The 57,671-nt window shown below is 36.8% G+C and carries 51 protein-coding genes; 25 read left to right on the forward strand and 26 right to left on the reverse strand.

Annotation, left to right across the window (positions count from 1 at the left end; genetic code table 11):
- Positions 1-614: 614 nt before the first annotated feature.
- From dnaB to ppsA, 14 genes are all read right to left on the reverse strand, one after another.
- The gene (gene dnaB, locus ACK2M2_RS08000; protein ID WP_409511435.1) at positions 615-2,060 is read right to left on the reverse strand and encodes a replicative DNA helicase; all 1,446 of its coding nucleotides are present in this window, start codon (positions 2,058-2,060) and stop codon (positions 615-617) included.
- Positions 2,061-2,247: 187 nt separating this feature from the next.
- Positions 2,248-2,694: a 50S ribosomal protein L9 gene (rplI, locus tag ACK2M2_RS08005; protein WP_409511434.1), complete on the reverse strand. Its 447-nt coding sequence runs from the start codon at positions 2,692-2,694 to the stop codon at positions 2,248-2,250.
- A gap of 9 nt (positions 2,695-2,703) precedes the next feature.
- Entirely contained in the window at positions 2,704-2,931 is a 228-nt protein-coding gene (gene rpsR, locus ACK2M2_RS08010; RefSeq protein WP_086191057.1) for a 30S ribosomal protein S18, read from the reverse strand.
- A 12-nt stretch (positions 2,932-2,943) separates the two neighbouring features.
- Entirely contained in the window at positions 2,944-3,330 is a 387-nt protein-coding gene (gene rpsF / locus ACK2M2_RS08015; RefSeq protein WP_409511433.1) for a 30S ribosomal protein S6, read from the reverse strand.
- Positions 3,331-3,499: 169 nt separating this feature from the next.
- The gene (locus tag ACK2M2_RS08020) at positions 3,500-4,231 is read right to left on the reverse strand and encodes a hypothetical protein (RefSeq protein ID WP_419347323.1); all 732 of its coding nucleotides are present in this window, start codon (positions 4,229-4,231) and stop codon (positions 3,500-3,502) included.
- A 212-nt stretch (positions 4,232-4,443) separates the two neighbouring features.
- Complete coding sequence (locus ACK2M2_RS08025) at positions 4,444-5,190, reverse strand: DUF3142 domain-containing protein (RefSeq protein WP_419347325.1); 747 nt, start codon at positions 5,188-5,190, stop codon at positions 4,444-4,446.
- Positions 5,191-5,197: 7 nt separating this feature from the next.
- Positions 5,198-7,303, reverse strand: coding sequence for a hypothetical protein (locus tag ACK2M2_RS08030; protein WP_419347328.1), 2,106 nt, complete (start codon positions 7,301-7,303; stop codon positions 5,198-5,200).
- Between the two features lie 168 nt (positions 7,304-7,471).
- Positions 7,472-8,350, reverse strand: a complete 879-nt coding sequence (cyoE, locus tag ACK2M2_RS08035; RefSeq protein ID WP_409511429.1) for a heme o synthase — start codon at positions 8,348-8,350, stop codon at positions 7,472-7,474.
- A 10-nt stretch (positions 8,351-8,360) separates the two neighbouring features.
- Positions 8,361-8,687 (reverse strand): cytochrome o ubiquinol oxidase subunit IV, encoded by a 327-nt coding sequence (cyoD, locus tag ACK2M2_RS08040; RefSeq protein ID WP_409511469.1) that lies wholly within the window; start codon positions 8,685-8,687, stop codon positions 8,361-8,363.
- Complete coding sequence (cyoC, locus tag ACK2M2_RS08045) at positions 8,684-9,304, reverse strand: cytochrome o ubiquinol oxidase subunit III (RefSeq protein WP_409511428.1); 621 nt, start codon at positions 9,302-9,304, stop codon at positions 8,684-8,686. The genes cyoD and cyoC overlap by 4 nt, the downstream gene beginning before the upstream one ends.
- Before the next feature lie 4 nt (positions 9,305-9,308).
- A complete protein-coding gene (gene cyoB / locus ACK2M2_RS08050; protein ID WP_409511468.1) occupies positions 9,309-11,300 on the reverse strand; it encodes a cytochrome o ubiquinol oxidase subunit I in 1,992 nt (663 codons plus the stop codon).
- A gap of 9 nt (positions 11,301-11,309) precedes the next feature.
- Positions 11,310-12,362 (reverse strand): ubiquinol oxidase subunit II, encoded by a 1,053-nt coding sequence (cyoA, locus tag ACK2M2_RS08055; protein ID WP_409511427.1) that lies wholly within the window; start codon positions 12,360-12,362, stop codon positions 11,310-11,312.
- A gap of 304 nt (positions 12,363-12,666) precedes the next feature.
- Entirely contained in the window at positions 12,667-13,446 is a 780-nt protein-coding gene (locus ACK2M2_RS08060) for an RDD family protein (protein ID WP_419347333.1), read from the reverse strand.
- An 81-nt stretch (positions 13,447-13,527) separates the two neighbouring features.
- Positions 13,528-15,906, reverse strand: a complete 2,379-nt coding sequence (gene ppsA / locus ACK2M2_RS08065) for a phosphoenolpyruvate synthase (RefSeq protein WP_409511425.1) — start codon at positions 15,904-15,906, stop codon at positions 13,528-13,530.
- A 151-nt stretch (positions 15,907-16,057) separates the two neighbouring features.
- Between ppsA and ACK2M2_RS08070 the strand changes: the two genes are divergently transcribed.
- A complete protein-coding gene (locus ACK2M2_RS08070; RefSeq protein WP_409511424.1) occupies positions 16,058-16,894 on the forward strand; it encodes a pyruvate, water dikinase regulatory protein in 837 nt (278 codons plus the stop codon).
- Between the two features lie 612 nt (positions 16,895-17,506).
- On the opposite strand, the gene ACK2M2_RS08075 is transcribed toward ACK2M2_RS08070, so the two are convergent.
- Both ACK2M2_RS08075 and ACK2M2_RS08080 read right to left on the reverse strand, forming a co-directional pair.
- Positions 17,507-18,058 carry a flavoprotein gene (locus ACK2M2_RS08075; RefSeq protein WP_419347336.1) on the reverse strand — a complete coding sequence of 184 codons (552 nt, stop codon included), beginning with the start codon at positions 18,056-18,058 and terminating at the stop codon, positions 17,507-17,509.
- Positions 18,059-18,195: 137 nt separating this feature from the next.
- Positions 18,196-18,360, reverse strand: a complete 165-nt coding sequence (locus tag ACK2M2_RS08080; RefSeq protein WP_419347339.1) for a hypothetical protein — start codon at positions 18,358-18,360, stop codon at positions 18,196-18,198.
- A gap of 665 nt (positions 18,361-19,025) precedes the next feature.
- On the opposite strand from ACK2M2_RS08080, the gene ACK2M2_RS08085 reads away from it, so the two are divergent.
- Positions 19,026-19,502, forward strand: a complete 477-nt coding sequence (locus ACK2M2_RS08085; RefSeq protein ID WP_419347342.1) for a hypothetical protein — start codon at positions 19,026-19,028, stop codon at positions 19,500-19,502.
- A gap of 82 nt (positions 19,503-19,584) precedes the next feature.
- Here the strand turns inward: ACK2M2_RS08085 and ACK2M2_RS08090 are convergent, their stop codons facing one another.
- The 3 genes from ACK2M2_RS08090 to ACK2M2_RS08100 form a co-directional block, all read right to left on the reverse strand.
- Positions 19,585-20,589: an LLM class flavin-dependent oxidoreductase gene (locus ACK2M2_RS08090; RefSeq protein WP_419347344.1), complete on the reverse strand. Its 1,005-nt coding sequence runs from the start codon at positions 20,587-20,589 to the stop codon at positions 19,585-19,587.
- 173 nt (positions 20,590-20,762) lie between these two features.
- Positions 20,763-21,287, reverse strand: coding sequence for a glycine zipper domain-containing protein (locus ACK2M2_RS08095; RefSeq protein ID WP_419347347.1), 525 nt, complete (start codon positions 21,285-21,287; stop codon positions 20,763-20,765).
- Between the two features lie 281 nt (positions 21,288-21,568).
- On the reverse strand, positions 21,569-22,006 hold the full coding sequence (locus tag ACK2M2_RS08100; protein WP_409511418.1) for a hypothetical protein: 438 nt from the start codon (positions 22,004-22,006) through the stop codon (positions 21,569-21,571).
- A 444-nt stretch (positions 22,007-22,450) separates the two neighbouring features.
- Here ACK2M2_RS08100 and prfA point away from each other — a divergent pair, with 444 nt between their 5' ends.
- Together prfA and prmC are read left to right on the forward strand one after the other, a co-directional pair.
- A complete protein-coding gene (prfA, locus tag ACK2M2_RS08105) occupies positions 22,451-23,539 on the forward strand; it encodes a peptide chain release factor 1 (protein WP_409511417.1) in 1,089 nt (362 codons plus the stop codon).
- Positions 23,539-24,357 carry a peptide chain release factor N(5)-glutamine methyltransferase gene (gene prmC, locus ACK2M2_RS08110; RefSeq protein ID WP_419347351.1) on the forward strand — a complete coding sequence of 273 codons (819 nt, stop codon included), beginning with the start codon at positions 23,539-23,541 and terminating at the stop codon, positions 24,355-24,357. Before prfA ends, prmC begins: the two co-directional genes overlap by 1 nt.
- A 156-nt stretch (positions 24,358-24,513) precedes the next feature.
- Here the strand turns inward: prmC and ACK2M2_RS08115 are convergent, their stop codons facing one another.
- A complete protein-coding gene (locus ACK2M2_RS08115) occupies positions 24,514-24,864 on the reverse strand; it encodes a hypothetical protein (RefSeq protein WP_419347354.1) in 351 nt (116 codons plus the stop codon).
- A gap of 172 nt (positions 24,865-25,036) precedes the next feature.
- Positions 25,037-26,101, reverse strand: coding sequence for an AraC family transcriptional regulator (locus ACK2M2_RS08120; RefSeq protein WP_419347357.1), 1,065 nt, complete (start codon positions 26,099-26,101; stop codon positions 25,037-25,039).
- Between the two features lie 131 nt (positions 26,102-26,232).
- On the opposite strand from ACK2M2_RS08120, the gene ACK2M2_RS08125 reads away from it, so the two are divergent.
- Positions 26,233-27,006, forward strand: a complete 774-nt coding sequence (locus ACK2M2_RS08125; RefSeq protein ID WP_419347360.1) for an SDR family NAD(P)-dependent oxidoreductase — start codon at positions 26,233-26,235, stop codon at positions 27,004-27,006.
- Positions 27,007-27,052: 46 nt separating this feature from the next.
- Here ACK2M2_RS08125 and ACK2M2_RS08130 read toward each other — a convergent pair whose 3' ends face one another.
- Positions 27,053-27,274 (reverse strand): hypothetical protein, encoded by a 222-nt coding sequence (locus ACK2M2_RS08130; protein WP_419347363.1) that lies wholly within the window; start codon positions 27,272-27,274, stop codon positions 27,053-27,055.
- A 29-nt stretch (positions 27,275-27,303) separates the two neighbouring features.
- On the opposite strand from ACK2M2_RS08130, the gene ACK2M2_RS08135 reads away from it, so the two are divergent.
- The 7 genes from ACK2M2_RS08135 to ACK2M2_RS08165 all read left to right on the forward strand — a co-directional run bounded on the left by ACK2M2_RS08135 (position 27,304) and on the right by ACK2M2_RS08165 (position 34,206).
- Entirely contained in the window at positions 27,304-28,440 is a 1,137-nt protein-coding gene (locus tag ACK2M2_RS08135; RefSeq protein ID WP_419347366.1) for an acyl-CoA dehydrogenase family protein, read from the forward strand.
- 282 nt (positions 28,441-28,722) lie between these two features.
- Positions 28,723-30,366 (forward strand): AMP-binding protein, encoded by a 1,644-nt coding sequence (locus tag ACK2M2_RS08140; protein WP_419347369.1) that lies wholly within the window; start codon positions 28,723-28,725, stop codon positions 30,364-30,366.
- Positions 30,367-30,620: 254 nt separating this feature from the next.
- Positions 30,621-31,409 (forward strand): HesA/MoeB/ThiF family protein, encoded by a 789-nt coding sequence (locus ACK2M2_RS08145; protein WP_419347372.1) that lies wholly within the window; start codon positions 30,621-30,623, stop codon positions 31,407-31,409.
- Positions 31,410-31,448: 39 nt separating this feature from the next.
- On the forward strand, positions 31,449-32,747 hold the full coding sequence (locus ACK2M2_RS08150; protein ID WP_419347375.1) for an ABC1 kinase family protein: 1,299 nt from the start codon (positions 31,449-31,451) through the stop codon (positions 32,745-32,747).
- 141 nt (positions 32,748-32,888) lie between these two features.
- Positions 32,889-33,269 (forward strand): dihydroneopterin aldolase, encoded by a 381-nt coding sequence (folB, locus tag ACK2M2_RS08155; protein ID WP_419347378.1) that lies wholly within the window; start codon positions 32,889-32,891, stop codon positions 33,267-33,269.
- Positions 33,226-33,657 carry a 2-amino-4-hydroxy-6-hydroxymethyldihydropteridine diphosphokinase gene (locus tag ACK2M2_RS08160; RefSeq protein WP_409511406.1) on the forward strand — a complete coding sequence of 144 codons (432 nt, stop codon included), beginning with the start codon at positions 33,226-33,228 and terminating at the stop codon, positions 33,655-33,657. Before folB ends, ACK2M2_RS08160 begins: the two co-directional genes overlap by 44 nt.
- 27 nt (positions 33,658-33,684) lie before the next feature.
- Positions 33,685-34,206, forward strand: coding sequence for a hypothetical protein (locus ACK2M2_RS08165; protein ID WP_419347381.1), 522 nt, complete (start codon positions 33,685-33,687; stop codon positions 34,204-34,206).
- Between the two features lie 992 nt (positions 34,207-35,198).
- Here ACK2M2_RS08165 and coq7 read toward each other — a convergent pair.
- Together coq7 and ACK2M2_RS08175 are read right to left on the reverse strand one after the other, a co-directional pair.
- Positions 35,199-35,834, reverse strand: coding sequence for a 2-polyprenyl-3-methyl-6-methoxy-1,4-benzoquinone monooxygenase (gene coq7, locus ACK2M2_RS08170; protein WP_419347383.1), 636 nt, complete (start codon positions 35,832-35,834; stop codon positions 35,199-35,201).
- A 1-nt stretch (position 35,835) separates the two neighbouring features.
- Positions 35,836-37,152, reverse strand: a complete 1,317-nt coding sequence (locus tag ACK2M2_RS08175; protein ID WP_419347386.1) for an MFS transporter — start codon at positions 37,150-37,152, stop codon at positions 35,836-35,838.
- Positions 37,153-37,387: 235 nt separating this feature from the next.
- Here ACK2M2_RS08175 and ACK2M2_RS08180 point away from each other — a divergent pair, with 235 nt between their 5' ends.
- The 11 genes from ACK2M2_RS08180 to ACK2M2_RS08230 all read left to right on the forward strand — a co-directional run bounded on the left by ACK2M2_RS08180 (position 37,388) and on the right by ACK2M2_RS08230 (position 52,694).
- Positions 37,388-40,201 (forward strand): autotransporter assembly complex protein TamA, encoded by a 2,814-nt coding sequence (locus ACK2M2_RS08180; RefSeq protein ID WP_419347388.1) that lies wholly within the window; start codon positions 37,388-37,390, stop codon positions 40,199-40,201.
- Between the two features lie 39 nt (positions 40,202-40,240).
- Positions 40,241-44,773: a translocation/assembly module TamB domain-containing protein gene (locus tag ACK2M2_RS08185; RefSeq protein ID WP_419347390.1), complete on the forward strand. Its 4,533-nt coding sequence runs from the start codon at positions 40,241-40,243 to the stop codon at positions 44,771-44,773.
- A gap of 136 nt (positions 44,774-44,909) precedes the next feature.
- Positions 44,910-45,281: a hypothetical protein gene (locus ACK2M2_RS08190; RefSeq protein ID WP_409511400.1), complete on the forward strand. Its 372-nt coding sequence runs from the start codon at positions 44,910-44,912 to the stop codon at positions 45,279-45,281.
- Between the two features lie 127 nt (positions 45,282-45,408).
- Positions 45,409-45,678 carry a hypothetical protein gene (locus tag ACK2M2_RS08195; protein WP_409511399.1) on the forward strand — a complete coding sequence of 90 codons (270 nt, stop codon included), beginning with the start codon at positions 45,409-45,411 and terminating at the stop codon, positions 45,676-45,678.
- Between the two features lie 384 nt (positions 45,679-46,062).
- Positions 46,063-48,702: a bifunctional aconitate hydratase 2/2-methylisocitrate dehydratase gene (locus ACK2M2_RS08200; RefSeq protein WP_409511398.1), complete on the forward strand. Its 2,640-nt coding sequence runs from the start codon at positions 46,063-46,065 to the stop codon at positions 48,700-48,702.
- Positions 48,703-48,795: 93 nt separating this feature from the next.
- Positions 48,796-49,227, forward strand: coding sequence for a hypothetical protein (locus ACK2M2_RS08205; RefSeq protein WP_419347394.1), 432 nt, complete (start codon positions 48,796-48,798; stop codon positions 49,225-49,227).
- A 25-nt stretch (positions 49,228-49,252) separates the two neighbouring features.
- Entirely contained in the window at positions 49,253-49,354 is a 102-nt protein-coding gene (locus tag ACK2M2_RS08210) for a hypothetical protein (RefSeq protein WP_419347397.1), read from the forward strand.
- Positions 49,355-49,367: 13 nt separating this feature from the next.
- On the forward strand, positions 49,368-50,039 hold the full coding sequence (locus ACK2M2_RS08215; RefSeq protein WP_419347400.1) for a hypothetical protein: 672 nt from the start codon (positions 49,368-49,370) through the stop codon (positions 50,037-50,039).
- A 204-nt stretch (positions 50,040-50,243) separates the two neighbouring features.
- Entirely contained in the window at positions 50,244-50,465 is a 222-nt protein-coding gene (locus ACK2M2_RS08220) for a hypothetical protein (RefSeq protein WP_419347402.1), read from the forward strand.
- A 292-nt stretch (positions 50,466-50,757) separates the two neighbouring features.
- The gene (gene gltS, locus ACK2M2_RS08225; protein WP_409511394.1) at positions 50,758-51,981 is read left to right on the forward strand and encodes a sodium/glutamate symporter; all 1,224 of its coding nucleotides are present in this window, start codon (positions 50,758-50,760) and stop codon (positions 51,979-51,981) included.
- Between the two features lie 500 nt (positions 51,982-52,481).
- Positions 52,482-52,694 carry a hypothetical protein gene (locus ACK2M2_RS08230; protein WP_409511393.1) on the forward strand — a complete coding sequence of 71 codons (213 nt, stop codon included), beginning with the start codon at positions 52,482-52,484 and terminating at the stop codon, positions 52,692-52,694.
- A gap of 59 nt (positions 52,695-52,753) precedes the next feature.
- On the opposite strand, the gene ACK2M2_RS08235 is transcribed toward ACK2M2_RS08230, so the two are convergent.
- On the reverse strand, positions 52,754-53,239 hold the full coding sequence (locus ACK2M2_RS08235) for an Lrp/AsnC family transcriptional regulator (RefSeq protein WP_409511392.1): 486 nt from the start codon (positions 53,237-53,239) through the stop codon (positions 52,754-52,756).
- 276 nt (positions 53,240-53,515) lie between these two features.
- The gene (locus ACK2M2_RS08240; RefSeq protein ID WP_409511391.1) at positions 53,516-54,871 is read right to left on the reverse strand and encodes an amino acid permease; all 1,356 of its coding nucleotides are present in this window, start codon (positions 54,869-54,871) and stop codon (positions 53,516-53,518) included.
- A gap of 283 nt (positions 54,872-55,154) precedes the next feature.
- On the opposite strand from ACK2M2_RS08240, the gene ACK2M2_RS08245 reads away from it, so the two are divergent.
- Complete coding sequence (locus tag ACK2M2_RS08245; RefSeq protein ID WP_409511390.1) at positions 55,155-56,138, forward strand: ion transporter; 984 nt, start codon at positions 55,155-55,157, stop codon at positions 56,136-56,138.
- A gap of 564 nt (positions 56,139-56,702) precedes the next feature.
- Complete coding sequence (locus tag ACK2M2_RS08250) at positions 56,703-57,623, forward strand: LysR family transcriptional regulator (RefSeq protein ID WP_409511389.1); 921 nt, start codon at positions 56,703-56,705, stop codon at positions 57,621-57,623.
- Positions 57,624-57,671: the final 48 nt, after the last annotated feature.

The raw sequence follows: 57,671 nt of genomic DNA on the forward strand, positions 1-57,671 counted from the left end.
GTTATATGCGGGCCAATTGGTTGTGCGGTAGATTTTGTGTGTAGGCTTCTTCATTTGAAAATTATATCGCTGAAAAACCCTTTACAGATAGGTTTGTGCAACAAAGCCAATCGAATGATGTATGAGAGTTCTGTAATGAATGGTTATTTGTAGAGTACATGAAGTTTTTCTTGCACGATTCAATACAAGTACAACGGGTTGGGTAGAAATGAATACTTCGAAATTTGTATTTTGATTATTTTGGACAAATTTTCGCTTTGAAAAACTTAAACTTTGGGGACTCAACTTCGATTTAAACAAGATTGAGAAAACTAAATTTCATTAAAATCAATTGGTGGTTGAACTTGCATATACTTGATTGTGATACGCCTAACGACTACACATTAATGACCTTAGTAGCATTAAATTATGATATTAATCAAATCAATACTGGGTCGAGTATGTGTAGCACTTATTTTTGAATAGATAAAAAAAGAAGGTGAACATGTGAAAATGAACACCTTACAGGTCTTTGAAATGGATTTATTCAGCAGAATCAAGCGTACTATTTGGAGTAATTACATAAAAAATATGCAAAGCGTCAGAGGCTTGATCAGGCATTTTAAAAAGATGAATTATTCTTCATCATCATACTGCGCATAATACTCAGGTGATAAATTACTGAAACGTGTATATTGTCCTTCAAATGCTAAACGAACAGTGCCAATAGGGCCGTTACGCTGTTTACCAATAATAATTTCTGCAGTACCAGCTTCTTTCGATTCTTTGTTATAAACTTCATCACGGTAAATAAACATAATTAAATCGGCATCCTGCTCGATGGCACCCGATTCACGTAAGTCGGACATAACTGGGCGTTTATTTGGGCGGTTCTCTAACGATCGGTTAAGCTGTGATAATGCAATAACAGGACAGCTCATTTCTTTTGCTAAAGCTTTTAAACTTCGTGAAATTTCGCCAATTTCACCTACACGGTTGTCGCCCATTCCTGGAACTTTCATTAACTGAAGATAATCGACCATAATACAACCGAGTTTTCCGCCATGTTGTTTTGCAATACGGCGAGCACGAGCACGTAATTCAGTGGGTGGAAGTGCAGAAGAATCATCAATATATAAGTGTTTTTCTTGTAGTTGTAAAATTGTCCCCGTAACTTTAGACCATTCGTCCCCATCCATTTTACCTGAACGTAAATGCCCTTGATGTACGCGCCCCCAAGATGAAATTAAACGCATAGCAATGGAGTCTGCGGGCATTTCCATAGAGAAAACTAAAGCAGGCAAGTTGTTATTAAATAACACACTTTCTACAAGATTCATGGCAAGTGTGGTTTTACCCATCGATGGACGTGCTGCAACAATAATCATGTCACCCGCTTGCATGCCAGAGGTTTTGTTATCAAGTTCAACAAAGCCAGTGGTTAAACCTGTAATACTGCCTTCCATTTGTGAAAGTTCATCAAGTTTAGTGATTAAATCTGCGGTTACACTTGCAATAGGTTTTGGACCTTGTGCTTTCGCATTATTATTATGTTGTTCTGCGATCGAGAAAATATTGGTTTCTGCTAAGTCTAAAATTTCGCTGACTTCACGACCTTTAGTATCATAGGCATTTTGCAACATTTCATTGCCGACTTTAATCATGCTACGTAAGGTTGCAAACTCTTTGATTTTAACTGCGTAAGTTTCAAGGTTATAAAAACTTGAAGGTGAGTCTGACATGAGTTGCATCAGATATTCTTCACCACCGACAGTGTCAATTAAATTCTGTTTAATGAGCCAATCATTGACTAAAACAGCATCATAAGGTGAGCTTTCTTGTGCAAGTTTTTCAATGGCACGGAAAATGTATTTATGTCGTGTTGCATAAAAATCATTTTCATTCAGCACATCACTGACTTGTTCAAATGATTCGGCAACAGTCATTAATGCGGTCAGTACAGCCTGTTCAATCGCCAAGTTATGTGGTGGCGTACGAAATTCTTTTAATGGTGCTGTGTCAGGTGACTTAGCATCATTTTTAAAAGTATTTGTAGAAGCAGGGGCGGTTGCCTGAGACATATAAGACCTTGATTTTAAATAAAGCAAAATGGCTGATAGGGGACTGCTTTATGATAAAGCAAAACTCATCCTATTTCCCAATGAAAAAATTCAATAAGCTGAAAGAAGAGGTTTTGAGTAAATTTTATATTTTTCAATTAGACAAATAAAAAAGAGCATGCAAAAGCATGCTCTTTTTTTGCAAAAATTACTCAGCTACGATAGTAACGAGAACTTCAGCAGTAACATCATGATGCAATTGGATTGCGATGTTGAATTCACCAACGTTGCGTAAAGCACCAAGTGGTAAACGTACTTCTGCGCGGTCTACAACAAGACCAGCATTTGTCAACGCGTCAGCGATGTCACGAGTACCGATTGAACCAAATAGTTTACCTTCGTCACCAGCTTTAGCAGTGATAACGATGTTAACTTCGTTCAATTGATCAGCACGTGCTTGAGCAGCAGCTAAAATATCAGCTTCAGCTTTCTCAAGTTCTGCACGACGAGCTTCAAAAGCAGCAGTATTTGATTCAGTTGCAGCAACAGCCTTACCTTGTGGGATAAGGAAGTTACGGCCGTAACCAGCTTTAACTGAAACTTTATCGCCTAGTTTACCTAGGTTTTTAATGCGTTGTAATAAGATAATATCCACAGCTCAACCTCACTTATGATTGTCAGTGTAAGGGATCAAAGACAAATAGCGAGCTTGTTTAATAGCAAGCGCTAATTGACGTTGGTAACGAGCTTTAGTACCTGTAATACGGCTAGGAACAATTTTGCCGTTTTCAGTGATGTACTGTTTTAAAGTGTCAATATCTTTATAGTCGATATACGTTACTTTCTCTGCTGTAAAACGGCAGAACTTGCGACGACGGTAAAAACGTGCCATGTTATGTTCTCCTTAAGCTTCAGCAGAGTCTTGAGCGTGTTGTGCTTCTTCACGTTGAGCTTTACGCGCACGTTTTTCTTCAGCACTTTTCGCCAATAATGACTCTTCAGTAATTGCGTTTTCACGACGGATAATTACGTTACGAAGAATAGCATCGTTGTAACGGAATAATTCTTCCAATTCATTAAGCGTAGTTTGACCACATTCAATGTTCATTAGAATGTAGTGAGCTTTATGAATTTTGTTAATTGGGTAAGCCAATTGGCGACGGCCCCAATCTTCAAGACGGTGAATTTGACCTTCAGCTTCTTTGATGTGAGAAATGTAGCGTTCTACCATTCCCACAACTTGATCGCTTTGGTCTGGGTGTACCAGAATTACGATTTCGTAGTGACGCATTGTCAGCTCCTTACGGTTTATGCAGCCCCAATCTAATAAAGATTGAAGCAAGGAGTCACAATTAAATTAACTTGAAAAGTCAATCAAATTGAGCCGCAAAATATTGCGAGGTGGTATTATAGGCATAATGTTATTGGATTACAATCTAAATTAATTTTGTTTAAATATACTATTTTGTAGTTTCTAAAACTTTTTGAACCAAATCACAATTTAATTTAAGCGGGCTGATCTCATAATCAACAATTTTTTGGCGATCTTTATGGGAAATCTGATTATCTTTTAGTTGAAAATCACTATTATGGCTATACCAACGGAAATTAGGCAAGGATTGGTATGGGTCTTCAGAAAGAAAAGTGTACTTTTGATTGATTACAACATCACGTGCTAATGATTTATAAAAACCTAGTCGAATATTTCCTTTCCATTGAATTTGATTAGCTTGTTCTTGTTGATTAAGTGGGAGCGTATTGATTTCAACACGTGCTTGATAATTCATTACTTCATAGAATAAATAAAAGGGGGCACCAGAACTTGACGAAACATATTCTTTACCATTACACATAATCCAATTGTTTAAATAACTTGTTTCTAGAGCGGTATAAACTGTTTGTTCTTGATTGGTTAATTGTTCAAAAGTGACTTGTTGGTAGTTTACAGGTGGAAAATCCCATAAATCTTCATCTCGATTGATTGTTGATACTCGATAGATATTCGATCTCAAGGCATCTTTTAATTTAGTGTGTGAAAAATTTGAAGATAAAGCTTTAGTTTTAGAAGTAATAGAATAGTCTGTAGAAGATCGTAAAGATGGATTATTAGGATTTAACGCTTTTTGAGTGGGTTGAGGATTAGAAGTGCATCCTTGTAATAAAAGGGTTAAGCAGACTACTTTTTTTAGCATATAAAATTCCAGTAAAAGTCAAAAACTACATCTAAATAATATAAATTCCGTATTGTTCAGATAATGTTGGATTGTGGCTAAATTTTTTCAAACTTTGTTATAAAATATAAGAATAGCTTACGATTTTCAGCCTAGTTTGTTCATTTTTTGCCTGCGGCGTTAGCCATTTATGAAATGTTAATGAACCCTATATAAATAAAGAATTTAAAAACTTACTCCCTCAACAAAAACACCACATAACCTTTAAAATTTGGATCATTTTTAAAACTCAATGGTCTGTTCCAGTCACCATGCTGAACAAGTCCAATTTTATAAGGTAGGTTGAGTTTAGTCACTTTTTTTAAATAGTTTTGATAATTCGGAATTGTTTTTGAACCCTGATAGGTTTGAATTGCGAGCTCATCAATATTATTTCGAAGTAACCTAAGCGTTTCAGTATCTTGAATATTTGTCCAATCCAATAATCCTGTGATACTGAGCTGATACTGTTTAGGAAGTTGTAGTCTAATTTTTTGCAAAAATAATGCATATTCTTTGAGGTTTTTAGTTTTTGCATCAAAGTCGATTTGAATCCCGATAATTTTATTATCGTTATTTTCCCATTGATGAACACGCTTTAAAATTTTATCCAATTCATGATCTTGCCAATTGAGATGATGATTACGGAAAACAAGCCAAACTTTTTGATGTGGCACTCTTAGAACAGCAACGCCTTGAGGAATTAAAATCGATTTTTTCGTGTTCCGTTCTATTTTGACTTCACCTTGTAGCACATAAATTTCTTTAGCTTTGGCTAAATAAGGGGCAGAAGAAATATCACCCCAAATCCAAAAAGCATCATAATGATTGGCATCTATAATATTTGTTGATGTAGCATTCTCTGCTGCCGATTGACTTGGGTTACAAGCCATCAAACCGAAAGCAAACATAAAAATAAGTATTAAATAATGAAAGCGCATTGGAAAATTACCAATAATACTTCAATGACTTCGCCCAACTTGAGTTTGGGTAGTCTCGTTTCAGTTGATCAAACCATTGTTTTCGAGTGTTTTTAGGAACGTCTGCATCGCCACAATCATTCATACCATTGGGTGAGTAACACATGACAGAACGATATAGAGCATAGGCTTTTAAGTCGCCATTGGGTTCATTTTGAATGATATTTTTATAGGCCGTTCCACGAGCAAAAGGCGTACCCTTAAAATTGGTTTGATTGTTTTCAGTCTGCCACGAATAATAATAGTCACCATAACGTGAATGACGCATATATTCACCTAAACATACATTCAACAATGCATTTTTCGGTGATTGTACAAGTTGTTTAGACAGGGTGATTAAGTCGGGGCATTTAAGTTGCGGTGTAATATTTGAGCCTTGCCAAATAAAATCAGAAAATGGAGGCTGTTCTTTGAGTGCATCATTGGATTCATAAGATTTATATTGATTCGCATCTTTAGGTAAATACTGAATATTTTGATTAAACAGGGCAAAATTTTGCACATTTAAAGATTTAGATAATAAGGTATAAATCGCAGTATTCTTTTGATTTTGTGTACTTATGCTCGACTGAATAATTGTTTGTAACGACTTTTCATTGGCAAAGTCGTGGATAAAATTCTTTTGCAGAATTGCTTGGCTTATTTGTGGATTTTTACCAATAAATGCTTGAGTATTTTGGCTTTGATTGAAGTGATTCGCTAAAGCTGTTTCAAGTAGGGCTTTGGTATTACCATTATTCGCATGTTGGTAAAGTTGTAACCAATGCTGCTGGGCTTGCGCTTTATTTTGTTTTTCTAAAATTTGCCCAATTAAAAATTGTTGACTCAATTGCAAAGCGCTGTTGTTCTGTGTAGCAGCTTTCGGTAAATAAGATAAAGCGTCTTGGTTCTTTCCTTGAACATAAAATAAATGAGCAGCTTGTAGATATTGGAATAACTCAGGTTGTGTTTTAAAGAACGCTTTTTGGCTATTCAATTGTGTCCATGTAATCGGTTTATAGTTTTCATCACCTGTTTTACGCATTTGCATTAGGTTATAGGTAGTCAATAAAAAAGGTTCATTGAGTAATTTAGGATTAAAATTTTTTGAGCGAAAAACCCGTCGATCCAATTCTGCAGGTAGTTGATCCATTTCTAAATTATATAAAGGAGATTCAGGGTGATTGATTTGCCATACAATTTCATTGACTAATAAATCTTGTCGATCTGTTAACCATAAACCACGACGCATCAAACCACGGGCGCTTGCGACATATTGCCCTTTTGGATACAGCTTTAAATATTCGGTAATGTTGTTAAAAAAGTTTTTAACGGAAACATGATTAATTTTATCAGGGTTGATATCGCCATATTGATCTTGTGCAGAAGCAAAAGCGGTATTGAGTTCTGTTCGAATAAGCATATATTGCGCTGTTTCTTTGAGCCAAGGGTCTTCAACTTGGCTTAATGCTGTATAAATTTTAGAAGCTGCGGAAAAGTTAGTATTGTAAAACAAAATGCTACCATTTAAGTACGAGGCATATTGGCGTGTTGTTACTGACCAATTTGGGTTTACTGAAATAAGCCCAATAGATTTTTCACAATCGATGAGTTTTGAGCGGGCATCAATTAGTAATTGTTTTTCAGCTGTTGGAATATTTTTATTGGCTTTGACTTGATTAGTAAAACTTTGTTGTCCTTGTTGTAAGGAAATACAGCGCTCCTCAAAACTAACTTTATCTTGATCGGGTTTAAAGAGTTTACGTTTATTATTAACTTTATTCTCGATAATAGTGGGGAATAAGCTCACATCAAAAGGTACGCTACCATATTGGGCTGACCAAAGGTTTAAATCGGGCTTTAATGTTTTAATTCGTGCCAAGCCTAGATCGCTCAGCAAAAGTGTCATATTGGTTTTATTGTCATTACCAGGTATTAAAACGGGTAAATTACTACAGGCATTATAATCTGATCCATCTAGACTAAAATCAGGTGAACAGTATTCATCTGAACCTGCATAGCTTTGTTGTGTGATAAAAAGTGTTGTGGGAATGAAAGCAATAAAAATAGATTGATATAGTGTTGTTATGTTCATGAATCGTTATTTATAAGTAAGGAATACATTAAATCATAACAATTAATTCGAAGAATAAGGATGGCAAAAATAAAAAAATAATGTGATTTTAAGATGAATTTTTGAAAAGCAATTTTAAAATTGCAGATTAAAGCTAGGGAAGAAAAGATAGAGAGAACTCTATCCTTTCTAAAACAGGGGTAAATGTGGTGCAGGAGAATTTGTGCTAAAACTAAAACTGAAACTTAAAACCGTAATTAAAATTACTGAATATAAGAAATAGCGTTTTGCCCAAATTTGATCATTTTCAGCTTTAAAACCAATGATCGATAGATACACCCAATATGCACACATAGCATTGAAGATGATCACGAAGAAAATATTGGTATAGCCAAAACAATACAAACCATTTAAAACCAATGCAAACAAAATCACGTAAATCAGGCTTTCGACCTTAGTACGAACAATTGAGCGTGCAACAGGTAAAATAGGAATTCCAGCATTTTTATAGTCATCAAAACGATAAATTGCGATACCCCATGAATGTGGCATTTGCCAAAATGCATATGCTAAAAAAATCAGCAATGCAGCAACGTCAAATTCATTTGATACAGCGGTGTATCCAATAACAGGAGGGCTTGCGCCAGAAATACTACCAATCACCGTTTGGTGAATGCTGGTACGTTTGCTCCATAAACTATAAAAAATTACATAAACCACAAAACCAAGTACAGCAAAACCAAAGGCATATGCGTTAACAAAAAACCATAATAGAGCAAAACCCGATAGACCTAAAACTGCTGAGAAAATTAAAGCAACAGTTGGACTGATGGTTTTTTTAACCAATGCACGGTTCATTGTCCGTTGCATTTTATGGTCAATGTCTTGATCGATGACGTTATTGACAACACAACCTGAGGCAACAACAAGTGTTGTACCAAGTAGGGTGATGAATAGGAGAAGGAAATCTACTGAGCCCTGAGCGGCTAAAAAGAAGCCGCCCAGAGTGGTAACAAAGTTACCAAAGAGAATTCCTGGTTTAGTCAGGAATAAATACTTTTTAAACATGCCGATCAGTTTAGATCATCATGTTTGAATGTAAGTAGTTCATAATCCACACAGAACCAATAAGCAATACAGCAATGGTTAAAATTGTGTAGACAAAAGCAATCACATTCCAACGTTGTTCAGATGACGAGTTCATGTGCAAGAAGAAAACCAACTGTACAAGAACCTGAGCAACCGCTGTAATTGCAATGGTTGCAACTACAGCGCCACCTGTCATACCGCTCATCACCATCCCAAATGGGATGATGGTAAGGATAACAGACAAGATGAACCCGATAGAGTATTGCTTAATATTGCCGTGCGAAGCATCTGCAGTATTATGGTCATGACTCATTATAGTGCTCCCAGTAAGTAAACTACGCTGAATACACAGATCCAAACGATGTCAAGGAAGTGCCAGAACAAGCTTAAACAAGCAAGGCGACGAGTATTTGGAAGTGTCAAACCATTTTTCTTGATTTGATACATCAATACAAGCATCCACACTAGACCAGAAGTTACGTGAATACCGTGTGTTCCTACAAGTGTAAAGAACGAAGATAAAAACGCACTATGACTAGGGCCGTGACCAGCGTGAACTAAATGATTGAATTCATAAAGTTCCATGCCGATGAATGTTGCACCGAATACCCATGTAATTGCCAACCACATTAAAACTTGGCTAACATTTTTCTTGTATGAAGCAAGTACCGCGAAACCAAAGGTCACAGAAGAAATAAGGAGAGCAAAAGTTTCGACAAGTACGAAACCTAAGGTATCACCAAATAATTCTTTAGGACTAGGGGTGCCCGGCGGAATATGACTGCTTAATACAGCGAACGCGATGAAGAGTGTACCGAATAAAATCAAGTCACTCATCAAGTAGGTCCAAAAACCAAAGACGGTGATGTCTGTATCATCGTGATGATGATGCTCGTCGTGTCCGTGGTTATCGTGATGAAGTACTTCAGTCATGTCCTTAGTCCTTCTTCAAGTGTTTTTCAAGTAAAGCGTAACGTTCGTTTTCGATACGTTCAACTTCAGCAGCAGGGACGTAGTAATCCACTTTTTTCGTGAATGAACTTACGATGAAGCTGATGATCGCACCAAGGAAGCAAACAGCAGCTAACCACCAAATGTGCCAAATCAATGCAAAGCCCATAGCCGTAATGAACATTGCAATCACGAAACCTGCAGCACGGTCAGTCGGCATATGAATATCTTCATATGAATCAGGACGTGCATATGCTACACCATTTTCTTTGTCAGTCCAGAAAGTATCAATACCATTGATTTTTGGAAGATGAGCAAAGTTATAGAATGGAGCAGGTGACGAAGTCGCCCATTCAAGTACACGACCATCCCATGGATCGCCAGTGTGGTCCATGTTGTCGTGACGTTGTAAGAAACCAACGATGACTTGCATTAGGAAACATGCGATACCAATAGCAACTAGTACAGCACCAAACAATGCAATCGCGATATACGGATCCCATTCAGGGTTATCATATGTATTCAAGCGACGAGTCATACCCATGAAACCAAGGATATAAAGTGGCATGAATGCAAAATAGAAACCGAAGAACCAGAACCAGAATGATGCTTTGCCCCAAGTTTCATTTAACTTCCAACCAAACATTTTTGGCCAGTAGAAAGTGATACCCGCGAACATACCAAATACCACACCACCAATAATTACGTTATGGAAATGGGCAATAAGGAACAATGAGTTATGTACCAAGAAGTCCGCTGGAGGAACTGCCATCAATACACCTGTTAAACCACCGATACCAAAAGTCACAAGGAAGCCAAGTGTCCAGTACATTGGTGATGTAAAGGTAATACGACCCTTATACATGGTGAATAACCAAGAGAAGATTTTCACACCAGTTGGGATCGCGATGATCATAGTCATGATACCGAAGAACGCGTTAACGTTGGCACCAGAACCCATTGTAAAGAAGTGATGTAGCCATACTACGAACGCAAGTACTGTGATCGCAATAGTCGCATATACCATTGATTTGTAACCAAACAATGTTTTGCGAGAGAAAGTAGAAACGATTTCCGAATACAAACCAAAAGCTGGAAGAATCAGAATATATACTTCTGGGTGACCCCAAGTCCAAATCAAGTTCACATACAGCATTGGGCTACCGCCAAGCTCGTTTGTGAAGAAGTGGAAACCGAAGTAACGGTCAAGCGTTAACATTGCAATAGTTGCAGTTAATACTGGGAATGATGCGATGATCAATACAGCTGTACAAAGTGCAGTCCATGTAAAGATCGGCATATCCATAAGACCCATGCCAGGCGCACGCATTTTAATGATGGTAACAAAGAAGTTAACACCAGTAAGAAGTGTACCTAGACCTGAAACTTGGAGTGCCCAAATATAGTAGTCAACACCAACACCAGGAGAATACTGAATACCAGATAGAGGCGGGTAAGCCATCCAACCTGTTGCAGCGAATTCACCTAATACAAGTGAAACCATCATCAAACCTGCAGCACCAGCAAATAACCAGAAGCTTAAAGAGTTTAATAATGGGAATGCTACGTCACGTGCACCAATTTGAAGAGGTACAGTGATGTTCATCATACCTACAACAAGACCCATTGCTACGAAGAAGATCATAATTACGCCATGCGCAGTAAAGATCTGGTCGTAATGGTCTGGATGTAAGTAACCTTCACCACCACCTTTTGCAAGGAAGAGTTGAAGACGCATCATGATCGCATCTGCGAAACCACGCAACAGCATGACTACAGATACAACGATATACATAATACCAATTTTTTTATGGTCTACAGATTTAAACCATACATTCCAAAGGTAGCCCCATTTTTTGAAATAGGTAATACCACCGAGTAAAGCAATTGCACCTAAAGCCATGATTACCATGGTAACAAGTACAAGAGGCTCTTTAGGGATTGAATCCCAATTGAGTTTACCCAATAACAGAGTCATGCTCATATCTTATTCCCCTACAGAAGCAGATGCATGTTCAGCACTTGCATGTTCAGCACTTGCATGATTTGCACCATGGTAGTTGCTCATGTAAGTCTTAATAATGTCGTTGAACAAGTTAGGCTCAACTGAAGAATAATAAGTCACAGGATGAGGCTTAGTAGGGAATGGACCTTTACGTTCAGCTTCGTGTGCAGCTTTAATTTCTTCTGGTGTATGAGCATTGTTGACCATTGCTTCAATTTGGTGCTTAGAACGATCACCATCTTTCAGAGATGCGAATTCTGCTTTATCCAACATAGGTTTTTGGATTGCATCAGCATTTACTGAAGTACCATTGCCAGCTTTAACAGCATCAACCCAAGTATTGAATTCAGCGTCAGTTACCGCATGCGCACGGAAACGCATTTGTGTAAAGCCATAACCGCTATAGTTTGAAGAGAAACCACGGTAACCTTCAGCTGGGCTATGTTCATCAGCAATAATATGAAGCTGAGTTTGCATGCCTGCCATTGCATAAATCTGACCAGCTAACTGTGGAATGAAGAATGAGTTCATTGTGAAGTTAGATGTGATTTTGAAATTAACAGGTGTAGCAACTGGGAAGCGTACTTCGTTTACTGTCGCAATTTCTTGTTCAGGATAAACGAAAATCCATTTGAACTGTTCAGCAATAACCTGAATAGTTAATGGTGCTTTTTCTGATTCTAGCGGACGATATGGGTCATATTTGTGCGAACCATACCATGTGATATAAGCAAGAATACCAATAATAATACATGGAATGCCCCATACTACAATTTCAATTGCAGTTGAGTGCGCCCAAGTAGGTTTATAGTCTGCATCTTTATTTGACGCGCGATATTTCCAACCAAACCACAATGCCATAATGATCGAAGGAATTACGACCAATAACATTAAGTAAATTGCAGTCATCATTAGGTCACTTTGACCTGCTGCAACTGAACCTTTAGAGTTTAGAAGTACCATATCACCACCACACCCTGTTAAAAGTGCAGTCAGCGTTGATAAAGACAATACAGCTAAAATTGTTTGTCTCATTTTACAACCTCGGTGAAGAGTCCCATTCCCTATATAAATATGGGATAGCGATTAAAGTGTCGCATGATTAAAAATGCCCATTATTAACAAATAGTAATCATTCTCAATAATGTGACACCGCTACGTTGTAGGGCATTATGCCTCATATCGTCAAACTTAGCTATAGATAAGGGGGGAATATGTTGTGTGAAAAATACCTGATATGTTTAGTCGGAAATGTAGCTAAAACAAAAAGATAAACTATTATTTTTTCATTGCTTAGAGTTAAAAAATGGCGGAAATCCGCCATTTTATTATTTAGAAGTTATTTGGAAATTTCTATGACTCGGGTTTTTGCAATTCGATCGTGTAGCGCAATATTTCCTTTACTAAAGAACATCACTAAGTCAATGATAAAGATAATTGCGAGTAATGGCATAAATGCAACCATTTGTGAAAGCACAATAAATAAGAATGAGCGAACAAAAAAACCACGTAATGAGCCAGGTGGAAGAAGCGTTGTATTATCTACAATTTGAAGATTAAACAACTTCTTACCGATACTTTGCCCTGATTTTTTAATCATGGTGCTTTGAACTAGAAGTAAAATGAATACAAAAGCGAGCATCGCCATATGTGCTGAAACAGGAATGCTCTCATTGAGTATTTCCACAACTTTCATCTGATTTTCCATAGATGCACCAGATTCAGCAATTTTTTTGGCTTCATCAGGCATGTAATACATCATGACCATCAGTTGCGGTAAGAAAAATAATGCAAGGTCAGTCACTTTTGCAGAAATGCGCTTACCTACAGGTGCAGCTTGAACATTGTTTGGTGTAATTGGTGTTTTTTGAGTCGTTATGTTTTGATCAAGATTATTTTCAAAAGGTGTATTATTGAACGTTGGATTTACTATTTGTTGTCCTACAGGTTCATATTTCAATTGACCTTGCGTCAATTCACCTAAAGCTTTCCATTCAGTCATGCCTTGATGCCAAACCAAATCAGTCAATAAAACTTGTTGGCTGCTGAGCATCTGATTGAGTTGCTCTAGTGAATATGGACCGGCTTGTTGATTATTGCGTGCCAAGTAAATTTGCATAAAACTTAAATCTCAAAAAAAACAAAAAACAATATTGAAAAAAAAAGACCCACAAGTGTGGGTCTTTTTTAACACAGTTTATTAAGCTTGTTGAGCTTTTTCTTCAGAAAGGAAGAACCAAGTGTCTAAAACAGAATCTGGATTAAGTGAAACAGACTCGATACCTTGTTCCATTAACCAAAATGCAAGATCAGGATGATCCGAAGGTCCTTGACCACAAATACCGATATATTTACCAGCTTTACGACAAGCATGAATCGCCATAGAAAGAAGCACTTTCACCGCTGCATCACGTTCGTCAAAAAGGTGAGATACAATACCAGAGTCACGATCTAGACCAAGTGTTAGCTGAGTTAAGTCGTTAGAACCGATAGAGAAACCGTCAAAGTGTTCAAGGAATTGTTCAGCCAATAATGCATTGGTTGGTAATTCACACATCATGATCACTTTAAGACCATTTTCACCACGTTTTAAACCATTTGCGGCAAGAAGCTCAATTACACGCTTCGCTTCATTTACTGTACGAACAAATGGAATCATGATTTGGATGTTTGTAAGACCCATTTCATCACGTGCTTTTTTCAATGCACGGCATTCAAGCTCAAAACAGTCGCGGAAGTTGTCAGATACATAACGACTTGCACCACGGAAGCCCAACATTGGGTTTTCTTCTTCAGGCTCGTATAGCTTACCACCGATCAAGTTTGCATATTCGTTTGACTTAAAGTCAGACATACGAACGATTACAGGCTTGTCTGCAAATGCTGAAGCAAGGGTGGAAATACCTTCAACCAATTTCTCAACATAGAATTCGATTGGAGAAGAGTAGCCTGCAGTACGTGCCATAACAGCTGCACGTGTTTCACGTGGTAAGCTTTCAATGTTCAATAATGCTTTTGGATGCACACCAATCATACGATTGATGATAAATTCTAAACGTGCAAGACCAATACCTTCATTTGGAATTTGCGCGAAGTCAAATGCACGGTCAGGGTTACCCACGTTCATCATGATTTTGAACGGAAGAGCAGGCATAGATTCAATTGAGTTACGTTGAATTTCGAAATCCAAAGCACCTTCATAAATAAAGCCAGTGTCGCCTTCAGCACAAGATACAGTCACTTCTTGACCATCTACAAGAACTTCAGTTGCATTACCACAACCGACAATTGCAGGTACACCAAGCTCACGTGCAATAATTGCTGCGTGACAAGTACGACCACCGCGGTTTGTGACGATTGCTGCAGCACGTTTCATTACTGGTTCCCAGTCTGGGTCAGTCATGTCAGATACAAGAACATCACCTGGTTGTACTTTGTCCATTTCTTTGATTGAAGAAACGATACGAACTTTACCAGAACCAATGCGTTGACCGATTGAACGACCTTCACACAGAACAGTACCTTTTTGTTTAAGCAGGTAACGTTCCATTGTGCCGACATTTTCACGGCTTTTTACAGTTTCAGGACGTGCCTGAACGATGTAAATTTGACCGTCATCACCGTCTTTTGCCCATTCAATATCCATAGGCGCTTGGTAATGTTCTTCAATGATTAACGCTTGTTTAGCTAATTCTTGAAGTTCTAAGTCATTTAAAGCAAATTGTTGGCGTTCAGCTTTTTCAACATCTACGACAACAACTGATTTACCTGTAGTGCCTTCTTCACCATAAATCATTTTTTGGTGTTTAGAGCCAAGGTTACGACGAATAACTGCATGTTTACCATTGCGAAGAAGTGGTTTAGAAACATAGAATTCGTCAGGGTTAACCGCACCTTGAACAACCATTTCACCCAAACCGTAAGATGCAGTAATGAATACCGCTTCACGGAAACCAGATTCTGTATCAAGTGTAAACATTACACCAGCAGCGCCAGTTTCTGAGCGAACCATACGCTGAATACCCGCAGATAATGCAACGATGTCATGGTCAAAATTTTGGTGTACGCGGTAAGCAATTGCACGGTCATTATAAAGTGAAGCAAATACTTCTTTAATCGCAATTAAAATATTGTCGATACCGCGAATGTTTAGGAAAGTTTCTTGTTGACCCGCAAATGAAGCATCTGGCAAGTCTTCAGCAGTTGCAGAAGAGCGTACAGCAACAGCAACGTCAGGGTTGCCTTTTGAAAGTTCAGCGAACGCATCACGAACTTCTTTTTCTAAGCTTGCTGTAAGTGGGGTATCAACAATCCATTGACGAATTTTAGCGCCAGTTTCTGCAAGAGCGTTAACATCATCAACATTCAATTGTTTTAATTCAGCTGAAATTTTAGCATTTAAACCGCTTTGCTCAAGGAATTCACGATAGGCAGCAGCAGTGGTTGCAAAACCACCTGGTACTGATACGCCAGCATTTGCTAAATGGCTGATCATTTCACCAAGTGATGAGTTTTTACCACCCACGAGTTCTACGTCGTGTTTCCCGAGTTTTTCCAGACCGATTACGCGTGCTTCCAAAGTTGTTACTCCACTTTTGCAGTATTCACTATCTTGGTATCAAATTATAACAAAAAAAACCGCTTTTTGATTCAACCAAGCGATAGTCATGTAAGATGACGTTACTATAAAGATTATACAGTGCGATGACAAATGTTTGAGGAGAATTTTAATGTCGGGAAGTAACCAAATAAAGAGAAGCGTTTTTTTTATTTCTGATGGTACAGCTATTACCGCTGAAACACTGGGTCACTCTTTGTTGGCACAGTTTCCACATGTGAAATTTGACATTCATATTATCCCTTATATTACGAGTGAAGAGGCTGCCATGAATGTGGTCGAAGAGATCAACAAACGGGCGGAAATAGATGGTGAACAACCCTTAGTTTTCGATACTTTAGTTGACCCTTACGCACGAGATATTATAAATACTGCAAATGCTGTAAATCTTGATGTATTTGAAGGGCTTATCAGTAAACTGTCAGATGTTTTAGGAACTGCGCCTACAACTTTAGTCGGACAGACCCATGCTGTGACCGATTCTGAGTCGTATAAAGCACGTATTGATGCTGTACATTTTGCTTTAGATAATGATGATGGTGCACGTACACGACACTACGATAAAGCTGATTTAATCCTGATTGGCGTGTCACGTTCAGGTAAAACACCGACCTCTATTTATCTATCATTACAGTTTGGAATTCGTGTAGCGAACTATCCACTTACAGAAGAAGATTTAGATGATAATCGTTTACCTGCGGTCTTAAAAGAGCATAAACACAAGCTTTTTGGTTTGATGATTGATGCAGAACGCTTGGTTGCAATTCGCTCTGAACGAAAGGCAAATAGTCGTTATGCGAGCTTTAGTCAGTGCCAAATGGAGTTGCGTGCGGTAGAGGGAATTTATATTTCGGAAGGAATAAAACATCTCAATGTTTCTGAAATGTCTATTGAAGAAATCTCAACTCGTGTGTTGCAAATGACAGGTTTAAAACGTCGAATTGGATAATATTTGTACACTTTTAAGGATTTTGTAAGATCCTAGTTTGAGCGTTAATAATTCTTCGTATTTTTATATATTTCGAAAAAAAGCTGAACATCTGTTCGGCTTTTTTTGTGTGAAGTTGTGATTATTTAAGGTGACTAAAATAACAATAATAAATGCTTTAGTAACCTGTTTGAATGATGAATTTATTGCTAAAAAAAGCGTTATTTTGAACATAAAATAATCACATTGGGGGTGGGTTTTGTTGTTAACTTTGCATGGTATCACTAAAAAAAATGGCCTTTATAGTTGTGAAAATGATACTAATATTGTTTTACGTGATATGAGGTATTACAAGTATTTAGAATATAAATAGTTGAGAGATGCTATTTTGCCTATTTTTTGTTCTGAATTTTGAATTGAACATCAAAGAAATGATTTTTGGGTTCATGCGCTTCAGCAATAATTGATTTTTTTGATGATGTTTGGCATCAATACAAAAGTAATCAGAGATATTATATAGATATGATTTATATTTTAATGATATGAAAAGGTGGTTTTTTTGAGTTTTGACTGATCAAGTTAGTGCTGTATAAAAGAGAAGCTCTTATTAGCTTCTCTTTTTATTGGCAGAATCTAATATGTGGTAATAATAACATCAACTAAATGTTCAATGCCTTCCATACTTTGTACAGCATTTTTAGTAATTTTTAAGATAGGCCATGTAATTAGTTTGCAGTTGCCTTTTTGCAAAGCTGAATAATAGGTATCCGATTTAAAAAATACTTTCTTCTCTGTGGCAGAGTTTGGCATGAGTTGACGTTTCATCCAAGTATTACTGACTTGTGATTCTAAATAGCGAATCGCCAATAAAGATTTTACACGGTTGTTAAATAAGTGGCGATTTTTACTAATGAGAGGGTGGGCAATAATTTTTTGAATCGCATTTTCGGTTTGAGGTAAAACAAAATGAGGTTTAATTTGAAAAACTTTTACAAATTGCGCTTGTTTGATCAATAGTGCAAGATGAGAAATAGTCAGTTGATTTGCGCCAATCACAGCAACGTTTAATCCTGAAAAATTGGCGATTTTGATTTGGTCAGCCGCAATGATTTTTCCCTGAAATTCTTGAAAATACTCAGCGCTATTGTAGAAAAAACTATCTTGTTGCTGCTTTTGTTTTGACATCCGATGTAATCCTTTTTGTTTTAATTGTTTGCAGTGAGTTCTGCTGTTAATTCATATATCCAACTTGGAGCCTTTGGTAAAGATTTTTCTAGTATCTGGTCAGTCATTTTCACTATAAAATCAATGGGGCTGTGAAATCATTTTAGATTGCGATCAACGGTTTTTTTGCCATGAAATTGGATCAGTTGGAACCAAGGGTTACGGCGATCTTCTACTGTACCTCCACCAATACGAGAGAATTTTCTTATTGCGACATACAGTTTTTTTTCGGGTAAACCTAACTTAATGTCGTTGACCCACATTTTATTGATCAGTGATCAATAAGCTAAAGTCGCAAGCAATAAGTGTGAATCAACAATACGAGCAGCCATTTTCCCGAGTTCAATCGTACTTTTATTGATGCCTTATGTCTTCATGACGCTTAAAGCCAATACCTAAGTGTCGTGCCTCATCGTCATTAATGAGTTAAAAAGCTTAGTGATAGACAGGATCATCAATTGTTTCAAGGACAAATGTAAAAAATTACACCATCGAGAGTGACTTTAAGCATAGGAATGACTGCGCCTAATATATAAAAAGGCATATCATCAGCATAGGTGTCGAGCCATTCAATAATCGGGCGTAATTTTTATTGGCTTTGGAGTGCCATCCTCTAACATATTCAAACGTTTCATCTGTTCTATTTCAGCATTGGCATGGCATTGTTCTTCAGCGTGAAAAATGGCATACATTTCATGCAGTGTTTTGGTTGTAGCTTTATTGCTTTTCTTCTGATGTGTATATTAATGAATAAGTGTATTTAAAATGAGATGGCAATTTATTTTAAATTGAAGAATTTAATCAATAGAATATGAGTATTTAAGTTTTATTCTTCAAAAAAATAGAACAGATTTTGTATATTAGCTTGATCGTTAACTATATTATTACGCGTGAATATTAAGCAATAAATTAAACAGAGTGATTGATTATGCAGATTAAAATAATTTTCATTGGGGTAATGGTTCTTTCTCTAAGTTCAATCAGTAGTGCTGTAGATACTAATGCTCAAGAGAAAATTCAAATTGTTAAGAAGCTTTATAATAGTCTACTGGATGGTTCAGCCTTAGGCGAGGATGAAGCCATTCGTCGTTATGGTAGTCATGAATTACGTCAAATTTTAAAGAAATTAGAAGTCATTTCAGATCATAATGAAGGTGATCAGTGTGAATGGCAGGCGGCAGGTGTGCTTATTCCGGGTCAAGACACTGATTTAACTGCAAACAAAATTCAATACTCAGTGTTACAAAATGGTCGAGTACGTGTGCAGGCGAAAAATTTTGGTCAAAGTTTTAAAGTTGATTTTGATGTGAAATGTACAAATTTGGGCTGTAGTATTACTGATTTTTATACACCACAAAGTTATAAAAATATGATGGCAAGTTATGCTCGTAAAGGTCAATGTTGATTAATTGACCCACTATATAAAAATAGCCACTTTTAGCGTGGCTATTTTTATGTATAAAGATTCTAAGTACGGAAAATAGTATTTAATTTGACTGTTTCAAATCCATTAATAAACTAAAGTTATTTAAACGTTTGTCTGTGTCGAAAATATCACAAGTAAAAATGAACTCATCGACGTCATATTGCATGAGTAATTTTTCTAAACCTTGTTTCACTGTTTCAGGTGAACCAATTTGTGCCATCGCTAAGAAATTCTGTACCGCAATTTTCTCTGACACAGACCATCGACCTTCCATGGTTTGAACAGGCGGTTGAAGTTTTAGACTACGTCCAGTCAATAAAGCTAATATTCTTTGATAGACACTTGTTGCTAAAAAATCTGCTTCTTCATCGGTGTCAGCAACAACAGTTGGTACGCCCATAGATACATAAGGTTTGTCTAAATATGGGGAAGGTTGGAAATTTTCACGATAGAGCTGAATCGCTTGACCGAGCATACGAGGAGCAAAATGTGAAGCAAAGGAGTAGGGAAGTCCCAACTGTGCGGCAAGTTGTGCGCTAAATAAACTTGAACCAAGTAACCATACAGGGACATGCGTATTTTGTCCTGGTGTTGCTGTAATGCGTTGTCCTTGTTTAGCTTCACCAAAGTAGCTCAAAATTTCTAGGACATCTTGTGGAAATTGCTCTTCAGTTTCTTGGCGACCACGTCTTAATGCTCGCATTGTGACTTGATCTGTTCCCGGTGCACGACCTAAGCCAAGTTCAACTCGTCCTGGGTACAGTGTTTCTAATGTACCAAATTGTTCAGCCACAACAAGTGGAGCATGGTTAGGTAACATAATGCCACCTGAGCCAACTTTAAGTGTCGATGTATTGGCAAGTAAATAGCCCAGAAGTACAGCTGTAGCAGAACTTGCAATACCATCCATATTATGATGTTCGGCTAGCCATAAGCGTGAAAAACCAAGTTTTTCAGCATGCTGTGCCAATTCAAGGGCATGTTGTAAAGAAAATTGTACCGATTTATCTTCACGGACGGGAGCAAGCTCAAGAATGGAGAATTGCGTATTGTGCAATGAGCGCATATTTAAACTCTTTTATAATCATATATCGAAATAATACGATATATGGGGGTGGAAGTATATCGCTTATTTTCGATATTTGTGTGTATTAAATATTGATCATTGCAAAATAGATTTTGTAATTTTTATCAGGCGTAAAAAAACACCCGAAGGTGCTTTTGAGTTGAGTGAGTAAGTTAATCACGCCAATTTTTATTTTTGTACTGACCGTAGTGATGACCATTGTCATGGCGATAATTACGATCATTATAACGATAATTTGAGTTACGATAGCCTGATGATCTGCGATCATAACGATCATTGTAGTTGCCGTTATAGTTACGGTCATAACGGTCATCATAACGACGATCTTCAGAGACTTTTTTACCTAAAGAAGCCCCACCTGCCGCACCAAGCGCAGAGCCAATATAGCCACCTGTCGATCCAGATACATTCCGACCTACAGTATAGCCACCAGCGCCACCGAGTGCTGCGCCAATTGCGGCACCTGTACGATCTTTGCGGTTTGCAGAAGCAGCTGCACCACCAATCGCTGAACCGATCATTGCACCAGTTGAGCCACCCATTTGCTGACCAATTGCCGCACCAACCACACCACCTAAGGCTGAAGTTAATGCAGTATTTGTACTATTACCTGCATGTGCAGTGGTTATTAAGCTTGTAGCGATTACCGCTGCGCCGATCATTGCTGTAATTTTCATGGTCAACTCCTTGAGAAGCTTCTCTAATATTTTGTCTTGAGTTTAATGTAACGAAATACTTCACTTTGATTGTGAATGCTCATGTATGCAACATGATGTGAATAGTAAATGCTTTGTATCCACTCTTATTAATTTCTCCATAATTATGTTCGTATTCTTGTTTTAATCTGTGCAATATTGAAACTAAAGAAAGTGGTTCAAAGGATAAATTAAAGGGTACGAATACATAAAAAAGCCCTCAATCGATATCGATTGAGGGCTTTTTCTCACCGCACATTAAATTAATGACGGTGCTTTTTATAATACTTTTTGTTGTGCTTTTTACTATATTTGCGGTCATCGTAGTGGCGATCTTCAGATACTTTTTTACCTAAAACTGAGCCACCCGCTGCACCTAATGCAGAACCAATATAACCACCTGTTGAACCGCCCATATTTTTTCCGACAGTATAACCACCGACACCGCCTAAACCACCACCGACTGCGGCTGCTGTACGGTCACGTTTATTGGTTGCAACAGCAGCACCACCAGCACCGCCAAGCGCAGAACCGATCATTGCACCTGTGTTGCCGCCCATTTGTTTACCAATTGCTGTTCCAGCAACGCTGCCCAATGCAGAAGTTGCTGCAATACGTGTCGAATTATCTGCATGCGCACTAACCGTAAATACTGAAGAAACTGCAAGTGCAGTACCAAGTAACATTGCATTAAGATTCATCATTCACTCCATGTCCTGTTAGGGACTAATGTCTTTCATTTAATATTTGATGTAAGCAATGTACCAAAGACAAGGGCTTTGAATGTGGAGATGAAATACTAGAGTTATAGCGTTTGGTATCGGAGTGTATGCTTTGTATTAATATTGTCTATTTAGAAAACAAATGATTGAAAATTTTGTGAAATATGTCACAAAAAAATAAAAACTTAATTTTTATAAAAATACATATAGATGAAACGATCAAGTGTAGTAGTAGAAGTCAGCGAATAGATATGTCAATTAAGAGGCAGAATCGTTAAACTAAGCGCAATTTTAGAATTCTTTACTTAATTTGAGTATGCTGCATCAAATGTGATGTATCACCCGATAATATTGATAGAAGCTTTATTTTATTGATTTTATATTGGCTCTAAAAAGTAAAGACGAGCTTGAGAATAGATTTAAATGAAAGAATCGTTACGTTTACGATTAGATCAACTGTGTGATCGACATGAAGAATTAGAAGCCTTATTGGCAGATATCGAAGTCATTTCTGATAATAAGCGTTTTCGCAATTTATCTCGTGAACATAAAGATTTAACAGAAATTACAGATGTTTGGAAAAAGTATAAACAGGCAGAAGAAGATATCGTCACGGCTGAAGCGATGCTTTCTGATCCTGACTTTAAGGAAATGGCGATTGAGGAAATTAAAGAGAATAAAGCTTTAATTGAAAGCCTTGAAGCCGATCTGAATGTCTTGATGATTCCAAAAGATCCAAATGATGCCAACTCTGCATATTTGGAAATCCGTGCAGGAACAGGCGGTGATGAAGCTGCTATTTTCTCGGGTGATTTATACCGTATGTACAGCAAATACGCCGAATCACAAGGTTGGCGTATTGAAGTACTGTCCGAAAATGAAGGCGAACACGGTGGTTATAAAGAAATTATTTGCCTAATTAATGGCGATGGTGTGTACGGTCGTTTGAAGTTTGAAAGTGGTGCGCATCGTGTACAACGTGTGCCTGCGACAGAATCACAAGGTCGTGTGCATACTTCTGCATGTACGGTAGCAATTTTACCTGAAATTGATGTCGATACCACGGTTGAAATTAATTCATCAGAATTACGTATTGATACTTACCGCGCATCAGGTGCGGGCGGTCAGCACATTAACAAAACCGATTCAGCGGTACGTATTACCCACCTTCCAACAGGAACAGTAGTAGAGTGTCAGGACGAGCGTTCACAGCATAAGAATAAAGCCAAAGCGATGGCATTACTTGTGTCACGTTTGGAAAATGCAAAACGTGCTGCTGCTGATGCCGCAACATCGGAAATGCGCCGTGATTTAGTCGGTTCAGGTGATCGCTCAGAACGTATTCGTACTTATAACTACCCACAAGGTCGTATGACGGATCATCGTATCAATTTAACGTTATATAAGTTGGATGCCGTAATGGAAGGCGATTTAACTGAACTTTTAGACAGTTTACACCGTGAATATCAAGCAGATCAGTTGGCGATGCTTGCACAGCAGAATGGTGGCTAATGAACATTGCACAGGCTTTAGCCTTACGTGGTGAACCTGAAAGCTACGAACGCCAAGAAAATGCATGGTTGCTCGAACATATCACTAAAATTGATTCATTTGATTTGGTGATGAAAAAAGAGCAAGTATTGACTGCTGAACAAGAGCAAAGCTATGTTGATGCTTTGAAACGTATTGAAGCAGGTGAACCTTTAGCCTATGTAACAGGTTCACAGCCATTTTGGACACTTGATTTAAAAGTCACTAAAGATACGCTCGTGCCTCGTCCAGATACGGAAGTTTTGGTTGAAACGGTGTTGCATTTAGATTTGCCTGAAGATGCCCGCATTGTCGACTTAGGTACAGGGACGGGTGCAATTGCATTGTCTTTGGCAATTGAACGTCCTGATTGGGATATTACTGCAACTGATATTTATGAGCCAACGCTCGAAGTTGCACAGTTTAATGCTGAGCAACATGATTTAAATCATGTCAAATTTGCCTGTGGTAGTTGGTTGAATGCTTTGAATCGTAATCAATATTTCGATGTGATCGTGTCTAATCCACCATATATTGATGCTGATGATGTGCACATGAAAGATTTGGAGACTGAACCAAGACGTGCTTTAGTAGCTGAAAATCATGGTTTGGCTGATATTGAGTTGATTATTCAGCAAGGTCAAAAGCACTTAACAGTAAATGGTTGGATTGCGCTTGAACATGGTTATGATCAGGCGGATGCCGTACAACAGTTATTTAAAAAATATGGCTTTAAAGACATTCGTACTGTGAAAGATTACGGTGGTAATGATCGAGTAACCTTAGCATGTCATGCATAAATGACCTATTACAGATCATTTAAGCGTTAAATGTTAAATATAAGAATAAAAAACCGAGCAAATTGATTTGCTCGGTTTTTTGCTTATTAATATCATGTTTAAATAGTAAAATACTGAATTTTATAGAGTTCAGCAAATAATTAACTTTTAAAGCTTTTAAAGATAGGTATCCGCGATGCTATCTGCAATATTTAGTTGATTTAGACCATCTGTTTCAAGGGCTAAACAGAGTGCAACAATTTTAGCTGTTTCTGCAATATTCTGTTTTTTTAATGCCAAGCCTGTTTGAATTTCTTCGAGGCATTGTTGATTGATATCTAAAGCATCGGCTAAATCGATTGGATTATTTTGATCCATAAAATTGGCGATGACTTTTTTAAGTTCGATATCTGAACTGCTGAGAATCCCTTGGCGCATTTGCTCATCAAGATCTTCAACGTGGTTGGAAAATGAATGAGTAAAATTTTGCACAAGACTTGCGTCAAGTACATTAATCATTTTAAGCATGGCAATAACCTAGCTGTTTAACAGGGTGGGAGAGTAGAGTTTAAAAATAACTCAAAATATGAGTGAAAAATAAACGATAAATCACTCTACTGCAAGTAGAAATAGATGAGTGGTATGCAATTTTTTCAAGCAGAGTTTTACATTGTTTTTTTTCATATTGAATAGAGACTAGTTACTCCTGCCCATCTAATGTAATATTTTCATGGCGATAACTGCCAGGACTTACACCTGTCCACTTTTTAAATGCACGGTGAAATGCACTCGGGTCTTGAAAATATAAATCATCACTAATCTGTTGCAAGGTTTTATCACTGCGACTGAGCAATTCAATAGCGGTATCTCTCCGAATTTCATTTTTAAGTTGTTGATAACTGAAGCCTTCACTTTTTAAACGTCTTTGAATTGTTGCTTCCGAAATGTTTAAAAAATGAGTTAATTCATTGAGTTCAAGCCATTCTGAAGGATGTTTTTGCATTAAATGCTTACGAATGATTGAGCTTAACGCATGCGGGTTTTTAAAGCGAACCAATAAATTTTGTGGTGTATTTTGAATAAATTTTTGCCATGTAGAATGGTCTTGTTTAATTGGTGTTTTGAGCCAACTCGCATCAAATTGAATATAATTTTCATCTGCTAAATAGCCAATATTTTCACAAAAACGGACTTTATAGTCTTGATCATCTTGAGGTGCATTGCATTTAAGTTCGATACGATTGAGCGTAATACGTTGTCCTGTCAGCCAACACATCAGTCCGTGAATGAGCATTAAATATGTCGCATAGCTAAACATTCGCTTGGGCTGATCTGTGTCATAAATCACGATATAAGCGTAGTTTTCTTCGGTAAAGAGCGTGCTTTGAAAATCATCTAAAATTGCATTTAAAAATTGTAAAATTTGTCGTAAAGCCGTATGTAACTGATCGGCATGCATGACCATTTCTGAGAGTAATTTATAACTTCCTCTACGCATATGATGACGGTCCATACCAAAAAACTCATCATTCATGGCATTGGCAAGTTCAGTCCAAAGTTGCGCATAGGCTTCGACTGAAACACGAGCAAGGGGAGAATGAAGAATCTCAGATGCAATGCCTGCTTGATCGAGTATAGGATCAAGAGTGATGCCCTGATTTTTTGCTTCCTGCAATGCTTCATGCACCAAGCTGACGGAAATCGTTCCTTTGCTGTACTGTAACGGTTGATTCTTCAGCGTGTTATCCATTATTTTGTTGGGCATCCATTGTCCAAAAACATCATACATGATGCAACTTTTGGAAATTGTACTCAATTAGACTTACGATTACTCTGCGTGATATGCAAATTTTGTATCGTTAATGCGATACCTGAAAAAAATGAAAAGGATAGAATATGAAAATTGAAGGGAAAGTCGTTGTTGTGACAGGTGGTGCATCAGGTTTAGGTGCAGCAACTGCAAGTTTCTTGGTTGAACGCGGCGCAAAAAAAGTCATCATGGTCGATATGAATCAAGAGCTTGGTCAAGCCTTAGAACAAGAATTGGGTATAGCATCAAAATTTGTAAAACTAGATGTTACCGATGAAACTGCAGTACAACAATTTTTTCAACAGCTCGAAAAAGATGAAGGTCAACTCAATGGCTTAGTCAATTGTGCAGGTATTGGCCCTTCGGCTAAAGTTTTGGGTAAAAATGGTATTCATGCTCTAGATGCATTTCAAAAGGTTTTGAATATTAATGTATCAGGGACATTTAACATGCTACGTTTTGCGGCAGATGTGATGTCACGTTATGAGTTGAAAAATGGCGAAGAAGATCGGGGTGTTATTGTCAATACTGCATCTGTTGCAGCATTTGATGGTCAAATTGGTCAAACGGCGTATTCAGCTTCGAAAGGTGCGGTAGTTGCAATGACTTTACCTTTGGCACGTGAGCTTTCTCAGCATGCAATTCGTGTGATGACTATTGCACCAGGAATTATGGAAACACCGATGTTAAAAGCACTACCGCAAAATGTACAAGATGCTTTGGGTGCTATGGTGCCATTTCCACCGCGTTTAGCAAAGCCAACTGAATTTGCACAGTTGGTCGGTCAGATTTTTGAAAATGGCTATTTAAATGGTGAAGTGATCCGTTTAGATGGTGCAATTCGTATGCAACCACGTTAATCAAACTTATCCGTACTATTTAATCGTTTAGTTTTATTCAAAATTATTAAAGATGAGCGAATTTTGAAGTTCGCTCATTTACCTCAAATATTTTTAATAAATCATTTTGCATAAAAAACACCCTTAAATTGAATTTGATTAGTTTAAGGCTAGGCTTTTCATTGCCTAAAATTTGTGAATATTGAAAATATAAATTTAAAAACTGAGCATTATTGTGACTAAAAGCAAAGCACAGTGAAATATCGATAGGGTCAGCTTGAATAGTCATGATCCAAGCAGTAAGAGAAGGGAATCAACATGATTTTAAATGAAGAACAAAAAATGATTCAGGACATGATGCGTAATTATTCGCAAAATCAGCTTAAGCCTACAGCAGCAGAGCGTGATAAAACCCATCGTTTTCCTGCTGAAGAATTAAAGGCTTTAGGTGGATTAGGTGCATTAGGGATGACTGTTGCACCTGAATGGGGTGGAGCAGGGCTTGATTATATTTCGTTAGTTTTGGCGATTGAAGAAATTGCTGCGGGTGATGGTGCAATTTCAACCATTGTCAGTGTACAAAATTCATTGCCATGCGGCATTACGCAAAAATATGGTACGCAAGCACAGAAAGAACAGTATTTGAGCAAATTGGCGACAGGTGAGTGGCTTGGTTGCTTCTGTTTAACTGAGCCTCAAGCGGGTTCAGATGCAGGGGCATTGCAGTGTAAAGCTGAACGTGTAGGCGATGAATGGGTATTGAATGGCACGAAACAATTCATTACATCAGGAAAATATGCCCAAATTGCCATTGTATTTGCAGTCACAGATAAAGCTGCAGGTAAAAAAGGTATTTCTTGTTTCCTTGTGCCGACGCAAACTAAAGGTTTTATTGTTTCTCGTATTGAAGAGAAAATGGGGCAACATTGTTCAGATACGGCTACCATTGTTTTAGAAAATTGCCGTATTCCTGTGGATCACTTGCTCGGAAAAGAAGGTGAAGGTTATAAAATTGCATTGTCAAATTTAGAATCAGGACGGATTGGGATTGCATCACAATGTGTAGGAATGGCACGTGCCGCTTTAGAAGCAGCGGTTGAATATGCTAATGATCGTAAAGCTTTTGGTGTCGAACTTGTACAGCATCAAGCTGTAGCATTTCGTTTAGCCGATATGGCAACACAAATTGAAGCTGCACGCCAATTGATTTTTCATGCGGCAAGCTTAAAAGATGCAGGTTTGCCATGTTTAAAAGAAGCCTCAATGGCGAAATTATTTGCTTCTGAAATTGCAGAAAAAGTTTGTTCAGATGCGATTCAAATTCATGGCGGTTATGGCTATGTTTCAGATTTTCCTGTAGAGCGTATTTACCGTGATGTACGTGTTAGCCAAATTTATGAAGGTGCATCAGATATTCAGCGTTTGGTGATTGCACGTGAAGTCATTGCAGGATAAATTACTTTAATGTGAAATTTTTATCGATTGGAAAAAGTCAGTGTTAAATACACTGACTTTTTTATTTTTTTAAATATTTAATATAAAACAAAATGATAGATCTTATCCAAAAACTGCATATCGTTTGAGGTGTTTGGAAATTGTGCGCATATTCTAATCGTGGTTATCTATAGATATACATAGAAATAAACAGTTTCAAAATGAAACAGTTTTAAAAGAATATTTATCGATACATGGATCTACAAATCATGAAGATTTGTATACACGAATAAAGGAAGCGTGATGAAAACATTAGAACAGGCGTATCAAACTTTTAATTATGAGCAATTGATTCAAGAGCAATTGGTTGGCCATCCTCAATCAATCAATGCTTATGAAGAGTGTTGCGGTCGCTATGTGGGGCAAAATAAAGTAGCGCTGATTTGGGAAGGGAAACAAGGTGAGTCGGAACGATGGACTTTTGATCAACTTGCCGAAGCGTCAGCTCAACTTGCACATTATTTTCAATCGATTGGCATTACAACAGGAGATTGTATTGCAGGTTTATTACCACGTACGCCTGAATTGCTGATTACAATTTTAGCAACATGGCGTATTGGTGCGATTTATCAGCCTTTATTTACTGCTTTTGAATCGAAAGCCATTGAGCATCGGATTGAAACTGCGGGAACACGTCTGATTGTGACCAATAGCGAACAACGCACAAAACTGAATGAAATTGAAAATACAGAAATTTTAACCATTCATGCGCAAGGAAAAGTATCTAAAGATGCAGATTTTTGGACGGAAATTGCTAAATATTCTACTCATTTCTCATCTGAAAAGCTGAGTTTTGAAGATGACTTTCTGATGATGTTTACTTCAGGCACAACAGGTTTGGCTAAATCGGTGCCTGTACCTTTAAAAGCAGTGTTGGCGTTTAAGGAATATATGCATCATGCAGTAGATTTGCGTGAAGAAGATTCTTTTTGGAATCTAGCCGACCCTGGTTGGGCATATGGTTTGTACTACGGTATTGCAGGACCATTGGCTTTAGGTCATAGCATTATTATGGATGAACGTGCATTTAGCGTAGATAACGCCGTGCAAGTAATCAAAAAATATAAAGTCAGTAATTTGACTGGTTCACCGACTGCATTTCGTATGTTTTTTGGATTTAAAGAGCAATTTGATCAAGCGATTCAATCACATTTACGTGTAGTAAGTAGTGCAGGCGAGCCTTTAACTCCAGAAGTCATCCATTGGTTCAAGCATGATTTAGAGGTTAATATTTATGATCAATATGGACAAACTGAACTTGGCATGGTGATAGGAAATCATCACGCACTCGAACATCCCATTAAAGTAGGCTCAGCAGGCTTTGCCAATCCGGGACATCGTTTTGCAGTGCTTGATCAACATCATCAAGAAGTTGAGAGTGGGGGTATTGGTACTTTAGCCATCGACTTTGCACAGTCACCTTTAACTTGGTTTAAGGGCTATGGTGGTAACAATCGTAAATCTTTTGTGGGTGACTACTATTTAACAGGTGATACTGTTCGTTTAAATGAGTTTGGTGGTGTTGATTTTATTGGTCGTGCTGATGATGTAATTACAACTTCGGGTTATCGTGTTGGTCCTTTTGATGTTGAAAGCACATTACTTGAATGCACTGAAGTTCTTGAATCTGCAGTAATTGGTAAACCAGATCCTGAGCGAACTGAATTGGTCAAAGCCTTTGTGGTACTTAAACCTCATTATGAGGGTAATGAAGCATTGGGCTTAAAACTACAAGAATATGTACGTTCACGGTTGTCGAAACATTCATATCCAAGAGAAATTGAATTTGTGCAAAGTTTACCTAAAACATCAAGTGGCAAAATTCAACGTAATTTACTCAAACAACAAGAAGTTGAATTAATGCAAAAGCTACAAAAAGTTAGTTAGTGCTGATTTTATAACTGATTGAAAGAATTATTTTACTCACCCAACACGATTTTAAATCATGTTGGGCTTTCCTTTAAAAAATATTGTAATTACAATGGAATGTTTTTGTAATTTTGTTTCGATGTTTTAATGCAGAATAAGTTGCTATTCTTTAAGCATTATTCAAAATGATTTTTTATAGCTATCACATTTCAGCAAATTTTTAGATAAGCTAGATGCCTTACATCTTCTACCCGATATAGGCTCGAAACGTAATGGACTCATTTGATCAAGCATTGGAACTCAGTGAAGCTGAAATGCACCTTTATGCACGTCAGATTTTATTGGAGGGTTGGGATCTTGAAGCACAAGAACGGTTAAAACTTGCTAATGTTTTGATTGTGGGTTGTGGAGGCATTGGTTGTACGACTGCGGAGCTTTTAGCACGTGCAGGTGTAGGTAAAATTACCTTAATTGATTCAGATACGGTGGAAATTAGTAATTTACAGCGACAGATTGCTTTTACCAGCCAAGATATTGGTTTTTATAAAGCCGAAGTTTTGGCGAAGCGTTTAAAACAGATCAATGCTTATATTGAAATAGACAGTCATGTTGCACAGTTCAATGCTGAAAATGCAGATGCACTCATTGCACAGCAAGATTTAGTCCTTGATGGTTGTGATAATTTTAGTACCCGTTATTTGGTCAATAGTGTGTGTACGCAACGTAATGTAGCCTTAATTAGTGCATCTGCAATTGGTTTTGAAGGTCAATTGTTTATGGTGGAAGGTGATTCAGCATGTTATGAATGTCTATTTCCCAAAGAGCAACATGCAAATGAAGCTTTGCGTTGTGCAGATTCGGGTGTGCTTGCAACCACGCCAAATGTAATGGCAAGTTTACAAGCGCATCATGCGCTGTTGTATTTAGGGCTCGGTACAACGCCATTGAAGCAAAAAATGTTACTTTGGGAAGGTTTAAGCATGAAACAACGTATTTTAGCCTTTGAAAAAGATGTGGAATGTACAAACTGTCAGGCAAGACAATCCGCAAAAGCATTTTAATTTGTTACACTCGAAGCAATTTATTTAAAGTCAGATCTTATGAAAAATAATATTTTCCTAGATGGACTCCGTTCAGTTGCCCGTGTGGGTGAAACTGCGGTGATTGCTGCAAAGGCAGGTATTCGCTACGCCACAGAAAAACCAAGCAATGCCAAGTTGATGCGTGAAACATTTGAATCACTTGGTTCAACATATATTAAACTTGGACAATTTATTGCGAGTACGCCATCCCTCTTTCCTCGTGAATATGTTGAGGAATTTCAAGGCTGTTTAGATCAAACGCCATCATTGCCATTTAGTTATGTTGAAGAAGTTCTAGCTTCAGAATTTGCTGGACGCAATTTGTCAGAAATTTTTGCATCGATTGATGAAAAACCATTGGCATCTGCATCTATCGCACAGGTGCATGCAGCAAAGTTGGTATCGGGTGAAGATGTTGTCATTAAGGTACAGAAGCCTGGCGTGGAAACGATTTTATATACCGATTTGAATGTTTTACATTGGGCGACCAAAGTGCTTGAACGTGCTGTGCCAAAAGTAAAATTTGCATCTTTGGCGGATATTGTCGATGAGATTAAAACACGTATGGTACGTGAAGTAGATTTTATTGAAGAAGCTAATAATCTCGATGATTTTGTTGAGTATTTACAAGTTTCTCAAAATACTGCGGCAACTGCTCCGAAAGTTTATCATCAATATTCAACGCGTCGTATTTTGACTATGCAACGTTTGTATGGCGTGCCATTAACCGATTTTGAAGTCGTAAAAAAAGTAGCAAAAGATCCTTCACAAGTCTTGGTTACAGCCATGAATACATGGTTCGGTAGCCTAATGTTGTGTAAATCTTTTCATGCCGATTTACATGCCGGTAATCTGATGTTACTTGATGATGGTCGTATTGGATTTATTGATTTTGGTATTGTCGGTCAGCTCAAACCTGAAGTTTGGCAAGCCTGTATGGCATTTATGGATGCTTTACAAAAGACTGATTATCCATTGATGGCTGAAAATATGCTGAAAATGGGCATGACCAGTACTAAAATTGATACTGCTGTACTTGCTGCTGATTTAGAACGCTTGTTTAGTGGTGTTTTAATGGCAGATCCACAACAGATTTTGTCGTCTAATCCTGCTGATTTGAATGATATTATGATGGATATGGTCGGCGTTGGTGAACGTCACGGTATTCGATTCCCACGAGATTTTGCATTACTTTTCAAACAAATGTTGTATTTTGATCGATTTATGCGAGTGCTTGCACCGTATACCGATATCTATGCAGATCAACGTATTCAAATGGTTCAATCACTTGATCCTGCATCATTATTGAAACATTGATATCGTATTTTTGATTAAATAAATAATCCCCCTCAACCTCCTTTTAATAAAGGGAGGAGCTCTTCAATATATATGTAAAAGTGGGGGAACTCCCCCATTATCAAAAGGGGGGATTTATTAGGGGGATTCAAAGGAATGTTTATGGACGCAATTATCATTGAAGGTTTAAAAGTTGAAACTGTAGTGGGATGTTTTAATTGGGAACGACAAATTATTCAACCACTAATGCTTGATCTGACCATCAATACATCACTTGAAAATGCATCAACTTCAGATGAACTTGACGATACGCTAAATTATGCAGAAATATGTGAAATTTCAGCAAAAGTGATTGTTGATGCCGCCCCAAAATTGATCGAACATGCGGCAAAGCTAGTACTTGATGCGCTTTTTTCTACCTTTCCAAGCATTGAATCGATTATGATTACAATCCGGAAGCCTGCCATTATCGCGCAAGCAAATTCTGTAGGAATTCGTCTTGAACGCCACCGAAACGATTTTCGCCCTAGCATTGGCGAGTAATTTAAATCCTCAATATCATTTTCAGCATGTTTTTAGCCAAATCCAAAATTTGGGTTCTGTGCAATTTTCTCCAATTTATTTAATTCCGTGTCGTGATGGTGTGGGTGAGGATTATTGGAATGCTGCCTGTTTACTAAAAAGTACCTTGTCAGTTGATGCTTTAACGGTCTTGTTAAAACAGCTCGAAATAGAATCGGGGCGTGTACGTCCATCGCATCAAATTGCTTTAGATATTGATCTTATTGCGTGGGGTGGTGATCTTAATCATATGCAATTTAATCCCAAAAAATTACCTTTGGCGTTGGATGTAAAAATTCCGATGTTAGATTTATGGTCAATAGATTTTTTCAAACATGAAAAACATCAATTTCCAATCATTGTTTTATAAATTAAAAAAATTAGAGGGTTGCTTGCTATGTATTTAAAGTCATTTGCGGTATTTAGCTGTGTACTTGCGTTGAGTGCATGTCATCATTTGCCTAAAAAACCAGTACAGCAACCAAGTGTGACAGTTGAAAATCAGACATTGCAGCAACGAGATCAGCAGTTAAAACAAAAAATATATAATTACACGCAAGATCAAGCTTTATTTGATGTGGCATTTGATGATTTGAATAATGATGGAAAAGAGGATGCAATTGTTCTTTTGAAAGGGCAAGATTGGTGTGGTTCAGGTGGTTGTACCATGTTGATTTTTAAAGGGCTGCCAAATCAACAATTTGAATTTATCAGTAAAACGACATTGGTCGATACACCTGTTTATTCCACAACATATTTACACAATGAATGGAAGCAATTGTTGGTGTATAGCCGAAAGCATGGACAGGTTATGTTAAAGTTTGACGGAATGAAATATTCATTAAATCCATCTTTACTCCCAGTTCAAAGTGCTAAGCTTGCACCGAATAGTGCCCATTTATTATTAGGACAGCCTTAGCTATTTTAAAAGTAAAAAATCTTCTTTTATTATTCTAAATTTAAAATTAATATTTATTTAAATAACGAAAGAAGATGTTACTAAGTAAAAGCTAATGATTGTTTTAAATGTTATTTTAAATTATTTTTAGCTTATCCATGAAATAAGAAAAATTAATGAAATATTCATTAATAATGTTTTTAGAAATCCCTCTCTTAATCTAATAAACATATTGTTAAAAATCAATTTTGATTCTCAATCATTGTATGACCTATTTCGTGACTTAATGAAATTGCCTATAAAATTTTGAGGGTGGATTGAAGGTAATAGAATCTGTAATATTTTTTAAAACTGTAAAAATTACATTTCCAGTCGCTTTAATGATTTCAATAATAATATATTTAATTATTTCAGGTTGATTACTCAATAATGAAATTAATTTATAACTTAGTCTTTTATTTAGTACTCATTTTTCTGACCAGAGAAATTCTAATGTTTGAGTAATTTTTTGAGTTTGGTCTAAGTTTAAAGCCTTTAGTTTATGAATAAATCACGACCGATAATGTGCATCTTTCTGAGCATGAATATTATTAATTTTTATATAGATATTTAGGAGAGTTTAAGAGGATTACATATTTATTGATATCCCCAAAACTTATAAGGAAATGTGCTCGATAAGGAAGAAACTCTCATTCCTTGTTTAACTCAATTTGAGCTTCATATAATGTCTAAAAAATAATGTTGGCTGAATAATGATTTTTTATTTTTAATGTAATGTTCTGAATTATACATATTAATTTTTTATAGTTTTTAATAAGAATTAACTAAAATAATAAATTAAAGTAATTTAAATTTTATAATTAATATTTTGAATCATTAATTTTTATATTCTAAAATCTTTTAATTTTAAGTTGAATTATCTTTAAATTTAGAGGGGACTAAATGTAGATTTTTTAGATTAAATAAAAAGCTCACATTTGTGAGCTTTTTAGGAATCCAGATAAGAAATTTTTTTAAATAAAATAACTCGTCTTTGTCATTAATTTAGAAATAGCCGTCATCGTAATTTTCACTGGTGCTGGTAAATCGACACCACCTGCATTTAAAGCCGTATCACGATGATGCAATTCATCTTCATTCATTTGTACTAAAATTTTACGAGAACGTTCATCTTGTGGAGGAAGTTCACTAATATGTTGTTGTAGGTGGAGGCTTACTTGGCGTTCAGTTTCTGCGACAAAACCTAGACTATATTTATCACCAGCAATACCTGCTAAAGCACCCATACCAAAAGATAGGCCATACCAAACAGGATTAAATAAACTGGTATGACTGTCCAATTCTTTTAAGCGGTCTTCACACCAAGCCAAATGATCTTGTTCTTCAATGGCTGCAAATTCCATTTCCTGACGTACTTTAGGTAGTTTCGCCGTGAGTGCTTGACCGTGATATAAAGCTTGTGCGCAAACTTCACCACTATGATTGACACGCATTAGCCCTGCAACATGGCGAGCTTCACTGACTGCAAGTTGTGTAGTCGTACCTTCAGATGGATTGCTACGCTGTGCAGAGGTTGCACCAGGAACAAGACTGCGTAATGCTTGATCAAAGGAGTTGATGAGTTTGTCGATGCCTGTATATTGACGCATATTAGTCCTCCAAGGAAACTTGAGTGGTGGCTGCAAGCGGTTTTAAACGAGCCAATAACCAAAAACTGAAAATGGCACTGAGAATTGCCGTAATACAAAATAGAATTTTAATATCAATTTTCAGAATACTTAAGATAATAATTGAAAAAATTGCTGAACTGACCATGAAAATCGCATTAAAGATGTTATTGGCAGCAACGACACGTGCACGGTGGCTACGTGGTGCATAGGCTTGCATCATCGCATATAGAGGAACAATATAAAAACCGCCACTGATTCCGAGTAAAGTCACAGCAATCATCACATGATAATAAGCGAAACCTGATGTGAACATTTGAGCAATATTCATTAGCTCACCTGTACGTTCAGGAACAAAGGCTAAACTTGCTGCTAAATACAAAGCAAATACAGTTAAACCTATTGCACCAAAAGGCACCATGCGAATATTGACTTCATTACCACCAACTTTTCGACATAATAATGATCCGACTCCAATGCCGACTGAAAACAGAGTAAGGAGTAGACTTACGACATTTTCGGATGCATGTAAATTTTGTTGTGTCAGTTGTGGAATTTGGGTTAAGTAGGTTGCACCATAAAACCAATACCAAGAGTTGCCGAGTAAAACCAAAAAAACCAAAGGAAGGCTTTTCGCATAATGAATAGTTTGAATGCTCGTGCGGAAAAAGTTCCAATCAATTTCTATATCATTTTCAGTAACATTTTGTTTTAAAACGAAGGTACTACAGATGTAACCAATCACCGCAATCATGGTGACTGTTAGACTGATCCACCATAAATTGCCTTGTGATGAGGAAATCACAGCCCCACCTAAAATCATCCCAATTAGAATAGCGATAGATGTACCCGATTGGAACAATGCATTACCCGACATCAACTCTTGTGGTTTTAATATATCGGGTAAAATAGCGTATTTAATGGGACCGAAAAAAGTACTATGTGTACCCATTAAAAATAATGCAAACAATAAGATAAAAATATTACCCAATAAAAAACCAACTGTTGCAATCAACATAATGATGATTTCAAGCACTTTAATTTTACGAACTAAAGATGAACGCTCATATTTATCGGCAATTTGTCCTGCGGTTGCTGAAAAAATAAAATAGGGCAAAATAAACAATAAAGCAGCCAAATTATTCATGGTGCTCACGTTGCCACTGTGCTGAATCCATCCGTAGGTAATGACCAACAATAATGACTGTTTAAAGACATTATCATTCAAAGCACCGAAAAACTGAGTAAGAAACATCGGAAGAAAGCGCCGTGTACTCAGAATGTGTTGATTTTTATCCATGGTCAATTGACTTCGATTAGTTTTATTAAGAAATGTGATGAAATAGTAACTCTAAAGAAAAATCATGTATCATACTTTTTGTGTTCAACTATACTGTTAAATCAGTAAAAACTTGAACTTACAGTGCATAACACAGGGGATCGAACCTAGCATCCATGAATATAGTGTGTATGCTTTCGATATTTTCTGATATATGTTTCTTCATAGATTAAATTTCTCTGCTATAGAGCCTGGTATGCCAGCAAAAATTAAATTTAAAAAATCCGTTCTTGCGCATTGCATGTATAGCATCTTTAGCACAAATGATATCAATAAACTCTTATTGAACAGTATTTTTTTAAGTGCATTTGTTGTACCTAATGTTTATGCACAAGATTTATCTGTAGATGTAAAACAGGATACGACTGTTGATGTTGCATCAACGAGTGGTGCGACTGTAGAAAAAATCATTCCACTGCCAAATTTAAATGATTCAAGTTTAGGGTTAAAAAATTCTCAATTTTCGCAACAACTTGAAGATGCCGCTCAACAACAAGGATTGCCTGCAAGCAAGATTGCGTTAATTGATGAGAAATTAACGCAAGCTGAAGATCAGACACAGCAAGCTGCGGAAATTGATAGTTTACTAATGTTGCAGCAGCAACAAAAAAATCCAAATAGTGATCAGGGTTTTAAGCCAATTACATTTGATGATTTAGAAGAATTACCTGCTAGTCAGATTGATCCTGCATTTGCTGCCGAAATCAATCAAGTTGCAGAAGAAGCTAAAACGGAAGCATTGAATTTCCGTCATGGTATGAGCAAGCAGCCAGAGATGATTATTGCTGATCCGACTCAACAAGAGCTGATTGATATTGGACAAGCGCCAATTAATGTTGATTCATTGATTCAAGATATTCGTGCAGATAGTCAAATTCAAGTGTCTGAAAATGAATCGGGACGAACTTTTATAGACTATAATCAAGAGGTAGTTGAAGAAGACACACAAAAGCTCAATGTATTTCAACGTATTGTAAAGAAGATTGGGCCTAAAAAAGATAACACAGTTGTGATGGAAAAAATTCATGTCGAGGTTGAGGGAGCAACCGTTCCTTTGGCTGCCAACATTAAAGCTAAATTATCCGTTTTTACGGTAGAGGCATTTTCAGACTTTAATTCATCTGTACCACAGTTGCGTACGCTTGCTAATCAGGCAGCACAAGCTGTTGGCTATTATAATGCTCAATTTAAGTTTAAAAAACAAAGTGATAATAAGTTAAAAGTCACTGTTACTCGTAATGATCCTGTGCTTATTGGCGAGCAGAATATTGAATTTAGTGGAGCAGGTGAAAATTTACCACAATTACAAGTAATCCGTGTTTTACCTGATCAAGAGCCTGGTGATATTCTCAATCACGGTTTATATGAAAATACTAAGGCACGAATTGTTGAAGCTGCAACCAACAATGGTTTCTTTGACAGTTATTGGCGTTTACATGATCTTAAAGTTTTACAGCCACAAAATAAAGCCGATATAAATTTGAAATATGAAACAGGCAATCGTTATAAAATTGGTGAAGTTGAGTTTCGCATGAGCGATCCAAGCAAGCCATTGCCCGTAGATTTGGATATTTTAGAAAAACTTGCCCCTTGGAAAGATGGTGCAGATTATACGGCTTGGCGTGTCAATACTTTGTCAAATAACTTGACCAATACGCGTTATTTTAACTATACCTTGGTTGATGCTGTTAGACCTGATCCAATTCAAAAACCATTAGAATTACCTCCTGATTTACAAGCGCTTGTTGATGAGCGAAAAATCAGTGAAGGTGCGTTGATGGCAGATAGTGGTAAGAAAGTAGCTACTACATCTAGCGAAGAAGTAACACAAAATCTAGTTGATGAGCAAACTTTTGCAGGAACGACGCCTGAAGAGCAATTGCCTGCTGCGCGTATGCAACAAACACAACAACAAGATAAGGAAGCTGAAACTGAACGCTTACAACAACAAGCACGTATCGATCAAAAGATTCCTGTCATCGTCACGCTAAATGCAGATAAGTTGAATAACCTAGAGGCAGGTGTAGGTTATGGAACGGATACGGGTGTCCGTTTACGTAGTCAGTATAGACGTGCAATTGTGAACAATCGTGGACATTCATTTGATGCCAATATGGAGCTTTCACAAATTCGACAGGCATTTGATGGGAAATACAACATTCCTTATAACCATCCACTCAATGACTACGTTAGCATTGTTGGTGGTTATGAACGAGAAGAACGAGATGAAGTCGGGAATAATTTAAACCTTCTCATTGAGTCAGCCGTTTTTGGTGCAGACCGTATTATTAAAGGTTCAAGAAAAGAGTGGCAACATATTTTTGGAATGCGCTATCGTTTAGATCGTATCACGCAAGAAGGTGATATTACGAATGAAGCAGATTTACCCGATGCGTTTGTCATTCCTGGCGCAAAGCCTGAGCAACAATCTTTATTGGTTGGTTATCAAGTCAGTAAAACCAATAGTGACAATCGTCTAAACCCAACGCAGGGTTTTAAACAGACTTATAAAGTTCAGTTGGGTAGTGACAAATTACTGACCGATACTAATATGGCGATTGTCGATGCGACATGGAAAGCACTTTATAGCTTTGGTCAAAACGATGTACATCAACTGATTGGTGGAACACAGTTAGGCTACATCTTTGCCGATGATTTTGAAAAAGTACCGTATAATTTACGTTACTTTGCTGGTGGAGATCAAAGTCTACGTGGTTTTGATTATAAGAGTTTATCACCTGAAGAGTTTGGCTATAAAGTCGGTGGACAAGGTCTAGCTGTAGGCTCATTGGAATATAACTATCAGTTTAAAGACGGATGGCGTGCAGCTATCTTTACTGACTTTGGTAATGCTTTTGACCAAAAATTTAATAATGATGTTGAATATAGTTTAGGTTTAGGAATTCGTTGGAAATCCCCGATTGGACCAATACGTTTAGATGTGGCATCAGGTCTTTCAGATGAAGGGCATCCAATACGTTTACACTTCTTTATTGGTCCGCAACTTTAATTTTAAAACTTAACAATAAGACAGGATTACTGAAATATTATGGCTGAAATTGAACAGCAAGAACCTAACACACCACAGGAAGAACCTAAAATGACGCCTAAGCAGAAGCGTAGTATGTTACGCCGTTCTCTAGTGTGGATTGGTGTTTTGTTGTTGATTTTAGTCGGGACTTTGACGCTGATGTTTTCAACGGACAAAGGAAGTCGTTTTTTACTTGATCGTGTTTTATCGAAACAAAGTATTATTCAGTATCAATATGAAAGTGGGAATTTACTCAAGGGAATTATTTTAAAAAATATTATTGTGAGTTTAAAACCTGTCGATATCAAAATTGATCGGGCTGACGTATCACTTGGTTGGCGTGCTATTGTGAATAAAGAAATTCATTTAAGCCACGGTGATGTCAATAATCTCCGAATTATTATGAAATCGCCACCATCGGATGAACCCTTCAAATTTACTCCAATTAAATTACCTTTTGTATTACGTATTGATGATGCAACGGTTGATCATTTGCAGATTGCAACATCATCAGGTGTTAAAGTCGATTTTAATGATATTGAATTGCATGAAGCATTGTGGGCAGGAACCCAATTAACCTTTGAAAATGCAAAAACAGATATGGGTTATTTATCTGTACGAAATGCAACAGGTTCAATGGATTTTTCAGGTAAATATCCAATTAATGCGAGAGCAATTGTAAAATTACCATCACTGAAAAGCTTAAATGTTGAAGATATTTATGTCGATGCTCGCGGTACTTTAGATACGATTAAAGCGGGTATTGCGACAAAAACACCCGATATGCTGACTGGTTGGGCAGTGGTTCATCCCATGCGTACACATGTGCCAATGAAAGGTGGATTGATTTTCAAAGACTATCACTGGCCCTTGTTATTAGATCAAGAATTAATGTCTAAAAAAGGCACTGCGACATTTAATGGTAATATTGAACAGCTCAATTTAGATGTGCAAACGGATATTAGTGGAAAAAATGTTCCACAAGGTCAATATACGGCTGCAATGAGTACCGATTTATTAAATCAATTGAATATTACCAATCTAAATGGTCAATTGATGGGTGGTGCGATTAATTTAGCAGGTATGGTGAGTTGGGAAGATCATGTGCATTGGGATCTTAAAGGGCGTTTAGATCGTATTAGTCCGAAAGATAAAATTATTCCACAAGCGATTCGAGACTTTTTACCACCATCATTAGATGCCAATATTGCCTCGAAAGGTGCATTAAAAGAAGGTATGCAAATAGGTGCAAATGTTGATTTTGACAAGTTTGAAACTTGGAATTTAAACCTTACACAGGCTGAAGAAAAAGCGAAAAAAGCACAGCCAATATTGATGGATGTTCAGTGGAAAAATATTGATCGGGCGATGCCTTATATTGGATGGCTAAGTAGTGACTCGGGCAATGTAAAATTGGCATTGGTTGAAGGACAGCAGAACATTCAAGTTGCAACAACCATTGGTAAGCATGAGCAAGCGACATTGCCTGCGGGACAATATCAAGCGAAGTTAGATTTAAAAGATAATAATTTACACATTCCTGAGTTTAGCTATCAGGCAGATCAAGGTCGTTTAACGGGTAATGCCGTGATTGAGCTACCTGATGAAAAACGTCAACTAAAATGGAATGCATTATTAAACGCACAAAACTTTAATCCGCAAAGTATTGCAAGTGCAGCACCAATCAATTCATTGAATGGTCAAGTTAAAGCCAATGGTTATGCTGTGCCAAATCAGCAAATTATTCAATTTCAGTCGATTGATTTAACAGGCAAAATGGTCAATCAAGCCAAAGCTGAAACATTGAAACTGACAGGAACAAGTACAGCTGCCCTTATCTTTAATAACGAAAAAGCAGGCGGTGGTTTTAAAAGTTTTGCTGTGAAATACGATGGTGCATTAAATACGAGTCAATTCCCACAGGGCAATGGCGTATTGAAATTTAAGGTTTCAGGTACACCTGAGTTGCTCAATATTGAAAACCTGCAACACGATGGTGCCGCAGGTAAAGTGGTTGCGAGTGGAATGGTGCAAATTGCCAATGGTTTTGGCTGGAATATTAATGCTTCATTGATACACTTTAAACCACAATATTTTGTTTCATCCGTTCGTGGTGAAGTCTCTGGTAATGTAAAAACGCAAGGTATATGGAGTGATCAAATCAAGAAAATCAACATTGAACAGCTCAATGTTGCAGGTATGATCAATAATAAGCCTTTGCGTGGACGTGGTAATTTGGCTGTCATTTTAAATAGTGATCAAAATGGTTTTGTTCCGACACAGTTTGAAGCCAATAACTTATTACTTGCTTATGCTAATAATCAGCTTCAAGCGACTGGGAATGCCCAAAACTTACGCTTAAATATCAATGCACCAGCTCTATATGAGTTATATCCAGGTTTACGTGGTACAGCACATGGTTATTTAAATATAAAAGCCAAACCAAGTTTGAGTGCAACGGCAAATCTTGCCATAGATAATTTTGGTTATCAAAATAGTTTGAGTATCAAAAAACTGAGTTTAAAAGGTGAATTACCAACATCAATGACGACGCCAGCAAAAATGGTTGCGCAAATGGATACTTTACGAAGTGGTGGTCGTGAAATTCAATATGCCGCATTGACGTTATCGGGAACACGAAAAGCACATCTAATCCAATTACAAGGTTGGAACTACTATTCAAAATTTTATGTGCAAATGGCGGGTGGTTTTAATGCACAAAATGATTGGCTCGGGCAAGTTCAAAAAGGTGAGTTTGACTCTGTGCGTGTACATCTTATACAAGATCAAAATGCACCAATTATTTATACCACTGCAAATAAAGAACTATATGTTGGACAGCACTGTTGGTCGAGTCAACAAAGCCAATTGTGTTTTGATCAACCCATTCGTGCGAGTCAAACTAAAGGCAATGTGTCATTCTTAACCAAAAATCTCGATTTGAAAGACTTTGGTGCATTTATGCCAGAAGGCTTAGCTATGACAGGCAAGCTCAATGGTTATGCTAAAGCCTCTTGGGCACAAGGTACGCGTCCTAAAATTGATGTCAAAATGGTCACGAAAAGTGGCGTCATTGGTGTTGCTGCTGACGATCCTGATGATGCTGCTTCAACACTTAGCTATGATGAGGCAAGTATTATTGCGAAAAGTATACCGAGTGGCTTGCAAATGCGTGTGGATTTGAAAGCACCCAATATTGGTACAGGCTATGCCAATGTCATTATTGATCCTTATACCGATGCAAAACCAATGCGTGGTGAAGTGGCATTTAATGATGTGCAGTTGAAAATATTAAAACCGTTTATTGCTGATGTCCGTAAAATGGACGGGACGTTGGCACTTGCGGGTAAAATTTCAGGCACATTAAGCAAACCATTATTTGATGGGGAAATGCGTCTGAAAAATGGCAGTATCAGCATGATTTCACTGCCTGTAAACCTAACCAATATTCAAGTCTATTCTTCGATTCGCCAAGATGTTGCAACAATTAATGGTGCATTTAACAGTGGTCGTGGTGTAGGGACGTTAACGGGCGGTATAAATTGGAAAAATGATCCACATATTCAATTGACATTAAAAGGCGATAAGTTAGTGATTCAACAGGCTTCATTAGTGACCGCTTTGGTTGATACTGAGTTGTCTGTAGATGTATTGCCATTAAGTAAACGCTTAACTGTCAAAGGAAATGTAACAATTCCTGCTGCGCTCATTTCAATGCCTGAGGCGAGTGCAACAGTGATTAATGTGAGTCCAGATGCTCGTATCGTTCGTGAAGGTCAAGATCAACTTGCCTTACTCAAAGCAGCACAGCCTTGGGATATTCGTGCTGATGTCGATGTGAAATTAGGTGATAAGGTTACTTTTCAGGGCTTTAATAGTCGTATTCCACTACTTGGGCGTGTGTATTTGACCCAACGAGGGCTTGAAACAGCAATGCGTGCCAATGGGGCGATTGGTGTAGGACGTAAAGTGACCATTGAAGCTTATGGTCAGCGACTAGATTTGAATCGTGCAATTGCGCGTTTTAATGGAGCATTGTCCAATCCAACGCTCGATGTAGATGCAACCAAAGTGATTCAGGGTAGTACTGTAGGGGTTCGTGTTACAGGCACAGCAGTGAGCCCAAATATTCAAGTTTATAATGATGCAGGCTTATCGGATCAAGAAGCAATGAATGCCTTGATTACAGGGCGAATTAATGAAGGATCGAGTGGATTAAGCAATGCCGATGGCTTTAAGTCCGATGTTAATAATACCATTGCAGCGGCAGGAATTAGTTTAGGTTTAGGAGGTACACGCGCCTTTACCAATCAAATTGGTCAGACTTTTGGTTTAAGTGGCTTGGCACTTGACGCACAAGGTACTGGAGATGACACACAAGTCAGTTTGACGGGCTATATTACACCTGACTTATATATTCGTTATGGTGTTGGGGTATTTACCCCTGTTAATAAATTAACCTTACGTTATCAAATGAATCAACGTTTGTATCTTGAAGCAAGTCAATCACTCGAAAAAGCCATAGACGTGTTCTACCATTGGCGTTTCTAAATTTGATAAAAGCTCGATAACCTTAAGTGCTTCGAGCTTTTTCATGCGTATGAAAAAGCAATCAATCGATGAAAATTTGGAAAATATCCCTTTTAGAAAGTTTTTTCAGTATGATATGTCGCAACAGGAGAATGTAATGAAAAGTTTAGTGATCTTGAGCATAAGTGCTGCACTATTGATGTCAGGTTGTGCCGAAAAGAAACCTGCAACCCCTGAAGAAATTTGGCAAGGTTACTGCACAAGTATTGGAAATGCTGCACGAACGATTGCGCTCGATCGTCAAAATGGCATTACCAAACAACAAGCAATAGACTATGCAAACAAAGTGACAGATGCTACGACTAAAGGTTTTGTTTTGGAATATCTTGAAAAGATCTATGCTTTACCTGATGCTGAATTAAAAGCAGATAAAGATGCAGTTCAGGCACGATTTAAAAAAGAAGCTTATGAGCAATGTGTAAATACACCACATGATCCGAAAAAGATGCCCGATTACAAACCGTTCTAAGGAACGGTTTTTTTTATATCTTATAAGTGTGAATTATAAACATGTATTGTCAGAAAAATTGATTAGCATAAAAAGAGAAAAGCATATATAAAATATTAAAATAGATGTTTGCAAAGGAGTGGTGGAGATGAAAGTAGTCGCATACTTACACAATGCAGATTTATTGCTAGAAGACGAACAGGGTGTTGCGATCGTTGGTGGCAGTCATTATGTACTTAGCCTTGGTGATCAAGTCGTATTTCAAAATGTTATTGATGAGCAAGCCAAATTATTTCAAGTTAATATCACATTTTCCTGTGCTGATCATGCCATGCAACATCAAGATGAAATTCAAATCAAATTTGAAGGATGTCGTGATCAACTTAAAAGCTATTTAGCTAAAACCACTGTACACTAAGGTGTAATGTACTTTTACAGATAAAAAAGGCAACATGAGTTGCTTTTTTTGTTGCTCAATCAAGTCAAAAGTAATGTAAAAATAAATCTATTTTTTATAAATAGAAAACTTTTGACAAAATAAGGCGAATTAAACATCTATTTTTCAAAAATGCTGAAAAATAGTGAATTTCGGCATCAAATGAAAAGTTATTTCAATGGATATGTTGTTTAATATGACAATCAGATGAGTATTTATTTATAAAATAATGGTCATCACGAATTAACACGATCTTTGCATTAACTTTTGGCTTGATTTTTAGTAAAATTTGACTGTCCATATTGCCTGTGAAGCTTTTGACAAGCTGGAATTCAGAGGCAATTTTTTAAAAAAGAGGAATAAACCGTGCTAGAAGCTTACCGCCAACACGTTGCTGAACGTGCCGCACTCGGAGTCCCACCGAAGCCACTTGACGATGCTCAAACTGCTGACTTGGTAGAGTTGTTAAAAAATCCACCAGCAGGCGAAGAAGCATTCTTAGTCGATTTACTTGAAAATCGTATTCCAGCAGGTGTTGACCAAGCTGCATACGTAAAAGCTGCTTTCTTAACAGCCGTTGCTAAAGGCGAAGCAACTTCACCATTAGTTTCTAAAGAACGTGCGGTTTACTTACTAGGTACTATGCTTGGTGGTTATAACGTTGCACCTTTAGTTGAATTACTTGATGATGCAGAGCTTTCTGGTTTAGCTGCAGAAGCATTGAAAAAAACGCTTCTAGTATTTGATGCATTCCATGACGTTGCAGATAAAGCAAAAGCGGGCAATGCCAATGCACAAGCTGTTATGCAGTCTTGGGCAGATGCTGAATGGTTCACGACTCGTAAAGATGTTCCAGAAGAAATTAAACTTACAGTTTTCAAAGTAACTGGCGAAACAAACACAGACGACTTGTCACCTGCACAAGACGCTTGGAGCCGTCCAGATATTCCATTGCACGCAAATGCAATGTTGAAAAATGAACGTGATGGTATTAATCCAGAAGTTCCTGGTGAAGTTGGTCCACTTAACCAAATTAAAGCACTTATTGCACAAGGCAACCAAGTTGCTTATGTTGGTGATGTTGTTGGTACAGGTTCAAGCCGTAAATCTGCAACGAACTCAGTTCTTTGGTTCTTTGGTGATGACATTGCGCACATCCCGAACAAAAAAGACGGTGGTTATTGCTTAGGTTCTAAAATCGCTCCGATTTTCTTCAACACAATGGAAGATGCTGGCGCATTGCCAATCGAAATTGATGTTGCAAACATGAACATGGGCGACGAAATCGTTCTAAATATTGATCATGCTGCTGCTAAAGTAACTGCATCTAAAAACGGTGCTGTGATTGCTGAAGCTGAATTGAAAACGCCAGTTCTTCTTGATGAAGTTCGTGCGGGTGGTCGTATCAACTTGATCGTTGGTCGTGGTTTAACGACTAAAGCGCGTGAAGCTTTAGGTCTTCCAGTTTCTACTTTGTTCCGTGCGCCAGTTCAACCTGCTGCAACAGGCAAAGGCTTTACTCAAGCACAGAAAATGGTTGGTCGCGCTTGTGGTCTTCCAGAAGGTCAAGGTGTACTTCCAGGTACTTACTGTGAACCTAAGATGACGACTGTTGGTTCGCAAGATACAACTGGTCCAATGACACGTGACGAATTGAAAGACTTAGCTTGCCTAGGTTTCTCTGCTGATCTAGTTATGCAATCTTTCTGTCACACAGCTGCATATCCAAAACCAGTTGACGTTCAAATGCAACACACGCTTCCTGATTTCATCATGAATCGTGGTGGTGTATCTTTACGCCCAGGCGACGGTATTATCCACTCTTGGTTAAACCGTATGTTAATGCCGGATACTGTTGGTACAGGCGGTGACTCACATACTCGTTTCCCAATTGGTATTTCATTCCCAGCGGGTTCTGGTCTTGTAGCATTTGCTGCAGCAACTGGTGTTATGCCACTTGATATGCCTGAATCTATTCTTGTGAAATTCAAAGGTAAAATGCAGCCTGGTATCACACTACGTGACCTTGTACATGCAATTCCTTATGTTGCGATTCAACAAGGTGATTTAACTGTAGAGAAGAAAGGTAAGAAAAACATCTTCTCTGGTCGTATCCTTGAGATCGACTTAACAGAAATGGAAAATGACCTGACTGTTGAGCAAGCATTCGAACTTTCTGATGCTTCTGCTGAACGTTCAGCTGCTGGTTGTTCAATCACGCTTTCTGAAGAGAAAGTTGCTGAATACTTGAAATCTAACATCACAATGTTGAAGTGGATGATTTCTCAAGGTTATGGCGATGCTCGTACGATGGCGCGCCGTGTTGAAAACATGGAAAAATGGTTGGCTAATCCATCACTTCTTAAAGCTGATGCTGACGCTGAATATACGAAAGTATATGAAATTGACCTTGCGACAATTACTGAACCAGTTCTTTGCTGTCCAAACGATCCAGATGATGCAAAATTGTTATCTGACGTTCAAGGCGTGAAAATTGACGAAGTATTCGTTGGTTCATGTATGACAAACATTGGTCACTTCCGTGCTACTGGTAAGTTGTTAGAGAAAGTTCCTGGCGGCGTGTTGAACACTCGTCTTTGGATTGCTCCTCCAACTCGTATGGATGAACACCAATTGATGGAAGAAGGTTTCTATAACATTTATGGTAAAGCTGGCGCGCGTACTGAAATGCCAGGTTGTTCATTGTGTATGGGTAACCAAGCACGTGTAGCACCGAACACAACTTGTGTTTCGACTTCTACGCGTAACTTCCCGAACCGTTTAGGTCAAGGTGCTAATGTTTATTTAGCGTCTGCTGAACTTGCTTCTGTTGCTGCGGTACTTGGTAAATTACCAACACCTGCAGAATATCAAGAATATGCTGCTCAAATTGACAGCATGTCTGCTGACATCTACCAATACTTAAGCTTCGACAAGATGGGCGAGTATACAGATGCTGCTAAAGATATTGATACCAAGAAAATTGCTGCTGCTCAGTTAACTTAATTCTTTGTTAATTAAGCAATAAGCGGTATAAAATGAGGGCTGAGAAATCAGCCCTTATTTTTTGATACTACATGATATGTAAGTTTTGTGATTATGAATATTCGAGACATTAAAATTATTTTAAGTATTAGTTTTTATGCTTATATAGTTCCAATCATATTGGTGGTATTTTTAATTGGGGTAATGTATTTTACTTCAATAATTCCATCAATTAGTATTACTGATAAAGATCAAACTATTGTAAATTATGGTTATCTAGGTAGCTTTTTAAGTGGTACTTTAGGTATAATTCTTACTGCTGGTAGTTTGGTTTTTTTAGCTAAAACCCTAAACTTTGAAAGAAAAAAATCAGATCAGGATAATTTTGATAATAAATTTTTTTTAATGCTAGAAACACTAGAGAATATTAAATATAAAATTAATGAAGAAGTGAAAAATAAAATATTAAAAGATATAAATCAGGTAAGTGAATTTACAATTGAAAAAACATTAGAAGAAAGCAAAAAAAAATATTCATGCAAATAATAGTGAAATTGGACATTATTTTAGGATGTTATATCAAGTTTTAAAAATGGTTGATCAGAATAAAGAAAAAATTTCTGATTTTAATAATGTAAAAATTACATATTTTACGTGCGACATTAGATTTTAAGTTGACACAAATTTTGGCTATTAATACATATTACTCTGAGACTTTTGATTCTGAATATAAGAATTATGCCATATATGTTAGAAAATATAATTTTTTTGAGCATATGCCTTTTTGTATTGATTCTAAAAATATTATATCTGAATCATTGTTGGCGGTATATTTGAATTGTGATAAAGGATTTGGGGAAAGTTCCTTTGTAAAAAAAATGAATAGCTATATTTTACATTCAATTAAGACATCTATTAAATGTGGTTATGATTATGATTTAGCTTATTCATATTTAAAGCGTATTTCAGGTAAATGGCATTGTGATAAAGATTTAATGATTGAGGTTAATTTAAAAAATAGAAAATTTCTTATTGAATTTTTCAGAGAAAAAATTTCTATAGATCTTGTAACTGTACTTCCCGATTCTGAGGAAATTTTAAAGTGCATATTGTTAAATGAGCATTTATATAATATTGCTTCATACTTTGATGAAAGTTTAAATTTTATTATTGAATATGATGATAACGAACATGACTTCAGATGTGCTAATGCTGATATAAATAATATGAAAGAAATAAAATTTATTTTTATATCGTCAAATTCGAATAGTCTCGATATAAAGGTTAATTGTGAATATATCTTTCAGGATTATATAATCTATTTAGATAAATCAATGTCTAGGTCTAGCCACTTATAATAGCCTAAGTAATAGAGCCATCCTGTATGTAAATGCTAAACTATTTAAAAAAGTATCACTTAATGGGTTAATTATTTTTTCAGCTTAATTTTGATGAAGTGATTTGGCAGAAAGATCCATATTATAAAAGCTAATATTTACAGGTGAATCAATCCATCGTTTAATCCCCTCATTGAAGAATGATTGAAAAAGTTGACGTAGCAAATGGCAAAACAAACTCGATTTTTATGTATTGGTGGCTTTCTGAATGGTTCAGCTTTGAAAGATCAAGGTGAGAAATTTGAATGTGTAGAAAGCTCAAAGCAAGTGACGTATCGAAAATTGGAAATTTTTCATCCTGATTTAAGAGATGACAATTATTATGTTTGTGAAACTACTACAGATCAGCAAGCTAGAAACTGGGTGTATGATATAGATTCTAAGTAATTTTTTATTCAGACTCTATATCGTTAATTTTTATATTAAATACTCAAATATTTTTACTTTATCGCAATATCTAACTATAGAATTTTTAATGCATAAAGCTAAATTATAGACATTGCCCATGATTTTAATAAATTAGATCAAGATTTTGGTCTAATTTTCGATATTTTTCCTTTGTGTAGTTTTTATAAATAATTATATTGGTATAAGTAAAATATCAAAGTGGAAAATAAAGTCCTGTCCATAACGTACTAATCCGTTTAAAATTAGATAAATAAGACTTATTGGATATCGTATGAATTATCAATTCGATGCCTTCATGACCATAGTTGCTGCCGTTGCAGTACTCCTTGTTGGTTATATATTTGTCAACAAAGTTAGCATCCTGAAGAAATACAATATTCCTGAACCTGTTGCAGGTGGCTTAGTTGCGGCTTTAATTACCTACTTATTATTCAAAAGTTTTAATGTTACGGTTAATTTTGACACTAAAATTCAGCAAATATTTATGCTGATGTTTTTTACCTCTGTAGGTTTAAGTGCAAGCTTGGTTAAACTCAAAGAAGGAGGTAAATCACTACTTATATTTTTGGTTTGCGTGGTGATTTTTGTCTTGCTGCAAAATGTAGTCGGTATAAGTCTTGCTAAAGCTTTAGGTTTGGATCCTTTGATGGGTTTAATTACAGGTTCTATTACTTTAACAGGTGGGCACGGCACAGCGGGAGCATGGGGAACGGTTTTTGAGCAGGAACATGGCGTACAAGGGGCTATTGCCTTAGGTATGGCGAGTGCTACATTTGGTTTAGTCATTGGCGGTATGATGGGTGGGCCAGTGGCAAAATTCCTAATACGTCGCTACAAATTGGCGGAAGAGCTTTCCCCTGAAATAGGTCGAAAAGAAGCTCCACCTGCATCACAAACAGCGCCGTTCGAGTATCCAGAAAAGACCCGCTTAATTACAGCCGATGATGCGGTAAAAACTATGGGGATGTTCGCCATCTGTATCAGCTTTGCTTACTTCATGACAGCACTGGCTAAAGGACAGTGGTTTGAATTACCCACGTTTGTTTGGGCACTAATGTGTGGTGTAATTTTACGTAATATTTTAGAACATGGTTTGAAGGTTCAGGTCTTTGAGCGTTGTATTGATGTCTTTGGTAATGCCTCACTAGCGCTGTTTTTAGCCATGGCATTAATGTCATTACAATTATGGCTGTTGGCAGATTTAGCAGGGCCTTTAGTTATTATTTTAATTGTTCAGACGATATTTTTGGCACTCTATTTGTACTTTGTGACTTTTCGCATTATGGGTAAAAATTACGATGCAGCTGTACTTTGTGCAGGGCAATGTGGCGTTAACTTAGGGGCGACACCAACTGCGATTGCTAATATTCAAGCAGTAACCAATACTTATGGTGCATCACATAAGGCCTTTTTGATTATTCCACTGACTGGGGCATTTTTCGTAGATATTGTGAATGCTTTTGTCATTCAATTTTCAATTGGTATTTTGAGCTAATAGTTCTAATTTTATCCTAAAAATTAAAAAGCACCTCAAGGTGCTTTTTTTAATCTTATTTTTGGAATGATGATGTAAATAATCTAAAGATAGACATTAAAAAGCCCCATTTTCAGGGGCTAGTCGTATGTGCATCTAGGGCACATACTGTAGAGGCTCATCTCATACTAAGAGTATTAAAGCATAAATTGGAGTATTTATCACGGAATATATTCTTTTAATATTGGTTATAAATATGAATAGTAAAAATAAATTTATGAAATAATTAACATTAATAATATAGAAGTTTAAATATAAAAGAATATAAGTAATTATTTATCAAGAAAGTATTCTTTGCTTATTGTTATTAGGTTCTTGAAAAGTTGATTCAATAAAATTTACAATTTTTTTAAATTAAAATGCTACCGAAGATTGGGAAATAAAGACTATGGAAAAGATATCCTACATCTATTCATTTTTTGGAAACACGAAGCTTATATTGTAATTTTAGAGCGAAATAAGTGGAATACGGTATCTTTAGTGCATTAAATATTTTAATTTATGGGCGTTGTTTTTCGATTGCACAATTATTGTTTAAATTACTCAGTGTGGAAGTTTTTGCTAAGCTTACTTTAACAGCGGGAATACTTGTAGTTATTATTGTGATTACAACATTGGTTATTCGTGAATATTTTTCTGAGAAAAAACTTAAAAAATATGGGTTTATTGATTAGCCGTTTATGGTAGATCAAGACCAATTGATAAGTATATGGTCTTGATCTACATTATAGAATTACTCAATCATCATTAAGTCAGCACTATTGGCTATTTTAAGTGGTCTTAATGCAAAGATAGTCCGAGTATGGCGAATTCCTTTCATTGAATATAAATTTTTACGTAAGAATCGCTCATAATGCTCTGCATTTTTCACAGCAACTTTAACCAAATAATCATAATCACCTGTGACTAGGTGTGCTTCTACGACTTCGGGCATATTGGCTAAAGCATCACTAAAATCTTCTAAAATTTCATCATCATGACGTTCAAGCGTAATTTCAATGAAAAATAACTCATCGATACCAATCGCTTTGGGATTAATATTTGCTGAATAACCTTCAATAATTTTTAAATTTTCAAGGCGTTTAACTCGTGTCCAACACGGTGAGGATGATAAACCTACCAAATCTGCAAGTTGTGCAATGGTCAAACGACCATCTTTGTGAAGTGCCGATAAAATTTTTCGGTCAATTTTGTCTAGAGAGTATCGGTTGTCATTCATATCGCTTGTCACAAAAAATATTTTCAAAAATGATTGAAAAAATGAAATTTTATTCTGAAAAATAGAAAGATTAAACCTAAATTCGGGAAACATTCTATAGTGCAGCGTATTAAAATAATCCTATTCAATCAAAGGCATTTGGGAGATTGGCTTTGATTGTATGCAATGCATCTTTAGCGGAAGGGTGCCACTCAAGATGCATTGTGTACCTCAATTTTATTTTCAAGACTTTGCCGATTAGCATGCAATATAGTATTGCAATTCAATCATTTAATATTAAGATTTCACTCTTTTTTGTTTTAACCAATAGGCTAAACTTAAACATGAAATCCAGAGTGGAATCAGCAAAACTGCAATACGCATATCGGGCGTCATCCACATAATACAAAGAATACCGAGCATAAAAATAACGCAGATATAATTACTCAGAGGGTACATGAGGCTTGGAAAAAGCGTCATTTTTTGTAATTGAATCATGCGCTTTTTAAATTTCAAATGAGTCAGTGATAACACCATCCAATTGATCACAATGGCAGAAACGACAAGGCTCATGAGCAATTTGAAAGCTTTGTCTGGAAATAAATAATTTAATAATACACAAATTGCAGTAACCAATGCTGAGACTAAAATAGCCGTATAAGGAATACCACGCTTATTGATTTTACTTAAAAATTTTGGCGCATTGCCTTGCTCTGAAAGTCCGAGCAACATGCGACTTGTGCCATAACTCGTACCGTTATAAACAGAAATTGCTGCAGTGAGTACTACAAAATTGAGTACAGTTGCTACGCCTTGGCTGCCCAAAGAATCAAAAATTAAGACAAAGGGGCTACCGCCTTCAGCAATTTGGTTCCATGGAAACAGTGACAATAATATAAAAATAGTCAAAATATAAAATAGCAAAACACGGTAAACAATTTGATTAACAGCTTTAGGAATGGTTTGCGTTGGATTTTTGGTTTCTGCTGCAGCAATACCAACCAATTCAATGCCACCAAAAGAGAACATGATAATTGCCATTGCCATGACTAAGCCTGATAAGCCATGAGGGAAAAAGCCACCCAAAGCCCACAAATTACTCACAGAAGCTGTTTCTCCTGCATGACCACTTGCGAGTAAGTATGCGCCAAAACCAATCATACCGATAATGGCTAAAATTTTGATGATGGAAAAGGCAAATTCCATTTCCCCAAAGACTTTTACATGCATCAAGTTAATGATATTGATAAAAATAAAAAAGCCTAAGGCAGAAACCCATGTTGGAATTTCAGGCCACCAATACTGTACATATAAACCAATTGCACTCAGTTCAGCCATACACACCAAAACATTGAGTACCCAATAATTCCAACCTGACATAAAGCCTGCAAATGGGCTCCAAAATTTATAGGCGAAATAACTAAAAGAACCACTCACAGGTTCTTCTACGACCATTTCACCCAATTGACGCATCATGAAAAAGGCAATAAGACCTGCAATGGCATAACCTAGAATTACAGATGGGCCAGCAAGTTTAATGGTTTGTGAAATACCGAGAAAGAGCCCAGTACCAATAGAACCACCTAAGGCAATCAGCTGAATATGTCGATTGCTTAGCCCGTGTTTAAGTTGGCTTTGCTGTTGAGTAGACATCAATAATCCATGTATTTTGCAAAAAGATAAAAAGGTGTAAATGTACTTGTCGTTGGCATTAGTCGAATTACAATAAAACGGCAAAATTTAAACGCTATAACTATAATTATTTTTTATGGAATAATGAAATTTTATTTATGAATAAAAAATGACTGTTTGTATTTTGAGCGCAATATGCGGTTTAAAACTGCATTAGAAATAAACATTCATTTACCGTGGGTAAATTTGTCTTTTACTCGTGTGCCGATTAACATAATGGCTTAGAAAAAATAAAGCATGGCACATGAGATTGACCGTTTGGTATACCCTCCGTAAATTTGTTTATGACAATCTACATGATGAAGAAAATGAAACGCTATTTAGTCGTTGTATCAACTATGCGTTGATTGGTTTGATCATTGGTAATGTCATTGCGGTCTTACTTGAGTCAGTTAATCAAATTTATAAAGATTATCAATGGTATTTTGATATTTTTGAAAATATTTCTATCCTGATTTTTACAGTGGAATATATCTTACGTTTTTGGAGTGTGGTCGAGAAAGATCCATTCGATTCGGAATGGCATCAACGCTGGAAATATATCACGAGTGGAGCCGCGATTATTGATTTACTGGCTATTTTACCCGCATATATCAATTTCTTTGTACAAATAGATTTACGATTCTTAAGAACACTGCGTCTATTACGCTTGTTAAAGCTCACTCGTTATTTTGTGTCCCTACAAATTTTGTTGCGTGTCATTGAGCGTGAAAAAGGTTCATTTCAAGCGGTTATTTTTATTCTTGGTATTATGATTGTGATGGCGGCAGCAGGTATTTACGTGGTTGAAAGTCGGGCACAACCTGAAGTTTTTAGCTCGATTCCTGCGTCTATGTGGTGGGCTGTGGTGACATTGACCACAGTTGGATATGGCGATGTGACACCCATTACACCTGCGGGGCGATTTTTAGGTGCGCTAATTACTATTCTTGGGGTTGGTTTAGCCGCTTTACCTGCAGGTATTCTGGCAAGTGGTTTAGCGAGTGAGTTAGAGCAACGTAAACAACAATTGGAAATACGCTTTCGTGATTTATTATTAAATTGTGAAATCGATATTATTGATGATTCACAAAAGATTGATCAAATTCGTAAAGATGTTGGCCTATCTGTTGATCAGACTAAAGAAATTGTTTTACAACTGATCAATGAACGTAAAGAAAAAGAACTTTTAAAGGAGAAAAGCAAATTTTGTTTTTGTCCTAATTGTGGTTATAAATTACCTGATTAGCTTTTGTAAAATAATGAAAGCATTAATTCTATATTGGTATTTGTTTAAGCCAATAATTAATCAAAAAAGGTTTTATTGATTTTATGAAGTGAAATTTTTAAATGTATGGCAAGAAATTTCGCCAAATAAGCACATTATTGGGAAAAATTAATAAATTGAACAAGGTGATGATTTAAATGAAATTTTTTTAGATGCAATATTTTGATGGTTGAGTTCTCTTTATGAATCTTTAAAAAGTATTGTAGATATCAATGTTTTTATCTTTAAAGAAAATCGCTGTCATATCTAATTCTTGATTCAAAATATTTTCATATATTATTGTTTTGACTTTTAGATAAAAATTATTCATGTATTTTATGAAATTGTTGAAAAATGTTCACCTGTAATTTTGTTCATTAAATTCATGTCATACTGAATATTATTTACTTTGTTGTTTAGTTAATTGGATCTCACTGAAGACTTAGTTCGATAATTCACTTGAAATATTTTACTTCATCGAGACATTCAAAGTATTGCTTTGAATTTTTACTCAGATAAAGCTTTGCTTTATGGACTCCCTCGCTCATGCTAGAAATTCGTCACCTTAAAACCTTAACTGCCTTACGTGAGCATGGCTCACTTGTTGCTGCTGCCAATGATCTATGCTTAACGCCATCAGCAATTTCTCATCAACTCAAAGAGTTAGATCATTGGTATGGAGTAGAGGTGGTCAATCGCCGTTCACGTCCTGTAACATTTTCCAATGTTGGACAACGTTTATTGAAACTTGCTGATGATGTTTTGCCACAAATTCATATTACACAATCAGATATTACTCGGATTGTGCATGGGCAAACGGGACGTATTATTTTTTCATCAGAATGTCATAGTTGTTTTGATTGGTTGATGCCATTGTTGAATCAATATCGCCATCAATATCCTGATGTAGATCTCGATTTTGCTTCAGGTTTTGAGGCAAACCCGCATGAATTATTACAAAACGGTGAGTTTGATTTACTCATTACCGCAGATCCTATTGCCTTAAAAGGTATTGAATATTTTCCAATTTTTGAATATGAATCACGTTTGGTTTTGTCAAATACCCATCCTTTGGTACGTGCTGAACAAATTACCGTACAAGAACTTGCAGAAGAAACCCTCATTACATATCCTGTCGATAAACATCGTCTAGATATTATGGCGAAACTTTTTCTTCCTGCGAACATTCAACCGAAACATATTCGTACAACCGATTTGACGCAAATGCTGATTCAATTGGTTGCAAGTGGGCGAGGAATTGCTGCATTGCCTGATTGGGTAGTTAATGAATATGAGCAGAAGGGGTGGGTAACATCACGACGTTTGCACTGCGTTGGAAAAACAGGATTACGCCGTACTTTGTATGCAGGTTATCGTATTGAAGAGATGGAAAAGAGCTATTTTGAAGGATTTTTAAAACAACTAGATAAATTTGCACAAAAACGTCATCAATATTACAGTGCTTAAATATTCAATAAAAAGCCTTTTCCTTTAAAACGGAGAGGGCTTTTTATT

Source organism: Acinetobacter sp. TY1 (assembly GCF_048551395.1).
In the GTDB taxonomy this organism is placed as follows: Bacteria; Pseudomonadota; Gammaproteobacteria; order Pseudomonadales; family Moraxellaceae; genus Acinetobacter.

Excerpts from the sequence above, each read along its gene's own strand:
- dnaB (WP_409511435.1), bottom strand. The coding sequence starts at position 2,060 with ATGTCTCAGGCAACCGCCCCTGCTTCTACAAATACTTTTAAAAATGAT.
- rpsR (WP_086191057.1), bottom strand. The coding sequence starts at position 2,931 with ATGGCACGTTTTTACCGTCGTCGCAAGTTCTGCCGTTTTACAGCAGAG.
- rpsF (WP_409511433.1), bottom strand. The coding sequence starts at position 3,330 with ATGCGTCACTACGAAATCGTAATTCTGGTACACCCAGACCAAAGCGAT.
- ACK2M2_RS08020 (WP_419347323.1), bottom strand. The coding sequence starts at position 4,231 with ATGCTAAAAAAAGTAGTCTGCTTAACCCTTTTATTACAAGGATGCACT.
- ACK2M2_RS08025 (WP_419347325.1), bottom strand. The coding sequence starts at position 5,190 with ATGCGCTTTCATTATTTAATACTTATTTTTATGTTTGCTTTCGGTTTG.
- ACK2M2_RS08030 (WP_419347328.1), bottom strand. The coding sequence starts at position 7,303 with ATGAACATAACAACACTATATCAATCTATTTTTATTGCTTTCATTCCC.
- cyoE (WP_409511429.1), bottom strand. The coding sequence starts at position 8,350 with ATGTTTAAAAAGTATTTATTCCTGACTAAACCAGGAATTCTCTTTGGT.
- cyoC (WP_409511428.1), bottom strand. The coding sequence starts at position 9,304 with ATGACTGAAGTACTTCATCACGATAACCACGGACACGACGAGCATCAT.
- cyoB (WP_409511468.1), bottom strand. The coding sequence starts at position 11,300 with ATGACTCTGTTATTGGGTAAACTCAATTGGGATTCAATCCCTAAAGAG.
- cyoA (WP_409511427.1), bottom strand. The coding sequence starts at position 12,362 with ATGAGACAAACAATTTTAGCTGTATTGTCTTTATCAACGCTGACTGCA.
- ACK2M2_RS08060 (WP_419347333.1), bottom strand. The coding sequence starts at position 13,446 with ATGCAAATTTACTTGGCACGCAATAATCAACAAGCCGGTCCATATTCA.
- ACK2M2_RS08070 (WP_409511424.1), top strand. The coding sequence starts at position 16,058 with ATGTCGGGAAGTAACCAAATAAAGAGAAGCGTTTTTTTTATTTCTGAT.
- ACK2M2_RS08075 (WP_419347336.1), bottom strand. The coding sequence starts at position 18,058 with ATGTCAAAACAAAAGCAGCAACAAGATAGTTTTTTCTACAATAGCGCT.
- ACK2M2_RS08080 (WP_419347339.1), bottom strand. The coding sequence starts at position 18,360 with ATGTGGGTCAACGACATTAAGTTAGGTTTACCCGAAAAAAAACTGTAT.
- ACK2M2_RS08085 (WP_419347342.1), top strand. The coding sequence starts at position 19,026 with ATGCAGATTAAAATAATTTTCATTGGGGTAATGGTTCTTTCTCTAAGT.
- ACK2M2_RS08090 (WP_419347344.1), bottom strand. The coding sequence starts at position 20,589 with ATGCGCTCATTGCACAATACGCAATTCTCCATTCTTGAGCTTGCTCCC.
- ACK2M2_RS08095 (WP_419347347.1), bottom strand. The coding sequence starts at position 21,287 with ATGAAAATTACAGCAATGATCGGCGCAGCGGTAATCGCTACAAGCTTA.
- ACK2M2_RS08100 (WP_409511418.1), bottom strand. The coding sequence starts at position 22,006 with ATGAATCTTAATGCAATGTTACTTGGTACTGCACTTGCAGTTTCTTCA.
- prfA (WP_409511417.1), top strand. The coding sequence starts at position 22,451 with ATGAAAGAATCGTTACGTTTACGATTAGATCAACTGTGTGATCGACAT.
- prmC (WP_419347351.1), top strand. The coding sequence starts at position 23,539 with ATGAACATTGCACAGGCTTTAGCCTTACGTGGTGAACCTGAAAGCTAC.
- ACK2M2_RS08115 (WP_419347354.1), bottom strand. The coding sequence starts at position 24,864 with ATGCTTAAAATGATTAATGTACTTGACGCAAGTCTTGTGCAAAATTTT.
- ACK2M2_RS08120 (WP_419347357.1), bottom strand. The coding sequence starts at position 26,101 with ATGCCCAACAAAATAATGGATAACACGCTGAAGAATCAACCGTTACAG.
- ACK2M2_RS08125 (WP_419347360.1), top strand. The coding sequence starts at position 26,233 with ATGAAAATTGAAGGGAAAGTCGTTGTTGTGACAGGTGGTGCATCAGGT.
- ACK2M2_RS08130 (WP_419347363.1), bottom strand. The coding sequence starts at position 27,274 with ATGACTATTCAAGCTGACCCTATCGATATTTCACTGTGCTTTGCTTTT.
- ACK2M2_RS08135 (WP_419347366.1), top strand. The coding sequence starts at position 27,304 with ATGATTTTAAATGAAGAACAAAAAATGATTCAGGACATGATGCGTAAT.
- ACK2M2_RS08140 (WP_419347369.1), top strand. The coding sequence starts at position 28,723 with ATGAAAACATTAGAACAGGCGTATCAAACTTTTAATTATGAGCAATTG.
- ACK2M2_RS08145 (WP_419347372.1), top strand. The coding sequence starts at position 30,621 with ATGGACTCATTTGATCAAGCATTGGAACTCAGTGAAGCTGAAATGCAC.
- ACK2M2_RS08150 (WP_419347375.1), top strand. The coding sequence starts at position 31,449 with ATGAAAAATAATATTTTCCTAGATGGACTCCGTTCAGTTGCCCGTGTG.
- folB (WP_419347378.1), top strand. The coding sequence starts at position 32,889 with ATGGACGCAATTATCATTGAAGGTTTAAAAGTTGAAACTGTAGTGGGA.
- ACK2M2_RS08165 (WP_419347381.1), top strand. The coding sequence starts at position 33,685 with ATGTATTTAAAGTCATTTGCGGTATTTAGCTGTGTACTTGCGTTGAGT.
- coq7 (WP_419347383.1), bottom strand. The coding sequence starts at position 35,834 with ATGCGTCAATATACAGGCATCGACAAACTCATCAACTCCTTTGATCAA.
- ACK2M2_RS08175 (WP_419347386.1), bottom strand. The coding sequence starts at position 37,152 with ATGGATAAAAATCAACACATTCTGAGTACACGGCGCTTTCTTCCGATG.
- ACK2M2_RS08180 (WP_419347388.1), top strand. The coding sequence starts at position 37,388 with ATGCCAGCAAAAATTAAATTTAAAAAATCCGTTCTTGCGCATTGCATG.
- ACK2M2_RS08185 (WP_419347390.1), top strand. The coding sequence starts at position 40,241 with ATGGCTGAAATTGAACAGCAAGAACCTAACACACCACAGGAAGAACCT.
- ACK2M2_RS08190 (WP_409511400.1), top strand. The coding sequence starts at position 44,910 with ATGAAAAGTTTAGTGATCTTGAGCATAAGTGCTGCACTATTGATGTCA.
- ACK2M2_RS08195 (WP_409511399.1), top strand. The coding sequence starts at position 45,409 with ATGAAAGTAGTCGCATACTTACACAATGCAGATTTATTGCTAGAAGAC.
- ACK2M2_RS08205 (WP_419347394.1), top strand. The coding sequence starts at position 48,796 with ATGAATATTCGAGACATTAAAATTATTTTAAGTATTAGTTTTTATGCT.
- ACK2M2_RS08210 (WP_419347397.1), top strand. The coding sequence starts at position 49,253 with ATGTTATATCAAGTTTTAAAAATGGTTGATCAGAATAAAGAAAAAATT.
- ACK2M2_RS08220 (WP_419347402.1), top strand. The coding sequence starts at position 50,244 with ATGGCAAAACAAACTCGATTTTTATGTATTGGTGGCTTTCTGAATGGT.
- gltS (WP_409511394.1), top strand. The coding sequence starts at position 50,758 with ATGAATTATCAATTCGATGCCTTCATGACCATAGTTGCTGCCGTTGCA.
- ACK2M2_RS08235 (WP_409511392.1), bottom strand. The coding sequence starts at position 53,239 with ATGAATGACAACCGATACTCTCTAGACAAAATTGACCGAAAAATTTTA.
- ACK2M2_RS08240 (WP_409511391.1), bottom strand. The coding sequence starts at position 54,871 with ATGTCTACTCAACAGCAAAGCCAACTTAAACACGGGCTAAGCAATCGA.
- ACK2M2_RS08245 (WP_409511390.1), top strand. The coding sequence starts at position 55,155 with ATGAGATTGACCGTTTGGTATACCCTCCGTAAATTTGTTTATGACAAT.
- ACK2M2_RS08250 (WP_409511389.1), top strand. The coding sequence starts at position 56,703 with ATGCTAGAAATTCGTCACCTTAAAACCTTAACTGCCTTACGTGAGCAT.